This is a genomic window from Peribacillus simplex, from assembly GCF_900156045.1.
In the GTDB taxonomy this organism is placed as follows: Bacteria; Bacillota; Bacilli; order Bacillales; family DSM-1321; genus Peribacillus; species Peribacillus simplex_D.
Genome location: NZ_FTMX01000003.1, coordinates 346,029 through 403,699 on the forward strand (window position 1 = coordinate 346,029; position 57,671 = coordinate 403,699).

57 protein-coding genes (2 of these 57 cut by a window edge) are annotated in these 57,671 nt (G+C 42.2%); 4 read left to right on the forward strand and 53 right to left on the reverse strand.

Annotated features, from left to right (window positions below; translation table 11 throughout):
* Nucleotides 1–1,462 carry the 3' portion of a DEAD/DEAH box helicase gene (locus BW986_RS30225; RefSeq protein WP_076368319.1) on the forward strand. The gene continues 1,511 nt to the left of window position 1, outside the view, so only the last 1,462 of its 2,973 coding nucleotides appear in the window; its start codon lies beyond the left edge, outside the window; its stop codon occupies nucleotides 1,460–1,462.
* Nucleotides 1,463–1,632: 170 nt separating this feature from the next.
* Here BW986_RS30225 and BW986_RS13035 read toward each other — a convergent pair whose 3' ends face one another.
* A complete protein-coding gene (locus tag BW986_RS13035; protein ID WP_076368320.1) occupies nucleotides 1,633–2,241 on the reverse strand; it encodes a LysE/ArgO family amino acid transporter in 609 nt (202 codons plus the stop codon).
* A 124-nt stretch (nucleotides 2,242–2,365) separates the two neighbouring features.
* Here BW986_RS13035 and BW986_RS13040 point away from each other — a divergent pair, with 124 nt between their 5' ends.
* A complete protein-coding gene (locus tag BW986_RS13040) occupies nucleotides 2,366–3,811 on the forward strand; it encodes an aminotransferase-like domain-containing protein (protein ID WP_076368321.1) in 1,446 nt (481 codons plus the stop codon).
* Between the two features lie 126 nt (nucleotides 3,812–3,937).
* Here BW986_RS13040 and BW986_RS13045 read toward each other — a convergent pair whose 3' ends face one another.
* The 8 genes from BW986_RS13045 to ssb form a co-directional block, all read right to left on the reverse strand.
* Entirely contained in the window at nucleotides 3,938–4,354 is a 417-nt protein-coding gene (locus BW986_RS13045) for a hypothetical protein (protein WP_142244592.1), read from the reverse strand.
* 754 nt (nucleotides 4,355–5,108) lie between these two features.
* Nucleotides 5,109–8,846: a S8 family serine peptidase gene (locus BW986_RS13050; RefSeq protein WP_142244594.1), complete on the reverse strand. Its 3,738-nt coding sequence runs from the start codon at nucleotides 8,844–8,846 to the stop codon at nucleotides 5,109–5,111.
* Between the two features lie 207 nt (nucleotides 8,847–9,053).
* Complete coding sequence (locus BW986_RS13055) at nucleotides 9,054–9,956, reverse strand: ABC transporter permease (RefSeq protein WP_076368323.1); 903 nt, start codon at nucleotides 9,954–9,956, stop codon at nucleotides 9,054–9,056.
* Between the two features lie 12 nt (nucleotides 9,957–9,968).
* Complete coding sequence (locus BW986_RS13060) at nucleotides 9,969–10,973, reverse strand: ABC transporter permease (protein ID WP_076368538.1); 1,005 nt, start codon at nucleotides 10,971–10,973, stop codon at nucleotides 9,969–9,971.
* 115 nt (nucleotides 10,974–11,088) lie between these two features.
* Complete coding sequence (locus BW986_RS13065; protein WP_076368324.1) at nucleotides 11,089–12,705, reverse strand: ABC transporter substrate-binding protein; 1,617 nt, start codon at nucleotides 12,703–12,705, stop codon at nucleotides 11,089–11,091.
* Between the two features lie 42 nt (nucleotides 12,706–12,747).
* On the reverse strand, nucleotides 12,748–13,716 hold the full coding sequence (locus tag BW986_RS13070) for an ABC transporter ATP-binding protein (RefSeq protein WP_076368325.1): 969 nt from the start codon (nucleotides 13,714–13,716) through the stop codon (nucleotides 12,748–12,750).
* The gene (locus BW986_RS13075) at nucleotides 13,697–14,701 is read right to left on the reverse strand and encodes an ABC transporter ATP-binding protein (RefSeq protein ID WP_076368326.1); all 1,005 of its coding nucleotides are present in this window, start codon (nucleotides 14,699–14,701) and stop codon (nucleotides 13,697–13,699) included. The genes BW986_RS13070 and BW986_RS13075 overlap by 20 nt, the downstream gene beginning before the upstream one ends.
* A gap of 440 nt (nucleotides 14,702–15,141) precedes the next feature.
* Nucleotides 15,142–15,504 carry a single-stranded DNA-binding protein gene (ssb, locus tag BW986_RS13080; RefSeq protein ID WP_076368327.1) on the reverse strand — a complete coding sequence of 121 codons (363 nt, stop codon included), beginning with the start codon at nucleotides 15,502–15,504 and terminating at the stop codon, nucleotides 15,142–15,144.
* Between the two features lie 360 nt (nucleotides 15,505–15,864).
* On the opposite strand from ssb, the gene BW986_RS13085 reads away from it, so the two are divergent.
* Nucleotides 15,865–16,299 carry a YwpF family protein gene (locus BW986_RS13085; RefSeq protein WP_076368328.1) on the forward strand — a complete coding sequence of 145 codons (435 nt, stop codon included), beginning with the start codon at nucleotides 15,865–15,867 and terminating at the stop codon, nucleotides 16,297–16,299.
* 115 nt (nucleotides 16,300–16,414) lie between these two features.
* On the opposite strand, the gene BW986_RS13090 is transcribed toward BW986_RS13085, so the two are convergent.
* The 8 genes from BW986_RS13090 to BW986_RS13125 all read right to left on the reverse strand — a co-directional run bounded on the left by BW986_RS13090 (nucleotide 16,415) and on the right by BW986_RS13125 (nucleotide 22,988).
* The gene (locus BW986_RS13090; RefSeq protein WP_076368329.1) at nucleotides 16,415–16,720 is read right to left on the reverse strand and encodes a hypothetical protein; all 306 of its coding nucleotides are present in this window, start codon (nucleotides 16,718–16,720) and stop codon (nucleotides 16,415–16,417) included.
* A gap of 288 nt (nucleotides 16,721–17,008) precedes the next feature.
* Nucleotides 17,009–17,437: a 3-hydroxyacyl-ACP dehydratase FabZ gene (gene fabZ, locus BW986_RS13095; protein WP_034315755.1), complete on the reverse strand. Its 429-nt coding sequence runs from the start codon at nucleotides 17,435–17,437 to the stop codon at nucleotides 17,009–17,011.
* Between the two features lie 127 nt (nucleotides 17,438–17,564).
* Entirely contained in the window at nucleotides 17,565–17,819 is a 255-nt protein-coding gene (locus tag BW986_RS13100; protein WP_076368330.1) for a DNA-directed RNA polymerase subunit beta, read from the reverse strand.
* Nucleotides 17,820–17,986: 167 nt separating this feature from the next.
* Nucleotides 17,987–18,829, reverse strand: coding sequence for a flagellar hook-basal body protein (locus tag BW986_RS13105; protein ID WP_076368331.1), 843 nt, complete (start codon nucleotides 18,827–18,829; stop codon nucleotides 17,987–17,989).
* Between the two features lie 54 nt (nucleotides 18,830–18,883).
* On the reverse strand, nucleotides 18,884–19,723 hold the full coding sequence (locus BW986_RS13110; protein ID WP_076368332.1) for a flagellar hook-basal body protein: 840 nt from the start codon (nucleotides 19,721–19,723) through the stop codon (nucleotides 18,884–18,886).
* A gap of 278 nt (nucleotides 19,724–20,001) precedes the next feature.
* On the reverse strand, nucleotides 20,002–21,003 hold the full coding sequence (gene mreB / locus BW986_RS13115; RefSeq protein WP_076368333.1) for a rod shape-determining protein: 1,002 nt from the start codon (nucleotides 21,001–21,003) through the stop codon (nucleotides 20,002–20,004).
* 299 nt (nucleotides 21,004–21,302) lie between these two features.
* Nucleotides 21,303–21,575: a sporulation transcriptional regulator SpoIIID gene (spoIIID, locus tag BW986_RS13120; protein WP_034315767.1), complete on the reverse strand. Its 273-nt coding sequence runs from the start codon at nucleotides 21,573–21,575 to the stop codon at nucleotides 21,303–21,305.
* Between the two features lie 435 nt (nucleotides 21,576–22,010).
* Nucleotides 22,011–22,988 carry a stage II sporulation protein SpoIIQ gene (locus tag BW986_RS13125; RefSeq protein WP_076368334.1) on the reverse strand — a complete coding sequence of 326 codons (978 nt, stop codon included), beginning with the start codon at nucleotides 22,986–22,988 and terminating at the stop codon, nucleotides 22,011–22,013.
* 152 nt (nucleotides 22,989–23,140) lie between these two features.
* Here BW986_RS13125 and BW986_RS13130 point away from each other — a divergent pair, with 152 nt between their 5' ends.
* Complete coding sequence (locus BW986_RS13130; RefSeq protein ID WP_076368335.1) at nucleotides 23,141–23,566, forward strand: VanZ family protein; 426 nt, start codon at nucleotides 23,141–23,143, stop codon at nucleotides 23,564–23,566.
* A gap of 20 nt (nucleotides 23,567–23,586) precedes the next feature.
* Here BW986_RS13130 and spoIID read toward each other — a convergent pair whose 3' ends face one another.
* From spoIID to prfA, 36 genes are all read right to left on the reverse strand, one after another.
* Nucleotides 23,587–24,624 (reverse strand): stage II sporulation protein D, encoded by a 1,038-nt coding sequence (gene spoIID / locus BW986_RS13135; protein WP_260320848.1) that lies wholly within the window; start codon nucleotides 24,622–24,624, stop codon nucleotides 23,587–23,589.
* A 211-nt stretch (nucleotides 24,625–24,835) separates the two neighbouring features.
* Complete coding sequence (murA, locus tag BW986_RS13140; RefSeq protein WP_076368336.1) at nucleotides 24,836–26,137, reverse strand: UDP-N-acetylglucosamine 1-carboxyvinyltransferase; 1,302 nt, start codon at nucleotides 26,135–26,137, stop codon at nucleotides 24,836–24,838.
* A 32-nt stretch (nucleotides 26,138–26,169) separates the two neighbouring features.
* Nucleotides 26,170–26,919, reverse strand: coding sequence for a YwmB family TATA-box binding protein (locus BW986_RS13145; protein WP_076368337.1), 750 nt, complete (start codon nucleotides 26,917–26,919; stop codon nucleotides 26,170–26,172).
* 158 nt (nucleotides 26,920–27,077) lie between these two features.
* Nucleotides 27,078–27,320 carry a DUF1146 family protein gene (locus BW986_RS13150; RefSeq protein WP_034315776.1) on the reverse strand — a complete coding sequence of 81 codons (243 nt, stop codon included), beginning with the start codon at nucleotides 27,318–27,320 and terminating at the stop codon, nucleotides 27,078–27,080.
* 149 nt (nucleotides 27,321–27,469) lie between these two features.
* A complete protein-coding gene (gene nuoN / locus BW986_RS13155; protein ID WP_076368338.1) occupies nucleotides 27,470–28,996 on the reverse strand; it encodes an NADH-quinone oxidoreductase subunit NuoN in 1,527 nt (508 codons plus the stop codon).
* A gap of 3 nt (nucleotides 28,997–28,999) precedes the next feature.
* Entirely contained in the window at nucleotides 29,000–30,523 is a 1,524-nt protein-coding gene (locus tag BW986_RS13160; RefSeq protein ID WP_076368339.1) for a complex I subunit 4 family protein, read from the reverse strand.
* Entirely contained in the window at nucleotides 30,520–32,391 is a 1,872-nt protein-coding gene (gene nuoL / locus BW986_RS13165; protein WP_076368340.1) for an NADH-quinone oxidoreductase subunit L, read from the reverse strand. Before nuoL ends, BW986_RS13160 begins: the two co-directional genes overlap by 4 nt.
* Nucleotides 32,392–32,425: 34 nt before the next feature.
* Nucleotides 32,426–32,740: an NADH-quinone oxidoreductase subunit NuoK gene (gene nuoK / locus BW986_RS13170; RefSeq protein ID WP_076368341.1), complete on the reverse strand. Its 315-nt coding sequence runs from the start codon at nucleotides 32,738–32,740 to the stop codon at nucleotides 32,426–32,428.
* The gene (locus tag BW986_RS13175; RefSeq protein ID WP_076368342.1) at nucleotides 32,737–33,255 is read right to left on the reverse strand and encodes an NADH-quinone oxidoreductase subunit J; all 519 of its coding nucleotides are present in this window, start codon (nucleotides 33,253–33,255) and stop codon (nucleotides 32,737–32,739) included. The genes nuoK and BW986_RS13175 overlap by 4 nt, the downstream gene beginning before the upstream one ends.
* The gene (gene nuoI, locus BW986_RS13180) at nucleotides 33,252–33,671 is read right to left on the reverse strand and encodes an NADH-quinone oxidoreductase subunit NuoI (RefSeq protein WP_048685828.1); all 420 of its coding nucleotides are present in this window, start codon (nucleotides 33,669–33,671) and stop codon (nucleotides 33,252–33,254) included. Before nuoI ends, BW986_RS13175 begins: the two co-directional genes overlap by 4 nt.
* Nucleotides 33,672–33,704: 33 nt before the next feature.
* Complete coding sequence (nuoH, locus tag BW986_RS13185; protein WP_076368343.1) at nucleotides 33,705–34,712, reverse strand: NADH-quinone oxidoreductase subunit NuoH; 1,008 nt, start codon at nucleotides 34,710–34,712, stop codon at nucleotides 33,705–33,707.
* Nucleotides 34,713–35,810 (reverse strand): NADH-quinone oxidoreductase subunit D, encoded by a 1,098-nt coding sequence (locus BW986_RS13190; protein ID WP_076368344.1) that lies wholly within the window; start codon nucleotides 35,808–35,810, stop codon nucleotides 34,713–34,715.
* 5 nt (nucleotides 35,811–35,815) lie between these two features.
* The gene (locus tag BW986_RS13195; protein WP_076368345.1) at nucleotides 35,816–36,841 is read right to left on the reverse strand and encodes an NADH-quinone oxidoreductase subunit C; all 1,026 of its coding nucleotides are present in this window, start codon (nucleotides 36,839–36,841) and stop codon (nucleotides 35,816–35,818) included.
* Nucleotides 36,842–37,318: a NuoB/complex I 20 kDa subunit family protein gene (locus BW986_RS13200; RefSeq protein ID WP_179086075.1), complete on the reverse strand. Its 477-nt coding sequence runs from the start codon at nucleotides 37,316–37,318 to the stop codon at nucleotides 36,842–36,844.
* Between the two features lie 26 nt (nucleotides 37,319–37,344).
* Nucleotides 37,345–37,719 (reverse strand): NADH-quinone oxidoreductase subunit A, encoded by a 375-nt coding sequence (locus tag BW986_RS13205; RefSeq protein WP_076368347.1) that lies wholly within the window; start codon nucleotides 37,717–37,719, stop codon nucleotides 37,345–37,347.
* A 341-nt stretch (nucleotides 37,720–38,060) separates the two neighbouring features.
* Nucleotides 38,061–38,462 (reverse strand): F0F1 ATP synthase subunit epsilon, encoded by a 402-nt coding sequence (locus tag BW986_RS13210; RefSeq protein ID WP_076368348.1) that lies wholly within the window; start codon nucleotides 38,460–38,462, stop codon nucleotides 38,061–38,063.
* Between the two features lie 25 nt (nucleotides 38,463–38,487).
* Nucleotides 38,488–39,885 (reverse strand): F0F1 ATP synthase subunit beta, encoded by a 1,398-nt coding sequence (gene atpD, locus BW986_RS13215; RefSeq protein ID WP_076368349.1) that lies wholly within the window; start codon nucleotides 39,883–39,885, stop codon nucleotides 38,488–38,490.
* 88 nt (nucleotides 39,886–39,973) lie between these two features.
* Nucleotides 39,974–40,834 carry a F0F1 ATP synthase subunit gamma gene (locus BW986_RS13220; protein ID WP_076368350.1) on the reverse strand — a complete coding sequence of 287 codons (861 nt, stop codon included), beginning with the start codon at nucleotides 40,832–40,834 and terminating at the stop codon, nucleotides 39,974–39,976.
* Between the two features lie 37 nt (nucleotides 40,835–40,871).
* Nucleotides 40,872–42,380, reverse strand: coding sequence for a F0F1 ATP synthase subunit alpha (gene atpA / locus BW986_RS13225; protein ID WP_034315812.1), 1,509 nt, complete (start codon nucleotides 42,378–42,380; stop codon nucleotides 40,872–40,874).
* 24 nt (nucleotides 42,381–42,404) lie between these two features.
* Nucleotides 42,405–42,941 (reverse strand): F0F1 ATP synthase subunit delta, encoded by a 537-nt coding sequence (locus tag BW986_RS13230; protein WP_076368351.1) that lies wholly within the window; start codon nucleotides 42,939–42,941, stop codon nucleotides 42,405–42,407.
* Nucleotides 42,938–43,456 carry a F0F1 ATP synthase subunit B gene (gene atpF, locus BW986_RS13235; RefSeq protein ID WP_076368352.1) on the reverse strand — a complete coding sequence of 173 codons (519 nt, stop codon included), beginning with the start codon at nucleotides 43,454–43,456 and terminating at the stop codon, nucleotides 42,938–42,940. The genes BW986_RS13230 and atpF overlap by 4 nt, the downstream gene beginning before the upstream one ends.
* Before the next feature lie 150 nt (nucleotides 43,457–43,606).
* A complete protein-coding gene (atpE, locus tag BW986_RS13240; protein WP_034315818.1) occupies nucleotides 43,607–43,831 on the reverse strand; it encodes a F0F1 ATP synthase subunit C in 225 nt (74 codons plus the stop codon).
* Between the two features lie 72 nt (nucleotides 43,832–43,903).
* The gene (gene atpB / locus BW986_RS13245; RefSeq protein ID WP_076368353.1) at nucleotides 43,904–44,620 is read right to left on the reverse strand and encodes a F0F1 ATP synthase subunit A; all 717 of its coding nucleotides are present in this window, start codon (nucleotides 44,618–44,620) and stop codon (nucleotides 43,904–43,906) included.
* A gap of 22 nt (nucleotides 44,621–44,642) precedes the next feature.
* Nucleotides 44,643–45,011 (reverse strand): ATP synthase subunit I, encoded by a 369-nt coding sequence (locus tag BW986_RS13250; protein WP_076368354.1) that lies wholly within the window; start codon nucleotides 45,009–45,011, stop codon nucleotides 44,643–44,645.
* A gap of 286 nt (nucleotides 45,012–45,297) precedes the next feature.
* Nucleotides 45,298–47,526, reverse strand: coding sequence for a S8 family serine peptidase (locus BW986_RS13255; protein ID WP_076368355.1), 2,229 nt, complete (start codon nucleotides 47,524–47,526; stop codon nucleotides 45,298–45,300).
* Nucleotides 47,527–47,609: 83 nt separating this feature from the next.
* Nucleotides 47,610–48,752, reverse strand: a complete 1,143-nt coding sequence (wecB, locus tag BW986_RS13260; protein ID WP_076368356.1) for a non-hydrolyzing UDP-N-acetylglucosamine 2-epimerase — start codon at nucleotides 48,750–48,752, stop codon at nucleotides 47,610–47,612.
* Between the two features lie 23 nt (nucleotides 48,753–48,775).
* Nucleotides 48,776–49,405, reverse strand: coding sequence for a uracil phosphoribosyltransferase (gene upp / locus BW986_RS13265; RefSeq protein ID WP_034315825.1), 630 nt, complete (start codon nucleotides 49,403–49,405; stop codon nucleotides 48,776–48,778).
* Nucleotides 49,406–49,638: 233 nt separating this feature from the next.
* Nucleotides 49,639–50,880 (reverse strand): serine hydroxymethyltransferase, encoded by a 1,242-nt coding sequence (locus BW986_RS13270; protein ID WP_076368357.1) that lies wholly within the window; start codon nucleotides 50,878–50,880, stop codon nucleotides 49,639–49,641.
* Between the two features lie 371 nt (nucleotides 50,881–51,251).
* The gene (locus BW986_RS13275) at nucleotides 51,252–51,845 is read right to left on the reverse strand and encodes a TIGR01440 family protein (RefSeq protein WP_076368358.1); all 594 of its coding nucleotides are present in this window, start codon (nucleotides 51,843–51,845) and stop codon (nucleotides 51,252–51,254) included.
* 70 nt (nucleotides 51,846–51,915) lie between these two features.
* Entirely contained in the window at nucleotides 51,916–52,362 is a 447-nt protein-coding gene (gene rpiB, locus BW986_RS13280) for a ribose 5-phosphate isomerase B (RefSeq protein WP_034315832.1), read from the reverse strand.
* Between the two features lie 373 nt (nucleotides 52,363–52,735).
* Nucleotides 52,736–53,179 (reverse strand): low molecular weight protein arginine phosphatase, encoded by a 444-nt coding sequence (locus BW986_RS13285; protein WP_076368359.1) that lies wholly within the window; start codon nucleotides 53,177–53,179, stop codon nucleotides 52,736–52,738.
* Between the two features lie 144 nt (nucleotides 53,180–53,323).
* Nucleotides 53,324–53,890 (reverse strand): manganese efflux pump MntP, encoded by a 567-nt coding sequence (locus BW986_RS13290; protein WP_076368360.1) that lies wholly within the window; start codon nucleotides 53,888–53,890, stop codon nucleotides 53,324–53,326.
* A gap of 74 nt (nucleotides 53,891–53,964) precedes the next feature.
* Nucleotides 53,965–55,014, reverse strand: coding sequence for an L-threonylcarbamoyladenylate synthase (locus tag BW986_RS13295; RefSeq protein ID WP_076368361.1), 1,050 nt, complete (start codon nucleotides 55,012–55,014; stop codon nucleotides 53,965–53,967).
* Nucleotides 55,015–55,306: 292 nt separating this feature from the next.
* A complete protein-coding gene (gene spoIIR, locus BW986_RS13300; RefSeq protein ID WP_076368362.1) occupies nucleotides 55,307–56,233 on the reverse strand; it encodes a stage II sporulation protein R in 927 nt (308 codons plus the stop codon).
* Between the two features lie 149 nt (nucleotides 56,234–56,382).
* Nucleotides 56,383–57,252 (reverse strand): peptide chain release factor N(5)-glutamine methyltransferase, encoded by an 870-nt coding sequence (gene prmC, locus BW986_RS13305; protein WP_311316557.1) that lies wholly within the window; start codon nucleotides 57,250–57,252, stop codon nucleotides 56,383–56,385.
* Nucleotides 57,245–57,671, reverse strand: the 3' end of a protein-coding gene (prfA, locus tag BW986_RS13310) for a peptide chain release factor 1 (protein ID WP_076368363.1). 644 nt of this gene lie beyond the right edge of the window; only the last 427 of its 1,071 coding nucleotides appear in the window; the start codon falls outside the window, past its right edge — the gene reads right to left on this strand; its stop codon occupies nucleotides 57,245–57,247. The genes prmC and prfA overlap by 8 nt, the downstream gene beginning before the upstream one ends.

Genomic DNA, 57,671 nt, shown 5'->3' on the forward strand with positions numbered 1-57,671 from the left:
GGGACTTGGAAAAACCGTCCAGATGATTGCCTACCTACTTCATGTGAAAGGTAAAGAAGGAGCGAGTAAAGAGCTCCCGACTGCCCCCAGGGATGAACAAAAAAGTGAACCGATCATTGTTGAAGAGGATAGCAACGCAGAGAGCAGTGATGAGGCTGAAATCATTACCACTGCCCCCGAATCCGTCTCTGTACAATCGGCACTCATCGTCTGCCCGACATCGGTCCTGGGCAACTGGCAAAAGGAATTGGAAAAATTCGCACCATCACTTAAAGTTCACCTTCATTACGGATCGAATCGTGCTAAAGGTGAAGCATTTACTAAACTGGCAGCCGATCATGATATTGTCTTAACATCATATGGACTGACCCACCAAGATGTGGCTGAACTGACCACCATCCATTGGAGCAGCGTTATCCTTGATGAAGCACAAAACATCAAGAATGCTCAAACAAAGCAATCCAAAGCGGTCCGCAAGCTAAACGGCAGACATCATATCGCCTTATCAGGTACGCCGATGGAAAACCGTTTAAGTGAGCTGTGGGCGATTTTCGACTTCATCAACAAAGGTTATCTCGGAACGCTAGGTCAGTTTCAGGAAAAATATGTGGCGACCATTGAGCGTGATGAACAGAAGGATAAAATCAAGGAATTGCAGCGTTTGATACAGCCCTTCTTGCTTCGCCGTACAAAACGCGATAAAGAAGTCGCTCTTAATCTTCCGGATAAGCAAGAACAAAAGGAATTCGTACCGCTTACCACCGAGCAAGCATCGTTGTATGAACAACTGATAAAAGATACATTCACTGATATCGAGCAACTGTCTGCCTTTGAAAGAAAAGGCATCATCCTCCAGATGCTGAATAAGCTCAAGCAGCTATGCAATCATCCAGCTCTTTACTTAAAAGAGACGGAAAAGGAAAACATCATGAAGGCACCTAACCGTTCAGGTAAACTCGAGAAGCTGACCGAGCTTATCGATGCTGTCCGCGAACAGGATGAAAGCTGTCTCATTTTCACACAATATATCGGGATGGGCAATATGATTAAAGAATTGCTGGAAAAACGATATGGCTTTGAAGTGCCATTCCTGAACGGGAGTGCGAACAAGAAGCAGCGTGATGAAATGATCACCCGATTCCAAGATGGGGAATTCCCCATCTTCATACTCTCGTTGAAAGCAGGCGGCACTGGACTTAATCTTACAGAAGCGAACCACGTGATTCACTATGATCGCTGGTGGAACCCGGCTGTTGAAAATCAAGCCACCGACCGTGCTTACCGAATTGGACAACAGCGTTTCGTTCACGTTCATAAGCTAATCTGCACAGGGACCCTGGAAGAAAAAATCGACCAGATGCTTGATAAAAAACAAGCCCTGAACGACGAGATCATCAGCAGTGACAACTGGATCACCGAACTTTCCACAGAGGAAATCAAGGACTTGGTCGCTCTTCAATAACCCGCTCTCACGATATGAAGATGAATGAGGGAAGGCAGTCAGCTTATCAGGACAAAAAAAAAGGGAGAATGCATATATGATATGCATTCCCCTTTTTTTATACATAAGCGCCCTGTAAATTTTCAACCCTTGAATGCCTGGCATGGTCTAGTTCGATACGTTTATCTGATTCAAAAAAGCGATTTCACCATATAGAGAGCTGTGATCCAAATGATGATTGCAGAAATTTTATTTAATATTCCAAGGAATTTTCCGGATGTATCAACCTTTTTCAGCAATCGCCCCGCTAGACATAATCCATGGAACCAGCACCATGACACAAAGATGCACGTTATGGCGAATATCACTTTATCTTTTCCAGAATAAACAAGTGAGCTTGAACCGATTACACCTATTGTATCCAAGATTGCATGCGGATTCAGTAATGAGACTGATAGAGTAAACACAATTTGCTTTTTGGTCGACATCTGCATGGATTGGGCACCTGACTGTGAATTCGATTTGGCAAACCAAATCTGAAAACCCATATACAATAAAAATATAACTCCGATTATGATTAATGTAAGGCGCAACCAATCATATTGCATGACAACCAACGAAACACCTAAAATAGCTAACAGAATGAGCACTGTATCACAAATTGCAGCTGTGATCGTTGCTGGCAATGCTTTTTTTATTGTTGGTTGGATTGCTCCTTGATTAAAAATGAATACATTTTGCACTCCCAACGGAAGTATCAGCCCTAATGCCAATAATAATCCATGAAAAAATGGCCCCATACGAATACCCCCTCCCTTCATATTCAGTATAATGAAAACAACAAAGGAATTAACCATCCAATTGGTTGGTTTTCAAACCAACCAATTTACAATGAATATAGAACATGAAAGGAGTGGTTTTCGCATGTTTATCGAATGGAGACCAAACCGGACTTCCGACCAATCACTTCACCAACAAATAGTAGATTGGGTCAAACAACAAATTACACGAGGGGAATGGCCGGTTGGTACTAAGCTTCCATCACAACGCTCATTGGCCGAATCATTTGGTGTAAACCGAAGTACCCTCATCACGGCCATAGATGAGTTGATTGCAGACGGATTATTGGAAACTAAGATGGGGTCCGGCACATTCGTTTCAAATAATACTTGGAATGTGCTCGTCTCCAGCAAACAGCCTGACTGGAAAAACTATGTCCGGAACGGCCTTCATGAACCTAATTTAAAAACGATTCAGGACATTAATCAATATGAAACGGACACCACCATCATCAGATTGGGCACGGGCGAACTATCTCCGGATCTATTGCCTACAAAACAAATCGAAAAGACGTTGCGATCCACTTCTTTTGATGCCCACTCATTAGGTTATTCCGAGCCCAAGGGTGATAAGAGACTTCGCCAATGTATAAGTGTTTATTTAGAAACAAAAGGGATCAACGCAAGTCCCAGCTCCCTCATGGTCGTTTCTGGCGGGCTTCAGGCACTCCAGTTGATTTCAGTTGGTTTACTTCAAAAGGGATCGTTGATATTACATGAATCCCCTTCCTATTTAAATTCCGTTCACCCATTTCAATCTGCTGGGATGCAATTGGTAGGTTTATCAATACAAGGCCGGGAAAGTATTCCGACTCAAATAAAGCGCATCAATGGAAGGAAAAAAGCGTCACTGTTTTATACTGTTCCAACGTTCAACAATCCAACAAATACTACATGGACAAAAGAAGAAAGACTAAACCTCCTATCACTATGCAAAAAAGAACAGATCCCGATTATTGAAGATGACGTATATAGTGATTTGTGGTTTGAAAAAGAACCACCGCCCCCTTTAAAATCCCTTGATGCAGATGGCCTTGTATTGCACATTGGCAGCATGTCCAAAACATTGAGCCCCGGATTGCGTATCGGATGGATTGCCGGCCCGATAACTGTGATTGAACGTTTAGCGGACATTAAAATGCAAATGGATTACGGTTCCAGTGCACTATCCCAACACCTTGTGGCAGAATGGTTAGCAAATGGTCAATATTCAAGGCATTTAGAGTGGCTAAGGCATGAGTTGATAGATCGCAGAGATTTTACATTAACCCTTCTCGATCAATATTTTAAGGGACTGGCTGAATGGCAAATACCTCAAGGCGGATTTTATATATGGTTAAAATTATGTAAACCCATCGTGAATCCAAACCTTTTCAAGCAAGCGATAAAGGAGAACATACTTCTTAATCCGGGATACATATACGAACCAAATAACCATACACATATACGGCTTTCATATTCATACGCCTCGAAGGATCAATTAGCTTATGGCATCCAAACCCTATCAAAGATCATTCGGCGGATGGTTTGACATTTTGAAGGATAGGAGACGCTCATCATATCGAGGAGCTGTCGGGACAACTCCTCGATATTGAGTAAAGTAACTTATTCGTACGTTCTCATACCCTACAATGTCCTGCAGCTCCAGAAGAAGATATCACGGATTAGCAGCTTTCATTTTTACGTTCCGCCCTTTTTGCTGGATGATGAAAAAAGAATGGTGATAGCCATGATTGATCATGATATGATCGAGGATTGCAATAAGCGCCTCACCCTTATTAGGCTGAAATGTCCCTGAACTTTCCTCAATGATGATTTTTTCTTGGTGGGGATCATAATTAATGGTTGTTTTAGCACCTCTTTCAAAGAAAGAAAGGGTTACCTCCTTACATAGAGGAAAATCCTGATAAGGGGAATCTGAGCGGGGAGCCTTTTCAAAGGGAGAATGGACGTGCTGAAGTGCATCAAAGAAACTCGGTTTTGTAAGATATGACCTGTCGCTTCCTTTCCTTTCGAATTTCACTGTAATTCCAAGACTACTTACTTTTTTACTGGATTTCTTCTTATAATTCATAGATACCCTCCTTTTAATAGGTTCTTTATACCTAATTCTTTTATCCCATTCCATATACCTGCCAGAAAATGAAATTACTTCCTCAATAATAGATTTACATATTTGCACGGTGAAAACGCAGCAAACCGCTTCATAAACAGCATGAAAGAATTCATTCATCAAATCCATGCTTGGGAAATCTTATTACACAAAAACAGCCCTCTTGGAAAAGAGGGCTCAAACTGTAGACAAATACGAAGAAAGCGAGTTTGCCTGCAATTTTTTATTTAAAAAGTTCAGTTGATTTCAGAAATCCGCTCCCTTTCCGCCGACTGTCTGCCAAGCCTCCTCGGCGCAAGCGCCTGTGGTGTCTCGTAGCCAGTAATTCGGCAGGAGTGTCGCAAATTCCTTCAATTTAATGAGGGTTTCATTCCATATAAAAGGTATAAATTCATGAAGGATAACCAATTCTTCTTTTATTTATCATTGTTCAGGGTAGTCCATTCCGAACCCCATTTTGTATGAAGAAAAGTGAGTTTCCCTATAGTCTTCAGTTGATTGGAACGGAAGGTACGGGACTCCTGCTTAGAAAAGCGTGTCCAAGGGAGACCCCACAGGCGCAAAGAGCGCCGAGGAGGCTCCCGGACCGCCCGCGGAAAGCGAGTGCCCTACGTCCCAATCAACGCTCGAATTGTACAAACCCTCAAAAAAACAGTAGGTAAAATCAATTATTTGTACAAACTGCAGCCCTCTTGGATAAGAGGGCTGTTTTTCATTATTTTTTAGCTTTATTGATGTTAAAGGATTTCTTCGATTCATTTCCTGCAAGATCGGTCACCTTAAATTCAATCTTGTTGTTGCCTGTTTTAAGCGGCAGCTCCAAATCCTCTATCTTCTTCTTATAGGCACGCATTTTGTAGGGTTCCTTGAATTCATGATAGAATACTTCGCTTCCATTCAGGTAAAGACGGATTTCATCAAAATTATCCTCTACCGTCACGTCCACTTTTGGATTCTTTCCTTTGGCTCCCACAGTTTCCGGTACACCTTTAACTTTTAACCCTGGCTTTGTTGCATCGACCATAATCGTCCGTTTAAAGGAAACCGTGTTATCCCATTTATCGGTTGCTTTAACCGTGAAGCTTTGGACACCATCTACAAAATTCTTTTCATATGAGAATTGATATTTATTATTCGTCTTGTTATACGTTACAGGTACCGTTTTATTGTCGATTTTAAATTCCGTTATTTCCGACGCTTCTTCAATTTCTCCAGTTATTTTGATTTTATTTTTATTGTTCACGCTCAAGGCTTCAGGACTCTTGATCTTTACAGCTGGTGCATGATTATCGATCGGAGCCGAATCACTTGCTAATTCGGTTTCAGCCGATTTTTCATTACCTGCATAGTCAATTGCCACAACCTGAACCTTTTCCCCTTTTACATCAGGTAGGGTGAATTGTTTCGCATTCGCCGGGAGCGGTTCTTCCATGATGGATGCTCCATCTACTTGTACATCGTAATAAGCAAGCCCTGAACCATTCAGATTATCCTTACCTTGGATGGTCAATACATTGCCTTTTTTCGAAATCTTGACTGTCGGCTTTACCGTATCGATTTTGATAGGCATTTTAAACGTCTGCCATTTCGCACCCTCGTAATCTATCATCGCTTTGATTTCAAAATAATAGACCCCATCCTTAGCGAGTGCATTATTGATTTTACCGTCCCATTTACGGGCTGGATCCAGGGTGTATGCAGTCCCTTGTCCGCCATCATAATAGTCTTTACGTACATTATTCTCTGTGCGAAGTTTCCGTACCGACTTGTTTTCACCATTCAATATATTGTATTCTACCTTTTTCGCATTCCTTAAGAATGATAGGACCGGCACGAAATCATCCTGTGCACCATCACCATTTGGGGAAATTGCAATATTTTTGCCATTGAATGTTTTTCCCGCAGGGTCATAGCCGAGATAAGTGAAATCTTTACCTGCTGTCGATACTCCTCCTGCCATGCCATAGAAAGATTCTTTGTCATATTTAGTGCCATCCAGGATCGGGGCTTTGTCCCACTCTCCTTTAAACCCTACATACGGTACATTCAGTTCCGGATTGGTATCGGCTGGATCCTTCAATGAAATGAACCCTTCAACAAAGTATCCATTTGGAAAGACCTTGTCAATGTCTACAAGAGTCTGAAGGTCATCGCCAAGTACCTTTGCATTGGATATGTCCACTTTCACTTCAAATGTAACCGATTTTTTTGCAGGAACGGTAATCTTATTTGTATTTTTATTATTGATTTTAATCGAAGCGTTCTTAATTTCCTGTGCTTCCAGCTCATTAGCGGAATAACCCAGTTGTCCCTGGATTGCATAGTCCGTTTGGATGTTTCCTTTTACATCATACTTGACCGCTTTGTTGCTGAAGTTTTCAACCTTTAAAGTGAAGGCGAACTTATTTCCGATCTCCTTCATTGCAACCTTCGCTTCTTTCGTGAATGCCTCGGTCACGACAGCAGGTGTGGACAATGCGGATTGCAGCTGCATGACCCCGGCTCCCTGCCTGCGAGGCGAGTAAGGGTTTTCCCAGTCAAGGGCCTTATTGACGACACCCTGATCCGTTAATGGTTTTGAAGTATTCATCATCAGATTCTTAGCTAAATTAGCCCGGGCAGATCCATTTAATTTAAATTCTTTATCCACTCTTTCAAGAACCAGTGCCGAGCCTCCGGAAACATGTGGTGCCGCCATCGAAGTACCGCTCATCATTCCATATTCATCGTTGTTCAGCGTCGAATAAATTTGTCCGCCCGGAGCAGTGATTTCTGGTTTGAAATCCAAGTTCGGTGCGACTCCCCATGAACTGAATGAGCTCATTTTCCCTGCTTCTGGATTTACAGCTTTTGTTTTATCACCATTAAAGGTAACCTTCACCTTTTCACCATCCGTTAAGGCCGCTTTCAGCTTTGCACCATCCGATTTCAACATGAACAGCTGAGGAATGGTGATGCTTGGATCTGTGGCCATGGAAATATATCCGTCAGCATTATTGTAAATGATGACTCCTGTCGCTCCTGCTGCCTGGGCATTTTGCGCCTTTTCTATAAAAGAAAGCGTGCCGCGCTCGATGAGGGCGAACTTGCCTTTAACATCCACTTTGGAAAGCTCCTCCGGCGTCCCAAGACCTGCAGCCACCAAGTCATGTGTTTTATCCTTCAAAGCATTGGGATGTACGCTTGAAGCCGACATGAACGGAGCTTTACCTGCTTGTCCATTTATATCATAAGTCGCTGCATCCAAATCCATATAGTTATTCTCTACCGATGCCACTTGTACAGAATCGTAAGCAAGCCCAGGTGAACCTGAAACGCCAATATCCGGGTTCGAGGCCGATGGGTTTGCAAATCCATTTCCAAAGTGCGCCGAGTTTCCTGCTGAAATCGACATGAGGATCCCATTATCAACAGCCCTGGACACCGCCTGCTGCTCCGGATCTTCTGCCGATACAAAACCTGCAGTGGAGCCAAGGCTCATATTCAGCACATCCGCTCCAAGGATAATGGCATCGTCAATCGCCTTAATGTATATATCGCCCCATGTTGTCTGCATATCGGGATCATTCCCGAAGACCTTTAAAGCAAGCAGTTGGGCTTCAGGAGCAACCCCTTTAATGCCGCCGTTCTCTTCATCTCCATTGGCACCAGCCGTACCTGCTACATGCATTCCATGCATGGAGGCCCCTTCACCAAGGTCAAGGATTTCTTCATTTTCATCCATGTAATTGTATCCATAAGGTACCTTCGCCGTATAATAATTGCCTAATAGATGGCTAGATTCCTTCATACCGCTTATTTCACTTTCAGTCAGTTCAGCCTTATTCTCTTCGTTCAGGACCATATCACGGTGAGATGGGTCGATTCCAGTATCAATAATCCCGACGACCATCCCTTCCCCTTTATATCCATATTCCCGCCAAGCTTCCTGGGCTTGGACAAGTTCTTTACTATAAAGCATCTCGGGTTTTTCTACAGGACGTTCATATTCATTCGCAATATGTACTTCAGCAACTTCAGGCATGGCTTCCACTTTTTTGATTTCACCATACTGAAGTTCACCACTGAACCCATTGACGACTGTCGTAAAACTTTCAAGTTCCTTGAAAGCTATTTTTTTCTCTTTCACCTTTTTTTTCAATTTCTTCTGATTAGCTAGCTTTTCGGACTTTAATTGTTGTTTCTTAGTTTTTGATAACTGTTTAAAAAGTTTCCCTTCTTTCGAAGCTGTTTCTATTGCCGGGGCTTCCTTCATCTCTACGATGACCCTGACCTTCTCATTGCTTTTGTATTTCTTCCCCAAATCATTTTTCTTCAGCTTTATAATACTTTCCTGATTCTTCTTACCTGCACCGCCCGAGCCTGTCGGGGGATCTGGGAGCTTGGCTGCGGAAACGCTTGCAGTAAATACTAATAGAAAGATTGCTAGAATGGACAAGCTGCGTTTAATCAATGAACTTTCCTCCTCTAAAATAATCAATTTTTGGAATATTCTTACTGAGTATAAAAGTATCACAACTTTTGGGGTGATTTTAAGGGGTAATAGTCACTATTTTCCTATTTCGAACTAGGATTATGTTATTATTTTTCATATTTTAATAGATTTACAAGATAAATGACAAAAAGATGGTGATGTTAAACTAACATCACCCTTTTACTTCTAGTTTTTCATTCTCGGATCCAATGCATCGCGCAGCCCATCCCCCATTAGATTAAAGCCGAGTACCGTAAGCATGATCGCAAGGCCGGGGAAAAGAACCGTCCATGGTGCCTGAATGATGAACGCCCTGGAATCAGCAAGCATTTTTCCCCACTCTGGTGCTGGCGGCTGTGCACCGAGACCGAGAAAGCCCAGTGCTGCACACTCAATTATGGCAGTTGCAATCGCCAAGGTGCCTTGAACGATGATCGGTGCAAGACTATTCGGAAGGACATGGTGAAGGAGAATCCGGCCATCCCCCATTCCAATTGCCTTCGCAGCCGTTACATATTCCTCTTCCTTCACCGTTAAGACCCGTGAACGTAAAAGCCGGCCGAATATCGGGACATTGACGATGGCAATGGCAATAAGTGCGTTACGAAGGGAAGGTCCCAAAACGGCTACGACAGCAATGGCAAGCAAGATACTTGGAAAGGCCAGAATGATGTCAAAGACCCTCGATATGATTGTATCTATCCACTTGCCATAGTAACCGGCAATGATTCCTAAAAAAGACCCGACCACGACAGATCCGGCAACAGATAAGAAGCCGACCCCTATTGATATGCGCGAGCCATAAATGACCCTGCTCAAAATGTCACGTCCAAATTCATCCGTTCCGAACCAATGCTCCGCAGACGGGGCCAAATGTTTATCACTTAGCTTTTGCCCCTCAAAAGAATAAGGTGCAATAACGGGCGCGAAGATGGCGATTAAGATAAAAAATGCAACAATCCCCAGTCCCACAAGGGCTACCTTATTTTTCCTAAAACTTTTCCACCCTTCCTTCCAGGGAGAGATGACTTTTTCCTCTGCCTCTTTCGGAGGAAGGATTGGCGAAGTATTCGTTGCTATTTCAGGCATGAGTTTCCCTCCCTATTTATACTTAATCCTAGGATCGATCGCTGCATACAACAAGTCCACAACTAGATTGATCATGACAAACAAAAAGGCGATGACAAGAATTCCGGACTGTATCACCGGATAATCCCGAGATAGTATTGCATCATAAATATATGTACCGATACCCGGCCATCCAAAAATGTTTTCCGTTAATATGGCGCCGCCTAAAAGTAATCCTGTCTGCAGGCCGATAACCGTCACCACTGGAATCAGGGCATTCTTAAGGGAGTGCTTGTAAACAACCCAAAACATTCTCATTCCTTTAGCACGAGCTGTACGAATGAAATCCGATCTCATGACTTCCAGCATGGACGAACGTGTCATCCTTGCAATAATGGCCATCGGAATGGTCGCAAGCGCAATCCCCGGCAAAATGAGATGTTTGATCACCTCGAAAAACTGATCAACCCTGCCAGCCATGAGTGTATCCATCAAATACAGGCCGGTTATGGCTTCAACGGGATCCCTGATATTATCCCGCCCTGTCGTCGGAAGTAAATCCCATTGAATTGAAACGAGGTATTGCTCCATTAACCCCAGCCAGAAAATAGGCATAGACAAACCAATCAACGCAATCACCATGGCGACATAATCAAACCATGAGTTTTGAAACCAAGCTGATATTATCCCTGCATTCACGCCTATTACCACGGCGATGATCATGGCGATCAAGGCCAGTTCTATCGTGGCCATTAGGTATGGCCCAATTTCTTCAGAAACCGGACTATTCGTTTTTAACGAAACACCCAGGTCTCCCTTTAACAGACCTGATAAATAATCCCAAAATTGAATGAACCAAGGTTTATCCAGACCAAGCTCCTTTGTCATTGCAGCGACTGCCTCTTCCGTTGCTTGCTGCCCTAAAATCACCTGTGCTGGATTCCCAGGAATCGCCCGAATCATCATGAATACAATAAATGCCATTCCGAGTAACACTGGAATGAGAGATCCTAAACGTCGTACGGTATAGGAAAACAAAACAATCACCCGCCTTTTAAATAAGGGTCCTTCGAAGCGCCCTTGATCATTTTGAAATACATTCCATAACAAAACCGGGAAGCATGCAAGACTCCATACTACCCGGTTCGTACGGTTAATTTTCTAGTGAAACATTAACAAGGGATTGTGAACCAGTTGGATGTGGAACAAACCCTTTGACCGTCTTAGATCCGGCTAACTGCGGTAAAGAGTGTACAAGCGGAACCCATGGAGCATCATCATGGATGATTTCCTGTGCTTTTCCATACAGCTCATTGCGCTTGGCTTCATCTGCCGTGGACTGAGCTTCGATCAGCAGTTTATGGACCTCATCGTTTGCGTAACGGGCATAGTTGTTGGAGCCGATATTATCTTTATCCAATAATGTATAAAGGAAGTTATCCGCATCTCCATTATCGCCTGTCCAGCCCATCATGAAGGATTGGGCTTCACCAGCCTGCACTTTCTCTAAATATGCAGCCCATTCGTACGAAACGATATTCGCTTCGATGCCGACTTGTTTTAGGCTTGCTTGAATGGCTTCAGCCACTTTTTGACCATCTGGCATATATGGACGCGGTACCGGCATTGCCCATAGATCCATTTTAAATCCGTCTTCAAGTCCAGCTTTTTTCAGCAGTTCTTTCGCTTTTTCTACATCATAATCATAGTCTTCGACTTTGTCATTGTAGCCAGAAACGGATGGCGGCATGGGATTCTTGGCAGGCTCTGCTGTGCCTTCATAAAAATTATCAATGATTTCCTTTTTATTGATCAAATGCGAGATGGCTTGACGCACTTCTTTCTTGTCGAATGGCGCTTTCTCAACATTGAAAGCAAAGTACCCGACGTTCATGGATGCACGTTCGAATATTTGCAGGTTTTCATCTCCTGTAACCTTACTGATATCACTTGGGTTCAACCCGTCCATCAGGTCGATTTCACCCTTGATTGCAGCATTTAAACGCGCAGAGTTATCTTTAATGACCTTAAACGTGATTCCATCAAGTTTCGGCAGTCCTTCTTGCCAATAGTCATCGTTTTTCACCACTTCAATCGTATCGCCAGGTTTCCATGATTTGAATTTGAAAGGACCTGTACCAGATGGATTTTTAGTGAAGTCATCACCCTCTTTTTCAATTCCAGCCGGACTGGCTATTGCAAATGTAGGCATGGCAAGGTTTTTCAGGAACGGCGCCTGCGGACGGTTCAAAGTGAATTCCACCGTGCTGGCATCGATCGCTTTTACTTCTTTGATCACATGACCTTCATCACCTTCAAATCCTCCAAACATGGAGGCATAGTAAGCAAATTTACCCTCATCCTTACTTTGTGCCCAACGTTGAAAGTTTTTTACGACTGCATCTGCATTGAAATCCGTACCATCATGGAACTTGATTCCGGTTTTCAATTTGAATGTGTATGTTTTTGCGTCATCGGACACTTCCCATGATTCTGCAAGACCCGGATTGATTTCCGTGTCATCTTCCCCATATTTCACTAGCGTTTCAAAAATCTGCTGTGTGACGATGAATGATTCCCCATCGGTTACGATAGCCGGGTCAAGACCGACAGCGTCTCCACCTTTACCGTATATCAATACGCCGCCCTTCGCTTCACTCGATCCACCTTTACCATCATCTTTCTCTTTTGATGTAGACGAGGAGCATCCCGCAAGCGCTAGCGAAAGAGCCAGGATACCAGTCAGCAATAATGCCCATGTTTTCTTCATATTCTTCCCCCTTATTATTTGCGAATTTATGTATACGTCGTGTCAATTGTATAAATGACAAGCAACGTAGTGACCAGGTTTATGTTCATTCAGGATTGGCTTTTCCGTACTGCATCCTGCCATCGCCTTCGGACATCTCGTATGGAATGGACAGCCTCCGGGCGGGTTTGATGGGCTTGGAACATCTCCCTGCAGGATTACCCTATCCCCTTTGTATTCCACATCCGGGATGGGCACGGCTGATAGTAAAGCCTGCGTATATGGATGAAGCGGATCTTCATAAAGCCCTTCACTTTCCGTCAATTCAACTATATGTCCAAGATACATGACACCGACACGGTCGGAGATATGCCTCACCACTCCAAGATCATGGGCAATGAACAAGTAGGTCAAATCAAAATCTTCCTGCAAATCCTGCAACAGATTCAAGACCTGTGCCTGGATCGACACATCCAGCGCAGATACCGGCTCATCGGCAATGATCAGTTTGGGGTTGACTGCAAGTGCCCTCGCAATGCCAATACGCTGCCGTTGGCCCCCACTGAATTGATGCGGATACCTCTTAGCGTGGTAACTGCTTAAGCCAACAACCTTAAGAAGTTCCTGCACACGGGCCTTTCGCGCCTTTTTATCTTTAACCCCATGAACGATGAGCGGTTCTTCCAATATTTTTTCAATAGTATGCCTGGGATTGAGGGAAGCGAATGGGTCCTGGAAGACCATCTGCATTTCACGGCGCATCTTTCTCATTTCACTGGAAGATAAAGCTGTCAGGTCCTTTCCTTCGAAATAAACATTACCCTCACTCGGCTCAAGCAATCGAAGCAATAACCTTCCCGTCGTCGACTTTCCGCAACCGCTTTCACCGACAAGGCCTAAGGTTTCCCCTTTATAAATGGAAAAAGACAAACCATCAACTGCCTTGACCTCTCCGATGGTCTTTCCGAGAACCCCTCCTTTGATTGGAAAATGCTTCTTTAGGTTTTCTACCTTAACCAATGTTTGATTCATGCAAGGCAGCTCCTTTCCCATCTTCATACAGCCAGCAGCGAACATGCTGACCTTCATCGAATTTCAATAGAGACGGGGTCTCATTTATACATTGCTCCATGGCATGGGAGCACCGGGGAGCAAACTGGCACCCGAGGTTGCTTGTCCCAGGTTTTGGCACATTACCCGGTATCGAGTAAAGGCGATCTTTCTTTATTCGCATATCAGGAATCGACTGAAGTAAACCGACCGTATAAGGATGCTTAGGGTTTTGGAAAATCGTTTGCACATTTCCTTCCTCTATCACCTTGCCGGCATACATGACAATGACACGTTCACACATTTGCGCCACTACCCCAAGATCATGGGTAATCATCATGATTGCCGTGTCTGTTTCTTTATTTAAATTCTTCATTAACTCTAGGATTTGTGCCTGGATCGTCACATCCAAAGCCGTTGTCGGTTCATCGGCTATAAGGAGTTTCGGCTCGCAAATCATGGCCATTGCTATCATGACCCTTTGTCTCATTCCACCTGAAAGCTGATGCGGATATTCTTTGAGCAATTCCTCGGCACGGCCAAGCCCAACCAGCTTCAACATTTCCACCGCACGATGCCGGGCCTGTTTTTTGTTCCATTTTTTATGTATCCGAAGCGTCTCGACCAATTGCTCGCCAATAGTGAACACAGGATTCAGGCTTGTCATCGGTTCCTGAAATATCATCGCTATATCATTCCCGCGAATTTTTCTCATTTTCGCTTCAGAGGCATTTGCGATGTTCTCTCCTTTAAAAAGGATTTCCCCCTCCACCTTACCAGCCGGCGAAGGAACCAGACCCATGATGGACAGAGAAGTTACGCTTTTTCCGCATCCCGATTCTCCAACAATTCCTAAAACCTCACCAGGATTGACATGGAAATCGATTGAGTTCACGACAGGAATCACCCCATCGTCAGTACGAAAACTGGTTCGCAGACCATTCACCTTAATAATTGGTTCGCCCATCAAATCACTTCCTATATATAACTTTTTTTCCAATTATATTATTGGGTTTATTATTGCATCAAAATTAAAATATTACAATATATTTTCTAAAAATTCTAATTTAACAGAATTATTTTTTTATTTTTCCTATTTACACACATTTTGGCACAAAAAAATGACTGCTTATTCGCAGTCATTACATGGGGAAAATCAGATAACTCGATTTTTTGGAGGGTAAATCGAGGTTTCCAGCGGGGAAGAAGCTTTATTAGCTTTTGGGGAATGAATGGATGATGGATAATCTATATACTACTGTCAAGTTTCACTAAATTATGCTAAAAATCTGTGCATTTATTTTTCATTATGGTCATATAAATACTTTTATTGCTTCCAATGTCGGAAGTTTCTTGAAAACGGTCTTGCCTCCTTCCTGTGGCACGCCATCATGCCTCCACGTAACACTATAGACCAATATGTTCAAAATCTTTGGGCTTAACATCATTTTGTTTAGACCCAATGAATTGAACCCTCTCGGCAACCACTTCAGTTACATATACAAATTTGCCCTCCTGATTTTCGTATCTCCTTGTTTGTATTCTGCCAGTTATGCCGATTGTTGCACCTTTTTTACAATATTGAGCAGTATTTTCAGCCGACTTTTTCCATATGATACACTGTACGAAGTCCGCCTCATAGTTACCGACAGTATTACGGAAGTTCCGGTTGACTGCTAACGTGATATTGGAAACAGCCTTGCCATCGGGTGTGTATCTTAATTCGGGATCCTTCGTAAGCCTGCCGACGAGGGTAACTTGGTTAATCATCTTTTCACTCCTTCCTCTTTAACATGCTTTAATCATACTCCTTCTTCCATCGATTAAAAAATGGAGGAAATGGTCTTATTACACCATTTTTCTTCATGAAAAACCGTTTGGATTGATGCAAAATCATTTTTTATTGATTAAAATCAGGGGAAAAACGAATAGTTAACAAAATTAAATATTTTGCAAATTTTTATTCTATCCTTCATAATTTAGACAAATGTTGGGTTTTCATTTCATTAAGGGACTTTTTTTTAGTATGATATAATTACCTTTAAAAGGATTAAACCGATATGTACCATTTCAAAATTTACGTTTAAGAGAGGTAATACCGCTCTTTCTTGCAAGAAACGGAGGAATTGGATGAAATCATTTAAATTGATCTCGTTGCAAATTGTTACTGAAAATTTAAACTTGATTGATATCGCATTAACAGATGGACTGATTATAAATAAAGAAAATGACGCCAGAACATGGTTACTGGAAGCCTTTGTAGAAGAAAATCATTTCAATAAGCTTCAGCCCTCACTTCCCAATATAGACGGAGAGGTGTATATCCAGGCAGTCATTACCAAAAAGGACAATGAACCGGCTTTGTTCCACACTGTTTTACGTACAATAAGAAAAGTGGGCAACCATTATAGCCTTTTATTCGTTGGCCACATCCAAAAAACACGGAGCAAATATGCAGAACTCCTTCTTGAAGATTTGGTCCAAAAAGGTCTTTCCGGCGATGAATTAATAAAAGAGTTCAAGCAAAAAATCCGCTCAAAGCCTAAATTAGCAACTAATAAATAAAAACCCTTCCCTTAATTTCCATCCCTAATCGAATGCACATAAAAAAGACTGACTTAGACGAATAAGGATATTAATCCTCTTCTTGCCTAAGCCAGTCTTTGTCATTCTGTGCTAATTACTTATTTTTGTCGTCATTTTTATCGTCTTTAATCAAGTCATCGGCATCATTATCGACGTTATCATCGACGTTATTATCGATGTCATTATCGTCGTTATCAAGCACTCCATCATCATCGTTATCATTCATATCGTTATTATCGTTGTTATCGTTGTTATCATTTACACCATTGTTATCATCTTCTATGATGTTGTTATCATCTTCTGGTGCGGGATTGTTATCATTATCATTCGTTCCACATCCAGCAAGGAACATAATTGATAATAAAGATCCCCCAAGTAGTGCAAAAATTTTCTTCATCATTTTTGGCAACCTCCCTTCTTTCTTTATCATTAGATATTTTGCCCGAATGTGAAAATAACTTGCGCCCTATTTTAAATTTATAAAGAAAAATCCGTTTTGCTTACTCAATAAAAAATGCCGGACATATAAAATGTCCGGCATTCAAAGGGAGAATAGAAAGTTCAAAAACCGCTCTTGCTTTAAAAAAGCAATGCAGTGCTTTTTATATACACCGCTTCACGGTTCCTTAAACCCTTTTTCGATAAATATAGTTAAAACATTTCATTTCCTTTTCGCGGAAAATGAATCTTATTTGTCACCAAAAGCAAACATGATATCGGCTTCACATGCTGTTTCTCCATCTACCGTTGCCACTGCTTTTCCTTTACCCATTGACCCTCTCATACGCACTATTTCCACTTCCAGACGCAGCTGATCACCTGGTTTAACTTGCTTCTTAAAGCGGCAATTATCGATTCCAGCGAAAAAGGCAAGCCGTCCTTTGTATTCTTCTTGCTTCAATACGGCTACAGCACCGACTTGCGCTAATGCCTCTACAATCAAAACTCCAGGCATAACTGGATAATCGGGGAAATGGCCATTAAAGAATTCTTCATTTGCTGAGACATTCTTCAATCCAACCGCTCTTTTCCCCTCATCTATTTCTATGATCCGGTCGACTAATAAGAATGGGTAACGATGCGGGATAATTTCCTTTATTTGTGTGATATCAAGCATACATGTTCCTCCTATGACTTAAATATTTCTAACTTAACATAAACTCGCCCCTGTCATGCAGACAGAGGCGTAGTTGCCATGTAATATAAATCCGATAACGACAGCAACTACTTCAAAAAACATGGAACTAAGCGCCCTTGTTCACTATATCAATAATATGGGTCCATGTGGATTTTTGGAAAACATCCATTGCATGTCCTCCACCAATCACACTATATCCTAATAGTGCCCCGGATAATACAGCAATGAAAATCAATCCGATAACAATGAGTAAACGAAGCCAAATTGGCAAAAGTCGGACCTTGATTCTAGGATTCGGCTTCGCCTCGACTTCCTTTATCTCTTCTTCAATTTGTTGTCTCATTACACGATTTTGTTCCATATAGAATGTGAAAGCTCCTTTTAAGAAAACTCGCCGACTGATTTTCCCTTTAAACAGAAATTCAGCAGCTATGCAAAATGATCGGCACGAATGATTCCCTTTGTTATGAATTCATTATAACCGATTTGCTCTAATTCCGCAGGGAGACATTTTATTTACCAGAAACCTTAACGTATTCCATTGACCAATCCGCTCATTTGATCAGCCATCGTTACAGCCCGGGATTGAAATTGGTAAGAACGCTGAACATTGATTAGATCCGTCATTTCTTTGGAAAGATCGACATTTGATGACTCCAGAGACCCTTGACGGACTGCTGCCCGGTTGCGGGAATCCCCTGTTAATGCAGTCATGATATCGTCTTCAGTAACACCCAAGGCATTGAAGTTTTTGGGCAGGCCAAGTAAATTTCCGCCTAGCCGGTCAAGAAATTGCGGTTTCTTGACCGAGACGATTCCGAGCCCAAAACTCTTTTCGCCATATTCTTCCGTATCCACCATCAATAAGCCATTTTCCGAAATCTTAATGTCTTTAATGTTTCCCTCAACGAGGATCGGTTCACCATTTTCATCAAGGACTTTATGTCCAGCAGAGGTAACGAGCATCATTTGGTCGTTAGCATTAGGAGATAAATAAAAGGCCCCATCCCTTGTAAGCCTTGTATTGATCCCATTATCGTCTTGAACGCTTACGGTGAAGAACTGGTCATCCCGGGTGAATGCAGCATCAAGGTTGCGGTCCGTCGTCTTTAAAGCTCCCTGTGAAAGCACCAATTGGGATTGGCTTATCATAGCCCCTGTTCCTTGCCGGATGCCAGGTGTGGTCAATCTTCCTTTTTCCTTGGTCTCACTCGGTTGATTATTGAAACTCTGTGTCAATAAATCATTGAAACTCGTTTGGGTCTTTTTGTAGGCAGTCGTGTCCGCATTCGCGATATTATTACCTATTTGGTCGATTTTACTTTGAAGTTGGTTCAGCGTATTCGTCGCCGTCATCATCGTCCGATTCATGGTTTTTCCCCTTACATGCTCAAATTTCCAAAATCTTTTTTCCCTACTGTTCAATTAAAGCCTGCCAACTTCATTGACCGCTTTATCCAAACTTTTATCATAGGCTTGAAGTACCTTCTGACTCGCTTCAAAAGAGCGGTATGCCGACATCATTTCTGTCATCGTTCTCGATTGATCAACATTGGAGCCTTCAAGAAAGCCTTGCTTAGTAGAAAAACCGACATCTGCAGCAGCGTATGCGCTAGGTAAATCCCCATCATTCACAGCCTTGTACAGGCCTTCCCCATCCTTCATGAGCTGTAATGACGGATCATCCGAATAACCGATGCCCATACGTGCGGTTTGAACATTTCCTTCTAAAATAACACCGTTTTCCGCTACTGTGAATTGATCGCTATCGAGCTGGATCTTTTCATTATTTTCGTTCAATACATAATGACCGGAAGGCGTAGTCAGATAACCTTGCCCATCCAGGGTGAAACTGCCGTTACGCGTATAACGAATAGCACCATCACCATCCTGGACAGTAAAAAAAACCGATCCTTGCCGACTCGTTTCTTCATTGATCGGAAGGTTTTCATCAACTAAGGAAATATCCGTATTAAGCTGGGTTTCCTCCAATGTGCCCTGGACAAATAAAGGATTCGCCTCCTGTACGTAAACACCCGTACTGAGCCACCCAACCTTGGATAAGTTAGGCATGCTCAATTTGCTCTCCGTAGGAACCGTTTTACCACCCATGTTGCTTATGAGCATTTCCGGAAAAGATCTTACACTCATTTGATCCGCTTTATACCCTGTTGTATTCGCATTGGACATATTGTTTGTGAGCAATTCTGTGCGCCTTTGCTGTGTAAGCATACCGGAAGCAGCCGTATAAAAACCCCTTAACATCTTCTTCACTCCTCAAATTACATAACTTATCCCGTTCAATTTCTCATATCTATCTTATCGGTCATGAACATCAGTATCTTAAGGAAAGGGACAGCATTAGGCAGAAGAATTTGTCTATATCGTAGGCTAGGTCAGATTTAAAGGAATGGTGTTAAATTCTCGATTAAAAGAAGAGGGCCTATTGCTCATCTGTACTAGAACTGCACGCACTATCACTATGCTTCACGTTTGTCTGAACCTTAGACCCCTATCTTATGATGCGGATTTCCATCCGCTTTTTAGTTGAATTTGTGACGTGGCAATTTATCCATATTATCAAGCATGATGCCGGTTCCGATTGCTACACAATCCATTGGCTGCTCAGCAACGAGTACTGGGACCTTAAGTTCTTCAGCAAGGAGTAAATCAATTCCGTGAAGCAATGCTCCTCCGCCTGTTAAAATGACGCCGCGGTCGATGATATCAGCAGAAAGTTCTGGCGGTGTCCGCTCAAGCACGCTTTTTGCAGCTTGTACAATGATGGAAACCTGTTCGCGAAGAGCTTCCTCAATTTCTTCCGAGTTGACCGAAATGGTTCTAGGCAATCCCGATACCATATCGCGCCCACGGATATCGATGACTTCATTTCGGGAGCCAGGGAATACGGTTGCAACCTGGATTTTGATGTTTTCCGCTGTACGCTCACCAATAAGGAGCTTGTACTTCCGCTTGATATAATTTAAAATTTCATTATCGAATTTGTCACCGGCCATTTTAATAGAAGAAGATGTAACGATATCCCCCATTGAAAGAACGGCAATATCCGTTGTACCCCCGCCAATGTCCACGACCATATTGCCGCTTGGTTGAAAAATATCCATACCGGCACCGATTGCAGCCACTTTTGGTTCTTCTTCAAGGAATACTTTTTTTCCGCCGCTTTTTTCAGCAGCTTCTTTAATCGCTTTTTGTTCGACACTTGTTATGTTGGTCGGGCAGCAGATTAAAATTCTAGGCTTTGAAAGGAAGCCTTTCACATTCAATGTATTGATAAAATGCTTAAGCATCGATTCTGTCACATCAAAATCCGCAATGACACCGTCTTTTAAAGGACGGATTGCGATGATGTTTCCTGGAGTACGGCCTACCATCTTACGAGCTTCTTCCCCGACAGCAAGAACACGGTTCGTATTCTTATCAATCGCAACTACCGAAGGCTCATTTAACACAATTCCTTTACCTTTGACATGTATAAGAACATTGGCTGTTCCAAGATCTATCCCAATATCTCTAGCAAACATTTCTTAAATCCTCCTTGAATATCCTCACATATAACCTACTTCTGTCCTAATTGTTTATTTTACCATATTGCATTGACACAAGTAAGTATGAATTATAAATAAACACTAATAAATACTATTATTCCCTTTTTTGCCAATATGTAAAAAAGATCAGTGCCTTATGTACTAAATTTCCGCATTTCCCCATAAAAAAATTCCGGCATGGAACCGCAATCAAGGTTAAGAAAAAAGCTGACATTACTTTCATGTCCCCTTATTCAGTCCCCGATTCAATTCCAATTGCCGGAATGATTCAAGTATCATTTAACGATTTCTTCTTCTCTTTCAGAACGTTTATATTTTAATTTTGTCGCTTCTCCACCTCTAAGGTGGCGAATGGATTTATGATAATCCAATATATCCTTCACTTCGTTAGCCAAATCAGGATTAATTTCTGGCAGCCTCTCAGTTAAGTCTTTATGAACCGTGCTTTTAGAGACTCCGAACTCTTTTGCAATGACGCGGACTGTTTTTCTAGTTTCCACGATATACTTTCCTATCTTGATAGTTCTTTCTTTGATGTAATCGTGCACACCACTCGACCTCCCCAAATTGGATGTGAGAAGTGTGAAATGAGATTCGTATTTTTCGAATCGAATACCGCTGCCCTATAAACAATGAAAGATAGAATTATTCACCTATTAGATAATTTGTAATAAACGATTCCTCACCTCAAACACTCTCTTTGCATGGTTTATAACATCTTATTAGCTTGGTTAAGAATATATGCCTAATGGGACAGGAGGTTTGGATTTATTTCTTAATTTCATCTGTTTAATTTCATTAAGCTAAAATTATTTCCCGAGAAATTTGTCAGAAATTCAAAGGTTTCAGCATATTGGCCGATATTTCCTCGAAAAAAAAAGGAAGCCGTTCAAGGTGTGAACGGCCTCCTTTTACCAAATTTTCAGTTGTTGTCATTCGTAACGCTTTAGGTTTTTGTTTTGATTTTATTAAAAATCTTAATCTTAATTAGATTGATTTAACGAATCTTTTAAAGAATCGCTTTCTTCAGTTGTATCTTCACCAGGGACAGAGCCTTCCTCATCAGTGCCACTCTCTAAATCAGTGCTCTCGTCAGTTTCGTCAACTGCAGGAGCTTGCTCCGTGCCAGTTTCAGATTCTTCAACTGCAGGTGTTTCCTCTTTATCAGCTTCAGATCCTTCGACTGCAGGTGTTTCCTCTTTATCAGCTTCAGATCCTTCGACTGCAGGTGTTTCTTCTTTATTGGCTGAATCTTCAAGTTCGCTGCCTTCGGCTTCAGTTGCCGATTGAATCGCAGAAGCTTGTTTATCAACAAAATCAAGTGGGTTTAATGCAATGTTATCTTTTCTGATTTCGAAGTGTACATGTACGCCAGCCTCTTCATTGATTTGGCTTTTTCCAGCTGTAGCAATTGCTTGTCCTTGTTTCACTTTGTCACCGACTGCAACCTTAATGTCTTTAACAGATTGATAACGGGTAACAACGCCATCTTCATGCGTTACTTCAACTAAATTTCCAAGTAATGCATCGTCTTGAACTTTCGTTACATTTCCACTTAAGGAAGCTTTTACATCAAAAGTCTTTCCATCTTCCATTGCAATGTCTATACCTTTGTTTTGCTCATATCTATTGTTGTAGAAAACCAATGCTTCTTCTTGTGCCTTTTCATCCGCATTCACATCATAAAACTGTTTCTTGATAACCGATTTGTCTGCATCGGCTACAGGCATCTTGATTGTCTCAAGATTACTATTAACCTCTACAGAAGGCTCACCATAGTTTTTTCCTGTTTCAGCTGATTCCTCTTTGCCATCTTTAGCTGAATCGTCAAAACTATTTTGTAATAAGAAGGCCGCGGCTAAGATTATGGCTGCACTTGCGATATAGATTGCTGATAATGCCCAACGTTGTTTTAGTATACGTCGGATTGTGGAAGTTGGTTTCTTTTCTTCCTCTCTCATATTAATCACCTCAGCAATCATTCTGAACATTTTGTTAAGATTATATACATTCAGGAAAAAAAATTTTTAGATTTATTTTGTGGAAATGAAACCGATTTTATTCGTAGAATGGTAAAATGTTTGGTATCTTACTGTTGAAGGATGTTTAAATCATGAAAAAAGCTTTTAAACTTGTGTTAACGTTATTGCCTTTTCTATATATGATTGCCATTTGGATAATGTCGAGCAACCCCGATGATATGATTCTTGATCTTCCCTCATCCTCAATTGACCGATTTATCAAAGAGGCACTTCATCTGGTCGAATTTGCCCTTTTGTATATATTATTAGTTTCCGCCCTTGCTGCAAACCAAAAGCTGAAACCTGGTTTAAGCCTGTTGGCGGCACTTGTGGCTTGCCTTTACGGAGTTATTGATGAATACCACCAATCTTTCGTCCCATACCGCTCCTCTACCTTAATAGACGTCATAAAAGATATCATAGGAGTAGCTGCAGTCTATTTTCATGTCCAATATCATTATTTCAAGCGTGAACGGGGCTTTTTGACCATTATAGAAAAATTAAGCGCAAAAAAATGAGAGATGGGGATTCCCATCTCTCATTTTTTTGCTGTCATCGTATTCAGCCACTTACTTGAAGACTGCACTTTGACGCCTTTATAATAATATTTCACGATGTCTTCATAGGTTTTACCTTCCCTGGCCATGCCATTAGCACCGTATTGGCTCATTCCAACTCCGTGTCCTGATCCTTTTGTCGTGATGACAATCTGGTTACCTTGACGCTCCCAGTCAAAATCGGATGATGTCAGCCCGAGCTTCTCACGAATCTGTTTTCCTGTCATTTTCTTTCCTCCGATTTCCACAACACCTACGCGATTGCCTGATGTTCTTTCAATGACAGTTCCTATTGATGTTCCCGAAGAAAGACTTACACCCAGTTTTCTTTCAAAATCGGCAGTATCCACTACAACTTTATTGTAAAATTTTGGTGATTCTTCTTTATCCCACGGACTGGATACACTTTTTAAATAGGGGTAATCAGCTTGCCAATAGTCCTCGGAATTCTCCGTGTAGCCATTACTTGTCGAAAAAAAAGTGGCAGTAATCGGTTTTCCTTCATAGGTTAAAATTTGACCCGCAGTTTCTTTTATAGCCTTGTTAATTTTTTGCATCTTCGATTTATAATCAGAGCCCCACTGTTTTTTCAGCTCATCATTATTCTTATAAACTTGGTGCATGACCGTATCGCTTACATCGGCACCATCCGGCAAGCCCAATCGACTTTCACTTATAAGCTGATTGACAATGTAAGTTCTCGCTGTCAATGCTTGAGCCTTCAGAGCTTCTTCTTCAAAATCCGCTGGCATTTCAGCCGCAACCACACCAGTCAAGTACGATTCAATCGGCAGTTTTTCAATCTTCTTTGCAGATGTTCGGTAAACCGCAACTTCTACTGAACTCATTTCATTTGCAGCTACCTCTTTACCCTCATTCTTCACTTTCTTTTCTAATTGTTCGGTCAACTGCCCACTTGTCTTATCATTTGAAAATGGAAGCACAAGCACTGCCGGAATCATGACAATTACGAATGCTACTGCTATGAATAGTACGATCATCGGTTTGATTGCTTTCAAATTCCTGAGCCTCCCTACACTTGTTTTCTCTGCCGTATATAATCATAATCGTATCCAGCAGGTATCTTTACATAACAAATGTATGTCGAAGGACAAGCTTTTATGAATAGAAAAACGACATCTCTATTAACTGTAGTCGATGAGTCCGGATCAAGAAAAAAAAAACCATTCACGGTTCAATGACTCGAACGTGAATGGTTCTATAAGCTATTTATGCGTTTAAATCTGCAATTTTTTTTGTTTCAGCAGGTACATCTTCGTTAATACGTTCCACATCTGCACCTAGGGATGCCAATTTGCCATGGAAATTCACGTACCCTCTGTCAAGATGCTTCAATTCTGTAACACGTGTAATGCCATCCGCAACCAATCCAGTCAGGATTAGCGCTGCAGCGGCACGTAAGTCTGTTGCAGCTACTTCAGCACCTTGAATGTTAGTTGGTCCATTAACGATAACGGAACGACCTTCTATTTTAATATTGGCATTCATGCGACGGAATTCCTCAACATGCATAAAACGGTTTTCGAAAACGGTCTCCGTAATCATACTTGTTCCTTCAGCACGAAGTAATAATGCCATCATTTGCGATTGCATATCAGTCGGGAAACCAGGATGCGGCATTGTTTTGATATCAATGGCCTTCAAGGTTTTGGGACCGATAACGCGTAACCCATCTTCTTCTTCAAGAATTTGAACGCCCATTTCCTCCATTTTAGCAATAAGGGAAGTAAGGTGTTCAGGTACAGCTCCTTGAACAAGAACATTGCCGCCAGTAAGAGCAGCCGCAGTCATGAATGTACCAGCCTCGATACGGTCAGGTATAATCGTATGTTCAGTGCCATATAATTTATCGACACCTTCGATTCTCATCGTACCGGTACCGGCACCTCTGACTTTGGCACCCATTTTATTAAGGAGATTCGCAAGATCTACAATTTCAGGCTCTTTGGCCACATTTTCAAGAATAGTTATACCTTCAGCAAGTGTTGCTGCCATCATGATGTTTTCAGTGGCACCCACACTCGGGAAGTCAAGATACACTCTTGCACCCTTAAGTCTGCCTTCTACCTCGGCATCAATGAAACCATTGCCGACCTTCACTTTTGCTCCCATCGCTTCAAAGCCCTTTAAATGCTGGTCGATAGGACGTGATCCGATGGCACAGCCACCAGGAAGAGCAACGCGGGCCCGGCCATTCCTTGCTAGTAATGAGCCCATCACTAAAACGGAAGCTCTCATTTTACGTACATATTCAAATGGTGCTTCTTCTAATAACTCTCTTGATGCATCTACAGTTACTTGATTGTCATGAAAGGCAACATCAGCATTTAAGTTGCGCAATACTTCATTGATTGTATATACATCGGAGAGCGTAGGAACATCTTTAATGATACTTTTCCCATCACTTGCTAATAATGTTGCAGCGATAACTGGCAAAACGGCGTTTTTAGCACCTTCTACTTTAACTGTCCCGCTAAGCCTTTTTCCGCCGCGGACGATGATTTTTTCCAAAAGTATTCCCCTCCGCGTCCATTTTCTCTATATTAATATTCAAACGTTATGATTGGTGTGCCAACTACAAAGTTCGTTCGGTCACCCAATCCTTCTGTCCGTAGCCCAAACTGCAAATTTAATTTTTCTTTTGTCAATGGTTGTTTAAACAATGTTGAATGTGCAGATATAGATGTAAAGTTTGTTTCATGCACACTCTCAATTTCCCTTGCTTGGAACAAATCTAACAGGTCTTCAGTTTTAGAGTTTAAAACCGAATCCATATTATCATTGATAGACCCTTTAATACAAGAAAAAATTGAAGGAGTTCCTATAAATAGGTCATTCACCCTGTTTTGGAACGTAGCAGTAAAAAATGCCTTATTGGCTTCCTTCCACTCTTTCCCCTCCACTTCGTAAATAACATAGGTAACTTTATCAAATTTCTCTTCCGTTGTCATTATTTTGATAGATTCGGTCAGACCTGAATCGACATTGTAAGTTAACGCCTCAGCCTTCCAGCCGGAAGCATCATCTTTCCGGTGCCATTGAAATTGAGGGTATTTTCGTTTTAAAGCTGTAACTTCGCTTTCAAACTCTTGTTTAGTTGTAATCTCTTTATTTATTTCTCTAGTGAGTACAGACCAATCCCCTATGTCCAAATCTTCATCTTTTTGTAACAGTCCCACCATTTCAACTATATCTGGTTTACTTTCTGCCACAATCGTACTATTCCCAATTAAAATCACCGTCAAACCGAGAAATACTATGTATGTTAACATTTTTTTGTTTAAATTAAACATGTTAAATCCCTCCCCTTTTACACATTCTTTCCATAAGGAGAGAGATCATACTTCAAGTTTTCCGACAATTGGTGACAACTTCCCCTTAAATTTGCAGGAAGCAAAAGCGAATACAAGAGTAGAATCATATTTTGCTATAAGAAAACTCTTACAGCTTATCAGTCATTACTAAACATATACGGAAGTTGATTTGCAAATCCCAGGTAGTCGAGGAAGAAATTACTTACAACTGAACCGATGGCAACAGTTAATAAAATATATAAAACCCTGGCCTTGATGACCGAATTGGATCTTAACATTTTATCAAAATGTAATGCCTGTAAAGCCCACCAGGTAACTGCGATGAAAAACAAGTGTGCAATAATCCCTGTTAAAGCCTGCTGTCCCATTGCTGAAAACATGTACATACCTCCTAAAAGACACCCAAATTCTATTCTAACACAAAACCCCTGCAAATTTGGAATTTAAAAGGAAGAATTGCAAAATATCTTTTTAAAACTGTAAATAGAGGCTTGATCCAATGGAACAAGCCTCTGATACAGGCATTATATCATTTACTTGAAATAAAGTCTGTAAATTCGCCAAATTGATCATGGATAAAATCAAAGGCAATATTTGGTGCCACCCCGAAAAGAATGGTGCCTACCACGCAAATGATCAACACGGCGTATAGACCCGGACGAATTTTAATGACCATTTCCGAATGAATGGGCCGGAAAAAGACCTGCACCAATAATCCGAAATAATACACATAGGAAACAATGGTTCCTGCAATCATGATTCCCGCGAGGACAAAATGTCCAGGCTCCGTTATGAATGTTCCAAGAAAAATATTGAGTTTGCCAATGAAACCTGTCGTCCCGGGAATTCCAGCAAGCGCCAGGATAAATACGGTGAATGCCATGGCAAGATACGGTGATTTCCTCCCCAGCCCTGCAAGAATGCTAATATCTTCTGACCCACTTTGACTGGAGAGCAGCTGGATGACTGCAAATACACCTATATTCATCAATACATAAGCCATTAGATAAAACCAGACAGTATCCAGCAGGAAATAACCCCCGCCCAATGTTGCCACCGCTACTAGCAGGTAACCCGCATGGGCGATGCTTGAATAGGCGAACAATCGTTTTAAATTTTGCTGCCTTAACGCAACCACATTTCCAATGATGATCGTCAGCCCCGCCAATGAAGCTATATAAATATTATTTTTTTCCAAAAAGTCGAGCGCTCCGAACGTATCACCGGAAGCTGTTAGGAACAACGAGAGAAAAATGCGCAGGATGATGACGAAACCCGCCATTTTCGAAATTACACTCAAGAAGGCTGTGACCGGTGTCGGTGCCCCCTCATAGACATCCGGCGCCCACATATGAAATGGGGCGGCAGCTATCTTGAAGGATACACCGACAAATACCATGAAGAAAGCGAGTCCCATAATGTATTGCAGCTGGCCGTCCGTCATTGCAGCCATCGTCCGGCTCATTTCGCCTAGATTGACAGAACCGGTCACTCCATATAAATAGCTCATTCCGAATAAAGTGATCGCTGTGGAAATGCCTCCGTTTATCACATACTTCATGGACGCTTCGTTGGACTTCCGATCATGCTTGCGTATTCCGACCAATATATAAGATGAAAGTGAAAGCAGTTCCAGTCCAACGAACAGCGTTATCAAATCACCGCTTGAGGACATGACCATCGCTCCAAGCAAAGCGGTCAGGAACAGATAATAAAATTCCCCCCGGTGCTCCCGCAGCCCCTCTTGCGGTTCATATCCTTCAGCCAGAAGGATGATCAGGGCCGCTCCGAATAATAGCAGCAGCTTAAAAGCTTTTGCAAATGAATCCAAACGAAACGTATCGGATAAGATACTGACTGTCTCAAATGAAAGCAGGCTAATCAGTGACAAACAGGCCAAAATGATTCCGGTTAACGCGAGCCATGCCAGTTTTCTCCGATTAAAGTGCTTCGGCCAAAATAAATCCAATATCGAAAGAAACATGGCCGTTCCAAGGATGATGAATTCCGGCATCATCGCTCCCCAATCATAAGAAAGCATCGTGTTCCAATCCATCCTTCATCGCCCCCCTAGAGCTAGCATCATCGCTTCAATCGTTCCTTGAAGAGGCCCGCCTAACAAATTTGGATATACTCCAACAGTTATTATCAAACCGAGAAGAACCAATGCCGGCAAAAACTCCCAGCCCCTAAAGTCCCGTTTCTCTGTTTCTATCAAGCTATCATTTTTTCCGAAAGTCATCAGCATGACCGCCCTCAGTACATAAACAGCGGTTAATACCAGCCCGATCACCCCTATTGCCGCAAGCAACGGCTGACTTTTGAATAAGCCAAGAAATACCATGAATTCGCTGATGAAGCCGGACATGCCAGGTAAACCGAGTGAAGCCAGCCCACTGGCTAACATAAACCCTGAAAAAATCGGCATCGACTTGGCCAATCCCCCAAGCTTAGGAAGCATTGTGGTTCCCGTCCGCTCATACAACACTCCCACCAGGAAAAACAACAAAGCGGCAATTAGCCCGTGTGAGATGACTTGAAAAATGGCTCCCTGAATGCCCGCTTCATTCAAGGCTCCCAGCCCCATCATGACGATACCCATATGTGAGATTGACGAGTAGGCTAAAACGAGCTTGAAATCCGTTTGTACCAACGCTAGAAATGCACCATATAAAAAACTGAGGACCCCAAACAGGACAATGGTAAAGGCCAAGCTTTTATATTGTTCAGGAAATATTCCCATTCCAAACCGGATGATTCCGTATGCCCCTATTTTCAATAAGACCCCCGCATGTATCATGACTATGGATGGAGGTGCTTCTGCATGGACCCGCACCATCCAGCTGTGAAAGGGAAAGACGGGCAGCTTTATCGCAAATGCAACGAGAAAGGCGAGACATAAACCATATTTCATCGAACCGGATATGGGTGCAAAAAGCGAAACACCGCCCATTGTCATCATCTGTGTCAATGCCGCAATGTTAGTCGTACCTGTCCTGGCAAACAAAATCAAAATGGCCACCAATAAAACGGCCGAACCAATGCCATTATAAATCAGAAAACTATAAGAAGCCTTCTCCCTCTCCAGAAAGCCCCATCTGCCAATTAAAAAGAAAGCGGGAATCAATGTCATTTCAAAAAAGATGAAAAAAAGAATCAAATTCTCTGCCGTGAAGACACCGAGCATTCCGATCTCCAGGGTCAAGAATAACAAATAATACCCTTTCCATTCTTTTTTTATATAAATGGATGCAAGGGCGGCCAGTGATGAAATGATTGTTGTCAGTAATATGAAGATGAGGCTTAATCCATCCAGCCCCAACTCAAAGTCAACCGTGAAGAGCTTGGGATCATACATCTCCAAGTTCCCAAACCTGATCCAATTCAACTTAATGTCAAATAAGGATAGTGCCACACCCGAATAATATTGGCTGCATAGAAAGAACGATAGGAAAAGGGGAGGAAGTGTTCCGAAAAAGCCAAATTGTTTAATGGTCCTTTCCTCTTTTTTCGGCATAAGGGCAACCATCACTATGCCCAGCAGCGGTGAAAACACTAAAAGTGAGAGCAAATAGACATTCATCTTAGATACCCCCCAGTCACTGCAAAAATCACCAACAATACCGCAAGTCCCAGAAAGGCTATCATGCCATATTGCTGTACCTGCCCCGTTTGCAGTTTAGACCCTATTTTCCCCAATCCTTCTATTGAACTTGTTACAGTGGAAACCAGGCCACCGATAATGAACCTTTCAATATAAGATAGGAATATACTAAAGCCTTTGATTGCATAACCTGCAGTAAGATGGTAAATCTCATCTAAATAATACTTATTTTCCAAAACCCTATATACCCCGGAGTTTTCTTTGACAAGCCATTCCCGAGGCAGCTTCTTTTTAGCGTATATCATATAAGCAAGGTATATCCCGGCCAGCGATACAAGCACGGCCATCAACATTATCCAAACGGGCCCCTCACTATGGCTGGCTCCTAGAAGAGTTTCATTTCCCTCCACAAGCCACTCCCCAAGGAAAGTTCCAAACCACGGTGTTTGGATATACCCACCGATTACAGCAAGCACAGCCAGTGCGAGCATCGGAATTAACATGATGGAAGGTGATTCCTTGACTTGTTTTACTTGACTGCGCGAATCGCCTGCAAACATCATGAAAAACAGCCGGAACATATAAAACGCAGTTAAAAAGGAGGTAACCACCGCTAGACCAAACAATATATAACTACCATTCTCCCAAGCAGCCATCAGAATTTCATCCTTACTGAAAAAACCCGAGAGCAACGGAAACCCCGATATCGCCAAAGTGCCAGTCAAGAACAGCGGCCCAGTCCAATTCAACTTACCCCATAGACCGCCCATTTTCTCCATATCCTGTGTATGTATTGCGTGAATAACACTGCCTGCTGCCAAAAACAGCAATGCTTTAAAAAAGGCATGGGTCATTAAATGAAACACCCCGGCTACATATCCCGAAGTACCCAAAGCAAGCATCATAAAACCGAGCTGAGAGATTGTCGAATAGGCCAATACACGCTTAACATCCTTTTGCACTATCGCAATGCTTGCGGCAAATATGGCTGTAACTCCACCTGTTATTGCTACGACCTGCATCGCAGCAGCACTAGCCATGAATAACGGAAACATGGCCGCTACCAGGTAAACCCCTGCAGCAACCATGGTTGCTGCGTGTATCAATGCCGAAACCGGAGTCGGGCCTTCCATTGCATCCGGAAGCCATGTGTGAAGTGGAAATTGTCCAGACTTTCCAACCGCACCGATGAAAATCAAAATAGCGATTAATGTCAGTTTTTCACTTGATATCATGCCCGATTGAACGGCTTGAAAGATCTCTCCATATTCAAAGCTGCCTGTTTCCCAGAATAGGAGAATGATGCCGATCAAGAGCCCTACATCCCCAATCCTGGTCATGATGAATGCCTTCTTCGCTGCAGCCTTAGCTTCCAGTTTATAAAAGTAAAACCCGATGAGCAGGAAAGAACCCACCCCGACCAATTCCCAGAAGATATAAAGCTGTAATAAATTGGGTGCCATGACTAGACCAAGCATGGCAAAGGTGAAGAAGCCCAGATAAGCATAAAAAATGGAGAATCGCACTTCACCCTTCATATACCCCTTCGAATATATCTGGACAAGCAGGCTGACAAGGGAAACGATCACAAGCATCAAGGCATTAAGCTGATTGATTTCGAATCCAGCTGTAAGTTCTGTCCCTCCGAAGGAAAGCCAATCTATCGATATATCATAAGTGGGTTCTTTAAATCGTTCTATCAGGACAAGCAACGATAAAACAAACGAAGCCAATGTACATATTATTCCTATAAAAGCCCCTCGTTCCCGCAACCGCCCGCCTGATAGAAGCAGAACCAGAAACGTGACGAGTGGAAAGATCGGTATGAGCCATGCGTGCTCCATCATCGTATCAAATCCCCTTCTTCATTTATATAAACCTTCAATTCTTCATTATTTCCATTTCATCGACATTGACCGTCTTCCGATTGCGATAAAGGGACATTAGTATAGCCAGCCCTACAGCTGCCTCGGCCGCAGCAATCGTAATCGTGAATAAGGAAAAAACTTGGCCCGTAATGGATGGCGTTACCCCGAATTTACTGAAGGCAACTAAATTGATATTCGCAGCGTTCAGCATCAGCTCGATTGAAATCAAAACAATGACCGTATTTCTTTTCGTCAAGGCACCATACAGCCCTATACAAAATAATACGAGTGCCAAAACAAGGTAAGCAGACAAGGGAACTCCCGTCATGAACGATCTCCCTCCTCATCATCTTTTTTTGCCAATACTATGGCACCGACTAAAGCAACAAGCAGGAGTACCGACATCACTTCAAATGGAATCACATATTTCGAAAAAAGTTCGATTCCTATTTGCTTTGTATTTTCCTCATGCAAGGCCGTTGGCTGTACAGGTATATCCAGATTATAAATCCCCAGATAAACCGCTACGGCGAAGCCAGCAATCGCTGCGAGCAAGGAGAATTTCCCCCAGCCCCCTTTAGCGGGTGCATCATTTTCCTGGTGTTTTGTCAGCATAATCCCAAATAGCATCACGATCGTGATCGCCCCTGAATAAATAAGGATTTGGACAATGGCGACAAACTCGGCCGAAAGCAACATATAAATGCCTGCAATACCCAAGAAAGTAAAAACAAGTGCAATTACCATGTGCACCACTTTTGTTAACGTAATCAGCAGCACCCCGCCTAATATCGCGACGAGTGCCAAACCAATAAAGGCAATTAATTCACCCGACAAACTCATACTTTATTCACCTTCCGGATATTTTCATCATTTTCATCCAGCCATTCCAGATTTTTAAATAGATGATCACGGCTATACTCCGCCAGCTCGAATTGATTCGTCATAACGATCGCTTCTGTAGGGCAGACCTCCGTACATAAATCACATAAAATGCAAATCTCGAAATTGATGTCATACGTATCGATGATTTTCCCTTTTTTCGATGGATCCGGATGTTTCTTACCAGTTAATTGAATACAATCCGTTGGACAAATCGTCACGCATTGATTGCATACAATACACTTTTCGGGATAGAATTTTTGGATTCCGCGGAATCGGTCAGGGAGCGGAAGCGGCTCATTCGGGTAGTCATAGGTCACTTTTTTCCTCGTCAAGTTCTTTAATGTATAGGTTAAACCTTTTGCTAAACCAAGCATATAAATCCCTCGCTTTCCGACCAGCTTAAGTTTCTAAAAAAGGTTAATCAATTCTTTTATTAGTGCCGTCAAAAATATATTTGCTAATGCAACCGGAAGCAGCACTTTCCATCCGAATTCCATCAATTGGTCGGCCCTTATACGAGGAAAGGTTACACGAATCCAGACCAATACATAGAATACGGCACTGAACTTCAGACCGAACCAGATGGCAGACGGAATAAAATCCAAAAACGGAATAGAATTCCATCCTCCTAGAAATAATACAGTGGTTAACGTTGCCATTGCAAACATATACACATATTCGGATAACATAAAGAAAGCCCATCGAAATCCAGAGTATTCAACATGATAGCCTGCAACAAGTTCGGATTCCGCTTCCGGAAGGTCAAAAGGAACCCTGTTCAACTCGGCAACCGCTGCAATAAAAAACACGATAAACGCAATCGGTTGAAGAAAAATGAACCAAACCTTTTCCTGGGCTGCAACTATATCATTCAAGTTTAAACTGCCTGTTAGGAGGACGATTCCCACTAGCGACATCACCAATGGGATCTCATAAGATATCATTTGCGCGGCTGCCCTCATTCCGCCAATCAAAGAATATTTATTATTGGATGCCCAACCCGCAGTGACGATGCCGATGGTCGATATGCCGGAAATCGCAATATAATAAAGCAGCCCGACACCTATATCTGCAAATTGGAAGGCATCGGTGAACGGCAAGGTGGCAAGGACCATGAAAGCAGGAGCAAAAGCAATTACCGGAGCTAAAATATATAACGGCTTATCCGCTTTTTTGGGTATCGTATCTTCCTTGATCAGAAGTTTCAAAACGTCAGCAACGGTCTGCAAGAGACCCCATTTCCCCCCAATTTGGTTTGGGCCGACACGCATTTGCATGAACCCCATGATTTTTCGCTCTGAAAGGATTCCATAGGTTACAAAACCTAATACGACGAACAGGAGCAGGACTGCCAAACCAAAAAAAATGCCAAAATTCAGTAGACCTGGAGCGGAGTGGAGAAGATCCTTGATCATTTATCCATCAACCTCCCCTAAAACGATATCGATTGCACCTAATATCGTTATCAAGTTCGCCATATTTTCCCCTTCCAATAATTTCGGAAGAATTTGCAGATTATAAAATGAAGGTCTGCGAAATTTCAAACGGTATGGCTCCTTTTTCCCTTCACTCGCGATATAGCAGCCTATTTCCCCTCTTGGTGATTCAATTCGGACAAATGCTTCACCCTTAGGAACCTTTATTATTTTAGGGACCTTAGCAAGGATCGGCCCTTCTGGAAATTGCTCAACCGCCTGCTCGATGATTTTCAGTGATTGTTCGATTTCTTCCATCCTACAGTGATAGCGTGAAAAGGCATCACCCTCTTCCCTTGTAGGAACATCAAATGTGAACCTGTCGTAAATGGAATATGGCTCATTTTTTCGTAAATCCCATTTCACACCTGTACACCTTAAATTGGCACCGCTAAGCGAATACTGCAGGGCTTCTTCCTTCGTATAGATGCCCACCCCTTTAACCCGATTAACAAAGATTTCATTCCCTGTCACAAGCTCATGGTAACCGGCAAGCTGCTCCCTCATATAAGGGACAAACTCGGCAACCTTCGAAATCCAGTCTTCAGGAGCATCCCATTTCACGCCTCCGACACGCATATAATTGAATGTAAGGCGTGCCCCTGACAATTCAGTCAATAAATTAACGATCATTTCACGTTCTCGAAATGCGTATAGGAAAGGGCTCGTCGCACCTATATCCAGCAAGTATGTGCCCCACCAGACAAGGTGGCTTGCCACTCGGCCCAATTCCATTGCGATAACCCGCAAATATTCTGCCCTTTCGGGGATCTCCACCCCCATCATTGTCTCAACAGCATGGCAAAGCACATAATTATTTGTCATTGCCGCAAGATAATCGAGCCGATCGGTATATGGGATTATTTGTGTATATTGCAGATTTTCCGCTAGTTTTTCCGTACCGCGATGCAAATACCCAATGACAGGTGTTGCCTCTTTTATAATTTCACCGTCAATCTTGATGACAAGCCGAAAAACACCATGTGTACTCGGATGCTGCGGCCCGACATTGAGAAGCATTTCTTCCGTCCTTAACATTGGGTTTACACCTCCACATCATAAGGCTGATAATCTTTTCTAAGGGGATACCCTTTCCAATCTTCACCAAGTAAAATCCGCTTTAAATCAGGGTGTTCATAAAAGTTAATACCTAATAAATCATACGCTTCACATTCTGGCCAATTTGCTCCTGACCATAATGGGACCAATGATGGAATAACGGGAGAATCCCTATCAAGTTTCACCTTCAAGGCAACTGATTGGTTCATTTTGAATGAATGTAAGTGTACATAGATTTCCATATGGGTTTCAAAGTCCGTACCATGAAGTTCCGATAAATATGAAAAGTTAAGCTGTTCATCGTACCGCAGATATTTTGCTATTGAGAAATATGTATCCGGATTAGCCAATAAAGTGGGTACATCTTTTGATAATCTATTAATATAGTGCTCTAATAATGCCCCTTGTCCTACATGGCTCTCAATAGCAGAAACAATTTGATCGAGTTTTGACTGATTTGGGGAAAGTTCGCTAGGGGTGTTAACTTCCTCGCTTTCCTTTACAGTCCTGTTCTTCGCAGCCGCTGCCGCTGCCTTCGCCTTGGCTGCGGCTGCCGCTTTTTGCTTCGCTATGTCCATTTCGCCTTCCGGCTTTTCCGCCGCTTCTTCTTTCGCCCGTTTTCGGGCCAATGCGGCTGCTTTCGCCTTGGCTGCGGCCTCCGCTTTTTGTTTTGCTATGTCCATTTCGCCTTCCGGCTTTTCCGCCGCTTCTTCTTTCGCCCGTTTTCGGGCCAATGCGGCTGCTTTCGCCTTGGCTGCGGCCTCCGCTTTTTGTTTTGCTATGTCCATTTCGCCTTCCGGCTTTTCCGCACTTTCAGCTTTCGCCTGTTTTCGGGCCAATGCTTCAGCCTTCGCCTTGGCTGCGGCCTCCGCTTTTTGCTTCGCTAAGTCCATTTCGCCTTCCGGCTTTTCCGCACTTTCAGCTTTCGCCTGTTTTCGGGCCAATGCTTCAGCCTTCGCCTTGGCTGCGGCCTCCGCTTTTTGTTTCGCTAAGTCCTCCTTTTCACTCATCTATATCACCCGCTTTCCGGTTTTCGCCTCGTAACGGATTTTTTCTTTTAATTTATTGATCCCATAAATAAGTGCAGCTGGGTTTGGGGGACAACCCGGTATATATACATCGACAGGTACAATTTGATCTACCCCCTTGACCACTGAGTAAGAGTGAACATAAGGCCCACCAGCAGTTGCACAGGACCCCATTGCAATAACCCATTTCGGTTCTGGCATTTGTTCGTATAATCTACTTATTATTGGAGCCATTTTTTTTGTTACCGTTCCTGAGACAATCATGACATCCGATTGTCTGGGTGATGTCCGAAAAAATGAACCAAATCGGTCCAAATCATAATGAGAGGATCCGACGCCCATCATTTCAATTGCACAACATGCCAAACCGAAAGTCATTGGCCAGAGTGAGTTACTTCTAGCCCAGCCTTTTATTTGCTCAAGTGTGGATAAAAAGATGCTATGCCGTATTTCTTCCATTTCTTTAGGGGTAAGTTCATCCAACTTCAATTCCACTTTAACACCTTCTTTTTCCAAGCGTAAATTAGCCCAAGCATTAGAATCAGAACAAAAAACAGCATTTCAATCAATGCAAACAGTCCGAGTTCATCATAGGCAACCGCCCATGGGTAAAGAAAAACCGTTTCTACATCAAATATGACGAACATCAATCCGAATAAATAATACCTGACATTGAATTGAACCCTTGAATCCTGAAAAGGCTCGATTCCACTTTCATAAGTCGTATATTTCATATCTGTCGGTTTATAAGGCCTGAGCAGTCTACCAAGAAATAAAGCGATCACAGGTAATAAAATGCCGAGACAAAGGAAAACAAATACAATTAAATAATTATTTTGGTAAATATGCAGCTGTCCCATGTTCATCTCCCTTTATGGATAAATCATGTTAAATGGGTACAATTCAAATTTGCTTGTCTTCTTTTTGGATACCGTTTTAAATATTATGCAGGGTGACATTCTTTTAGAAGCAACGTGATAGGAGGGGGTATGAAGCAATAAATGTAAGCGTATACATTATAACATTAGGATAAAATCATGTCGATGAGTTAAGGTTTAAAATGGAAAATACTTTAATCTATAATTCGACCTTTTTTTCCTAATTCCGATATTGAATGTCAAAAATCCTCAAAAATCTTCAGGATCAAAAAACACCTGATCTTACCACGAAGGGTTTGATCAGGTGTTTTCATAAATTAAAGTTATCGCATTTCTGCAATTTGGATTCGGTTGATGGCACGTTTAAGCGCTAAATCAGCTCTTTTGGCATCATTTGATCCATCATTGTTCTGCAATCTTTGTTCAGCACGGGCTTTTGCTGCTTGAGCACGTGCAAGATCGATAGTTTCAGCTCTTTCAGCAGATTGAGCCAAAATGGTTACCACATCAGGGCGAACTTCCAAGAAGCCACCATTTACAGCTACATAGTCTGTGTTGCTTCCATTTTTAAGACGGACAGCACCGATGGCAAGAGGAGCTACAGTTGGAACGTGTCCAGCCATAATTCCTAGCTCACCGCTTTTAGCTTTAGTGCTTACCATTTCAACTTCTGCATCATATACTGGGCCATCGGGAGTAACAACATTGACTTTAATGGTCTTCATTTCATTCCCTCCTAGGTCCCTTTAATTAAGCCATTTCTTTTGCTTTAGCAACAACTTCTTCGATGCGGCCAACTAGACGGAAAGCATCTTCAGGAAGTTCGTCATATTTTCCAGCTAGGATATCTTTGAATCCTTGGACTGTTTCTTTAACTGGTACATAAGATCCTTTTTGACCAGTAAATTGTTCAGCCACGTGGAAGTTTTGTGACAAGAAGTTTTGAATTCTACGAGCACGGGCAACGATTACTTTTTCGTCTTCGCTTAACTCGTCCATACCCAAGATCGCAATGATATCTTGAAGTTCTTTATATTTCTGTAAAGTTGATTGAACTTGACGGGCTACACTATAGTGCTCAGCGCCAACGATTTCTGGGCTAAGAGCACGAGAAGAAGAAGCCAATGGATCAACTGCTGGGTAGATACCCATTTCAGAAAGCTTACGCTCAAGGTTAGTTGTTGCATCCAAGTGAGCGAAAGTTGTAGCTGGAGCCGGATCCGTATAGTCATCGGCAGGTACATAAATCGCTTGAATAGATGTAACAGAACCTTTATTCGTTGAAGTGATACGTTCTTGTAATTGACCCATTTCTGTAGCAAGAGTTGGTTGGTAACCTACCGCTGAAGGCATACGGCCTAGAAGGGCAGAAACCTCAGAACCTGCTTGAGTGAAACGGAAGATGTTATCGATGAAGAAAAGAACGTCTTGTCCTTGTTCGTCACGGAAATATTCAGCCATTGTCAAACCACTTAGAGCTACACGCATACGTGCACCTGGTGGCTCATTCATTTGTCCGAATACCATCGCTGTTTTCTTAATAACACCAGAATCAGTCATCTCGTAGAAAAGGTCATTTCCTTCACGAGTACGCTCACCTACACCAGCGAATACAGAGATACCGCCGTGCTCTTGTGCGATGTTATTAATAAGTTCTTGGATAAGTACAGTTTTACCTACACCGGCACCACCGAAGAGACCGATTTTACCACCTTTGATGTAAGGTGCAAGTAAATCTACTACTTTAATACCAGTTTCAAGAATTTCAACTGTTGTTGATAAGTCCTCAAAAGTTGGTGCTTGTCTGTGAATTGGATCACGACGCACCTCTGCTGTAAGTGGTTCAAATAGGTCAATGTTTTCCCCTAATACGTTGAAAACGCGGCCTAGAGTTACTTCACCTACAGGAACGGAAATTGGAGCTCCTGTATCAACAGTCTCTGCACCACGAGTTAAACCATCAGTGGAAGACATTGCTACAGTACGAACTGTATTATCACCTAGTTGAAGGGCTACTTCAAGAGTTAGTCCTGTACCAGACGCTGTATTTTCGATTCTTAACGCGTTATAGATCTTAGGAAGTTGTCCGTCTTCGAATTTCACGTCAACAACCGGACCCATAACTTGAGTAACGCGTCCTATATTCATCGTTTTCCCTCCTAACGTTGCTTATAACGACTATCGAGATTATGGAACGGCCAAGCTTCGTCCGGGCCGACCGTCCACTTTTATGATTTTATTCTAAAGCTGCTGCACCGCCAACAATTTCCGTGATTTCTTGAGTAATTGCGGCTTGACGTGCACGGTTATATTGCAATGAAAGCGAGTCGATCAATTCTTTCGCATTATCGGTTGCATTTTTCATTGCAGTCATACGTGCAGAGTGCTCACTTGCTTTACCATCTAACAAAGCACCATAAATTAAACTTTCTGCGTACTGAGGTAGTAACACCTCAAGAATTTCTTCTGCATTCGGTTCAAATTCATAAGAAGTCAATGCTGCATTGGAAGTATTAAAGTCAGCTAAAGGAAGGACTTGCGTTTCCGTTACATCCTGCTGGATTGGGCTGACATAATGGTTATAGTACATATATAGCTCATCACACAGTTCATTTAAATACAAATTCACTGTTGATTTAGCAAGGGAGCTAATGTCAGCGAAAGACGGCTGATCAGGAACCCCAGTTACTTCAAGCTCTACGTGCATATTACGGCTGACAAAGAAATCACGGCCAACCCTTCCGATTGCGATAATGACGAACTCATCATTGGATTTATGGCGTTCAAGAATAGTTTTATGAACGTGGCGAAGGATGCTACTGTTGTATGCTCCTGCCAATCCGCGGTCCGATGTGATTACCAGGTAACCGGTTTTCTTCACTGGACGTGAGACAAGCATTGGATGGGATGCACCCGTACTTCCGTTCGCAATACTTGATACTACTTCTTGAATTTTATCCATATATGGAACATATGCCTTAGCATTAGCTTCAGCACGGTTCATTTTAGAAGCAGATACCATCTGCATCGCTTTTGTAATTTGACTCGTCTTTTTCGTTGAAGTAATCCGAGACTTAATATCGCGTAAAGAGGCCATTCATTCTCACCACCCTTTATAAATTAGTTAGACCTTATTATTCAGAAATAACGAAGTTCTTTTTGAACTCGTTAATTGCAGCAACGATAGCAGCGTCTTCAGGAAGACCTTTAGTTGTGCGAATGTGATCTAATAATTCTGGATGAGAACGATCTAGGAACACATAGTATTCTTCTTCAAAACGAAGGATATCCGATACTGGAATATCATCTAGATGACCTTTAGTCAATGCATAGAAAATCATGACTTGTTTTTCAACTTTAATTGGTTTATTTAGATCTTGCTTAAGAACTTCAACTGTACGAGCACCACGGTTAAGTTTTGCTTGAGTAGCAGCATCAAGATCAGAACCGAATTGAGAGAATGCTTCCAATTCACGATAAGAAGCCAAGTCCAGACGTAATGTACCAGCAACTTTTTTCATCGCTTTAATTTGTGCAGATCCACCAACACGGGATACGGAAAGACCAGCGTTAATCGCAGGACGTACACCTGAGAAGAACAAATCAGATTGTAAGAAGATTTGTCCATCTGTGATGGAAATAACGTTTGTTGGAATGTAAGCAGAGATATCGCCTGCTTGTGTTTCAACAAATGGAAGCGCAGTAATTGAACCGGCACCTAGAGTGTCATTCAATTTAGCTGCACGCTCAAGTAAGCGGGAGTGCAAGTAGAATACATCCCCAGGGAATGCTTCACGACCTGGAGGACGGCGAAGAAGCAAGGAAAGTTCACGGTATGCTGATGCTTGTTTAGAAAGATCATCATATACCACTAAAACGTGCTTGCCAGCGAACATGAACTCTTCACCCATAGTCACACCAGCATATGGAGCTAGGTATAAAAGTGGTGCTGGTTGAGAAGCTGATGCAGATACAACGATTGTGTAATCTAGTGCACCATTTTTACGTAGTGTCTCAACTGTTCCACGAACTGTTGATTCTTTTTGACCAATAGCAACATAAATACAGATCATGTCTTGGTCAGCTTGGTTAAGGATTGTATCGATTGCAACGGATGTTTTACCAGTTTGACGGTCACCGATGATTAACTCACGTTGTCCGCGTCCGATTGGTACTAGAGCATCGATTGCCTTAATCCCTGTTTGTAATGGCTCATGAACAGATTTACGGTCCATAACGCCTGTAGCAGGACTTTCGATTGGACGAGTTTTTGTTGTAGCGATTGGACCAAGACCATCTAATGGTTGTCCTAGCGGATTCACGACACGTCCGATTAATTCTTCTCCAACTGGCACTTCCATGATACGGCCAGTACGGCGTACTTCACTGCCTTCTTGAATGTCTCTGAATGGTCCAAGAATAACAACACCTACGTTATTTTGCTCAAGGTTTTGTGCCAATCCCATTGAACCATTAGAAAATTCTAAGAGCTCCCCAGCCATTGCATTATCTAAACCATGAACGCGAGCGATACCATCACCAACAGTGATTACTGTACCTACATCGCTTACTTTAATTTCCGACTGATAGTTTTCAATCTGCTTTTTAATCAGCGCACTGATTTCTTCAGCTTTGATGCTCATGAATTTCACCCCTATCTGTGAATATTAACCTAATAGTTGTTTGCTAAGGCGATCAAGCTTCCCGCTTATCGTTCCGTCATAAATACGGTTACCGATTTGAAGTTTGATTCCGCCAATAATACTGCTATCCGTAACATTAGTGATACGCAAATTACGTTTGCCGATTTTTGCAGCAAAAGCTGAAGACACAGCTTCCGCTTCAGCTTCAGTTAAAGGATTAACTGTATAAACAGTCGCGTCCGCAACTGAATTTTCTTCATTCGCAAGTTCAATGAACTCTTGTGCCATAGCGGTCACTTCATCTGTACGATGACGCTCCACCATTAACATTACAGTATTTTGAACGGAAGACGAAAGACTTGCAAATGCATTTGCAAGCAATGTATTTTTTGCATCGCTAGTCATTTTAGGATGAGCCAAGAAGTTCAATAGCTCTTTATCATTTGTGAAAACTTCATTCACTATGCGAAGCTCTTCTTCAAGTTGGTTAATGAGATTTTGCTCTTTCGCAATTTGGAAAAGAGCTACAGCATAACGTCCTGCTACAGTTATATCGCTCATTTACCTTCTCCTGCCTCTTGAATATATTCATTGATTAGTTTTTCTTGATCAGCTGATGAAAGTTCTTTCTCAATCACCTTAGAGGCGATCATGACAGATAATGAAGCTACTTGCTCGCGTAAGGCGGCAACTGCTTTTTCTCTCTCTTGAACGATTTCACGTTTTGCTGATTCTTTAACACGTTCAGCCTCTGCACGCGCTTGTTTAATAATATCTTCGCGTTGTGCTTCGCCTTGTTGCTTAGCATTCTCTATAAGTTGTCCCGCTTCAGTGCGAGATTGTTTTACGATTTCACGCTGTTCTTCTAAATATTTCAGTGCTTCTTTTCTACTAACTTCAGCTGCTTCAATTTCATTTGCAACATGCTCTTCACGTTCTTTCATGATGCCCATTAGCGGACCCCATGCAAACTTCTTAAGCAACGCTAACAAAATAATAAAGATTACAAGCTGGTATATGATATCCCCACCATTAAAGTGGGCTGCTTGACCAAGAACAAAATTGCTTGTTAACACGCTCGGTTCACTCCCTTCATGAGATTCACTATTGAAGTTCTGTATTTTCGATTGACAGTATCACTGTCATAAATGTTCACTTTAACACAGAGCAATGGCGAAGGGTCTCCTTGGATCATCTTCGCCATTATTGAACTTTTTCAAGTTATCTTATTTACCCATTACAATAAACGCGATAACTACAGCGATGATTGGAAGTGCCTCAACTAACGCAATACCAACGAACATTGTAGTTTGAAGCATACCACGAGCTTCTGGCTGACGAGCCATTCCTTCGATTGTACGCCCAACGATAAGACCATTACCAATACCCGCACCTAGTGCACCTAATCCAACTGCGATAGCAGCAGCTATAAGACCTAAAGAACCTGTCATGATAAATTTCCTCCTTGAAATGTTGTTTTATTTTTTCATCAATATAATGTTCAATATGAACAATATTTATAATTAATGGTCGTCACTTACTTTATGGGAAAGATAAACCATCGTTAACATAGTAAAGATAAAAGCTTGAATGGAGCCGACAAAGATACTAAATCCTTCCCAAGCTAACATCGGTAATGCAGCAGTGGCTGCACCCACAACACCACTTGTTCCTAGTCCAGCAAGTAAAGTTAATAGTAACTCACCCGCATAAATATTCCCGTAAAGCCGCAATCCTAGAGTTAACGTATTAGCGAACTCCTCAATAATCTTTAACGGAAACAAGAAACCCATTGGTTGGACATAAGTTTTGGCATAATTTTTCATGCCTCTCATCTTGATACCATAATAATGAGTTAAACCCATTACCATAACTGCCAAGGTTAAAGTTATTGCTGGATCTGATGTAGGTGATTTCCACCAAAGTTCATGTCCTATTACAATCGAGAACGGCAATCCTAACATGTTTGAAACAAATACGTACAATATTAATGTCATTCCCAACATAAGGAACTGACCACCCGTACGCCAATCCATATTGCTGTTGATGATGTTTTTCACAAAATCCATAACCCATTCGATAAAGTTTTGGATTCCTGTTGGCTTCATCGCAAGTTTTCGAGTTGCCGCTACAGCAATAATGAAGACAATGAGACTTGCGATAGTCATCATAAGAACGTTAGCCAAGTTGAAATGTATTCCAGTATCCATAAATTCCCACATAGGAGCTTCATGATTCAACAGTATTCACCTCTCTTCTTTACTACCTACGTATGTTTTGCATAAAATAATCTATCATAATGACAAAGTAAACTGTCATTAATCCCACTACCACGAAGACCACTTGAAACTCGTCAGGATATCTCAATGCAATAATTGCAGCTAAACCCGCTACAGACATTCTAGTTAAACTGCCAAGGGAGCGCGTTTTCTTCCCTTCGGCAACCTCTTGGGCGAACTTTTTGTTCTTTTTGACCATTGACCAGAATATGAATAGGCTGAAGGCAGTTCCAAGCAATAATCCTTGGAAGACTGAATCATGTGAAGTGAAGCCCACTCCGAGTACATAAATACCCATTAAATACAACATGTATTTTAGCTGCCTATTGAACATTTTTTCCAATTCTAGCATTTTGTCATGTAATCTCCCTAGAAATATTGTAGTATCTGTGTTTAGCTAGGGATTTTTTTCCGTAACAAGTCCAAATAGAAGGTCAAAAACCATCTTCTATTTAACACGTTATTAACGTATGAAACCCCTCTCATTTTACATCCTTAGTTAGCATACAATAGGCAAGAATCAATGTCAATGAGTGGTTAGTGAAATTTGTCACAGGTTTGTAATTATTAACGAATTGTTCACAAATTATCTTTTTTATACTATTGACATCCATTTTATTTTACTTATTATCCTCTATTCACTCAATAAGTAACGTCTTTTCTATCCGATCTTCCCTTCCACCCTTTCTCGCAAAGATTATCGCTTTATACAATCCTTTCGGCGGCAAGTTCTTTTTCAATACATCTTTTTTGATCAAACCGGAAGGTGCCGATCTGGACCAATCCAAATATCCAGCGAATTTCAAGCTATCTTCCTCATAAAGGGCAATACCGAATTCTTCAGCCCCGCGCGGAAGGTACATTTCGTATCGATAAGTTCCTTTCTGGTCCCCTTGGCCAAAATCAAATCCCATTATCCTTGGGTAATCAGGCTCTTCTTTTACATATAAATAAGGAAGGGATATTCTTTTGGTTCCTTCCATTATAATGAGATATCCATCAAAGACTCCTTTTCTAAGCTTGGCTGGGTTGACCTGCAGCCCCACTTTTATCCGTTTCTTTTCCTTCGGATTCAAAGTAAGGGATTTCGGCAATTCCCAAGTAAGTCCCGTCTCTTTCAATGGAACCATGAAGGAGTACTTCCTCAATTCCGTTCCGGTATTTTCTATGACTATCGTTTCATGATGCTCTTCAATTCCTTCTTTTTTCGTATACATCCCAAAGGACAATGAGCTTGGACTCAAGAGCGTATCCGCTTTTAATGCTTCGTCGACCTGGATGCGTCCAGCCCCCTGTTCATATGTGTGATACAATTGATTTGCAGATTTCCTCAATGGCTTGGAAGTGCTCATCAATGCAGATTTCACTTGCTCTGGATTCCATTCGGGGTGTTTTTGCAGGATTAATGCACATGCTCCTGCAACATGCGGTGCGGACATACTTGTTCCATCCAGGGACATATATCCTTTAGGGATGGTACTTTCAATTTCCACTCCTGGCGCCAAAACGTCAGGCTTTATTCCCCATGATACGGTTACCGGTCCCCTGGAGCTAAAATCTGCGAGCTTATCCTGCTCGTTCTTATAAACAAATTGAACGGTTTTGCTCTGCCCTTGCTCCACGATTCGCTTTAGCTGCAATCCATCTCTTCTATTAATAGAAGCAGCTGGGATGTTCATTTCTTTTTCCAAGCTTCCAGTAAAGGTCCCGCTCGTATTATTATAAACAATTACCCCCTTTGCACCTGCCTTCTCTGCATTGGATACTTTCTGCTGGAAGGTAAGTGTGCCACGTTCCATCAACACAATCTTATCCCGAACATGTTTCAGGTCCTTTTCATTACCCAAACCCCCATATATGACATCCTCGGAAAACGTCAGGTTCCATTTTTTTGAGCCTTGAAACAAGGTTAAATGCGATTGATGCTTTTTCGATCCAAGTCCGTAAATCATATACGGAATCCTTAAGGGAGGAGTCGATGCCCCAACGGAAATCGCTTTTTCCGCTGTTCCGGGTGAGCCTACGGTCCATACAGCCGGACCGGAATTCCCGTTTGATGTCACGGCAACGATGCCGCTTTCCACAGCCTTATTCAATGCAAGAGAGATAGGTAGATCAGGGCCATTGACGTTATTGCCAAGAGAGAGGTTCAATACATCCACCTTATCCTTCATTGCTGACTCAATAGCCATCAAGACTTGGTCTGTATCTCCTGCACCACCTGGTCCCAAAGCTCGATATGCATATATCTCCGCTTCTGGTGCGACGCCTTTCATTTTTCCATTGGCTGCAATGATGCCTGCCACATGAGTCCCATGTAATGTATCCAGGTCGCCTTGATTTTTGGTTTCCATCGGATCTTCATCACCATCAACCAGATCCTTCCCTCCTTTATAAGCACGTTGCAAATCTGGATGTGTATAATCGATGCCAGTATCTATGATTCCTACTTTTACCCCTTTCCCGGTGATCCGGTGATTCTCCTTATCAAAGAAACCCCTGACCCTGACTCCTCCTATGTATGGGACACTTTTATCCAACACTGCTTGATAAACGGATACTTCCGTTACAGCCTGAATTTCATCCTCCTTTTTAAGTTGATCTATCTCATTCATTTTGCCATGAACGGAAAATCCATTCAGGGCAACTGAATAAACATTCCGTAATTCAAGGGATGGATATTTGCCAAGTAGTTTTTCGACTTTTTTTCGTTGAAACACCTTATCCATCGTGACAACAACCGTTACTTCCTTAGATTCAGATAGTTTTGGTAAAGGCGGCAGAATGACCGATGCCACTCCCTTTTCATTTTGATAAATAAATATAAAAAGGAAAACAAACACTATGAACGTTTTCTTTCCCAACATAATCATCCCCTTAGCAGTTATCTTTTCTCAACAACCTTGGAGTATGCAAATAAAAAAAGGAAAAGCGCATGGCTTTTCCTTTTTTATGAGTCAAATCTAGCTGGTGGCATGTCTGCTTGCTTAAAATAGTAACGGATGGCTTCAGCGATGCGGACCGAAGCATTTCCATCCCCATATGGATTTGAAGCTTTGGACATTTTTTCGTGCACCTCTTGATCGGTGAGCAATTCATGTGCCAAATTATATATGTTTTGTTCATCAGTACCCGCCAATCTTAAGGTTCCAGCAGCAATCCCCTCAGGACGTTCGGTCGTATCCCTTAAAACCAGGACAGGTACACCGAGTGAAGGTGCCTCTTCCTGGATTCCTCCAGAATCAGTCAAAATCAGATAGGCTCGTGAAGCGAAGTTATGGAAATCCAATACATCCAGCGGTTCGATCAAATGAACCCGCGGATCGCCCCCGAGAATTTCGTTTGCCAATTCCTGAACAAGCGGATTTAAATGGACTGGATATACCACTTGAACGTCATCATGCTCAGCAATGATTTTCTTTACGGCCCTGAAGATATTCCTCATGGGTTCGCCAAGGTTTTCCCTGCGATGGGCTGTAAGTAAAATGAGCCTGTCTTCTCCAAGTCCATTTAAAACCGGATGGTAATACGTGGAACGTACAGTAGTTTTTAAAGCATCGGTTGCCGTATTTCCCGTCACGAAGATATTATCCTTCTTGTTTTCGTTCAGAAGATTCTCCTCCGCTTTCGAAGTCGGCGCAAAATGCAAATCTGCCATGGTACCTGTAAGCTGCCGATTCATCTCTTCAGGATAGGGGGAATACTTATTCCATGTACGCAGCCCCGCTTCAACATGCCCAATGACAATTTGATTATAAAAAGCTGCCAGACTTGCGACGAACGTTGTGGTTGTATCACCGTGTACAAGAACAATATCAGGTTTAGCTTCCTTCATTACTGAATCAAGTCCATTTAATGCTCTTGTTGTAATGTCAGCAAGCGTTTGCCTTTCCTTCATTATGTCCAAGTCATAGTCCGGCTGTATGGAAAATAGTTCGAGAACTTGATCTAACATTTGCCGATGCTGAGCCGTAACAGCAACGATCGGCTTGAAATATTCTGGGTGTTTTTGAAATTCGAGTACTAAGGGAGCCATTTTGACAGCTTCTGGTCTCGTCCCGAAAATGGTCATGACTTTTATCGGTTTATTCATTCGTGACACCTCAGTTTCTTTCCTTATTTTGTGCCGAATAAACGATCTCCCGCGTCTCCAAGACCTGGAACGATATACCCGTGTTCATTCAGTTTTTCGTCAAGACCTGCAATATAAATATCAACATCAGGATGGGCTTCTTTTAATGCTTCTACACCCTCTGGAGCTGCAATCAAACACATGAATTTAATATTGACTGCACCGCGCTTTTTAATGGAATGGATCGCTTCGATGGCTGATCCGCCAGTGGCTAACATCGGGTCAACGACAATGCATTCCCTTTCTGCCAAATCGCTAGGCATTTTCGCATAATACTCAACCGGTTTCAATGTCTCAGGATCACGGTAAAGTCCAACATGTCCGACCTTTGCAGCAGGAATCAGCTTAATGATCCCGTCCACCATCCCTATGCCTGCACGTAAAATCGGGACGATACCCACTTTTTTACCAGAAAGCATTTTCACTTTCGCTGTGCTAACAGGCGTTTGGATTTCCACTTCTTCCAGCGGCATATCCCTCGTGATTTCAAATGCCATCAATGATGCAACTTCATCCACTAGTTCACGGAATTCTTTTGTTCCTGTATTTATATCACGTATATAGGCTAATTTGTGTTGAATTAACGGGTGATCGAAAACATAAACTTTTCCCATTTAGCATCTCTCCAATTCCATTGCTTAGTTTTGCGCTTTTTTATGATTTCCCTAATCGAATAGAAAAATTTTCGTGTCTTTTAAAATTCACTTCAACCTATTTTACAGAAAAATGTTTCAATCTTCAATAAAGGTTTAGATGTCAGACCTATTTTCACTATTCGGATTCTTCTAATACCGGCCTTCCATAAGATACAAAAAAACCGCACCCTTTAAAGGGAGCGGCTACGATATTACAATGAAGGATATAATTCAAATTTGTTCGCTAATGATTCAACACGCTGTTTTGCTTCTTCAAGTTTAGCTGTGTCTTCATTATTTTTCAAAACAAGTCCAATGATTGCAGCTATTTCATCCATGTCTTCCAATCCGAAGCCACGTGATGTCACCGCCGCAGTCCCAATGCGTATACCGCTGGTAACGAATGGTTTTTCCGGGTCATAAGGAATCGCATTTTTGTTCACGGTAATACCGATTTCATCCAAAACATGTTCTGCGATTTTTCCCGTTAATCCAGTAGAACGCACATCAAGAAGAATCAAGTGATTGTCCGTTCCATCAGAAACAAGGGTGAAGCCTTCTTTCTTCAAACCTTCGCCCAAACGTTTAGCATTATCGATGATTTGTTGTGCATATACTTTAAATTCATCTTGAAGCGCTTCGCCGAATGCAACAGCCTTTGCAGATATAACATGCATCAACGGACCGCCTTGAATTCCAGGGAAGATGGATTTATCAATCTTCTTACCGAATTCTTCTTTACAGATGATCATCCCTCCGCGTGGTCCGCGAAGTGTTTTATGAGTGGTTGTCGTTACAAAGTCAGCATAAGGAATCGGGCTTTGATGTAATCCAGCCGCAACTAAACCTGCAATATGCGCCATATCGACCATTAAATAAGCCCCGACTTCATCTGCAATTTCACGGAATCGCTTGAAGTCAATTTCCCGTGGATATGCACTTGCACCCGCAACGATCAATTTCGGTTTGTGCTGACGCGCTTTTTCCAATACATCATTGTAATCGATACGGTGATCTTTTTCGTCTACACCATATTCAACAAAATTGTAGTTAACACCACTGAAGTTAACTGGACTTCCATGTGTTAAGTGACCTCCATGCGAAAGGTTCATCCCAAGCACTGTGTCTCCAGTTTGAAGAACAGTAAAGTAAACGGCCATGTTGGCTTGAGCTCCAGAGTGGGGCTGTACGTTCACATACTCCCCTCCGAAAATTTCTTTCGCACGCTCACGTGCTAGATCTTCAACGATGTCTACATACTCACATCCGCCATAGTAACGTTTTCCAGGGTATCCTTCTGCATACTTATTAGTTAAGACCGATCCTTGTGCTTCCATGACAGCTTCACTCACGAAGTTTTCAGAAGCAATAAGCTCAATTTTACTTCTTTGACGCCCTAATTCCAGTTGAATTGCGTTAAACACTTGCTCATCTTGCTTTGCTAAACGATTCATTCCGTAATTCCTCCTCAAATTGTGCGTGATTCGCTTTTTAGTATTTATGTGCAACATGCCTTCAAAAAAGCATGAAAAAGCCTTACCAATAGTTATTAGAAAATTCTACTCCATTTTAACATGTCTAATTTAGAAGTGATAGTCTAATTTTATCGAACGTTAAATGTTTTTTTATTTAAAAACGTTCGTATTTAACATCGAAATTCTGCTAAATAGCTCTTTAACCCTATATTTCATAAGCAAAATCACCATTCTATCAGCACTATAAAGTAATGTTTTTTTTGTGAACCTTATCTTGGGCTTTACGATTTCGCTTGCATTCAATTAAAATACAGCATTCCCCATCCGAGAAATGCTGTCCCACTTACCCATTAAGTACAACTCTTGTTATCAGAAATGTCCTGATAAACGGCCCGCTCCCCGCCAATCAGTTTCGGACGTGTTTTTGCCATGGTCACATGTGCATGTCCTATTTCTTTAATGGCAGAGCGAATCGGAACCGCCACATGCTTCAGATGCATGCCAATGAAGGTATCCCCAATGTCAATCCCCGCATCCGCTTTAATATGCTCGACGACGACAGCATCTTTCCATTGCTGATAGGCAAACGTCGCCATCGATCCCCCAGCTGTTCTTACAGGTACAACCGAAACTTCTTCATAATCATATCGAACCGCGGCTTCCCTTTGTAAAACCAAGGCCCTGTTTAGATGCTCACAACATTGATATGCAACTTGAACACCCGTTTTCCCTTGAAAATCCCTGACTACGGAAAAAATCATCCCTGCGACATCGAGCGTCCCTTCAGTACCGATCCTTTTCCCGATCACTTCACTTGTACTGCAGCCGATCACCAGTAGCTGTTTCTCTTTTAAAGCTGTCTGTTCTTGAAACTCATGCAAAAGTTCCCGAAACTGGTTTTCCCAAATCTCAAGCTCATTTGAAAATGTAGTATCACTTGTCATGAAAACGCATCCTTTCAATAAAAAAACTTGCTATCGGAAGAAAAGGGTTCTCTCTAAAAAACCATAAGAATTAGCTATGTTTACCTTCATACTCCGCAATCTTACCGATCCTGTTTTGATGACGCCCGCCTTCAAATTCCGAAGTCAGCCATGTTTGTGCAATTTCCCTGGCCAGACCCGGGCCAATGACACGTTCCCCCATCGCTAACATATTTGTATCATTATGCTGGCGTGTCAATTTCGCACTATAGACATCATGAACCAATGCACATCGTATTCCTTTGACTTTATTGGCAGCAATGCTCATTCCAATTCCAGTTCCACAGATTAAAATGCCCCGATCGAACTCACCCCGCGCCACTTTTTCAGCAACCGGCAAGGCATAATCAGGATAATCCACCGACGTACTGCATTCACAGCCAAAGTCCTCAAACGGAATCTGTAACTCATTCAATAAATTCTTTATTTCTTCACGGATATGTATACCACCATGATCCGAAGCAATCGCAACTTTCATCATAATCCTCCTCTAGCTTTTTCATTTGATTTTATTGTGTCACAAAATTATGAAAAGATAAAGGATGTCCATCCTTTTTCCCCGCAAAGAAGCAGGAAACCAACTTGGGCTTCCTGCAGTAAAATGTCAAGTGTGAAAGCGGGTAATGGTCCTGTTAACCCTAACCGCTTGCACTTAAAGTTCCATAGCCGATTTTTCGGCACTTTCCATGATTAGCGCTTGTTCGCTTGACGTAACCGTCACTTCCGCTCCAGCAGATGCTCATTCTGCAATGGCAGCCACTTCTTGGGACTGCCTTGGTCCTACACTTTGCATTGACGGTCAACAAGCTTAGTAATATCTTTTACTGCAGCGACCACATTATGTACCCCGTTTATTTTTTAAGCATTTTGACTAATTCTTCTATTAATTCCTGCAGCTCCCTGAACGTTTCCCGGTAAATGCCTTCAGAACCGCCAAACGGATCTATTATGTCTCTATCATATTTATCCCCAATAATGAATTCTTTTAAAGTAAAAGTCTTATCGATCATTTGGGGGTATGCACGGGTAATGACCGATTTATGCCCTTCCGTCATGGTGAAAATATGAGTCGCCCATTCCATTTCCTCCTTGGATAAGGGCGTTGAATGATGATTATGCACTATGTCATTTTCAACCAATACATTTTTAGCATGCATCGAAGCATCCTGACCTGATGAAGCATACACGCCTGCGGACTTCACTTCAACACCCGCAATATTCTTATTTTTCAATATCGCTTCTGCCATCGGGCTTCTGCATGTGTTTCCTGTACATACAAATAATACTCGGATCATTTTTAACGCCTCCTTTTTTATTCATTATAAGCTATCGCCCGTTTATTATAGTCAAAAAAATCACCCTCATTATGTCCGAAGAAAAATAAAAACCGTCCCAGTAAACGGAACAGTTGAGGAAGGAACGATATGAATTCAAGCGGATCAAAAAGAGAGTAATAATTTCAATCCAAACGCACACAGGATGCTTCCACCGAGAATCTCACTATACACGCCAAGCAAGCCCTGCATTTTTCTGCCCAGTAAAAGCCCAGCCCACGTTAATAGAGTGGCAGCAAACCCAAAACAAAGAACGGTTAAAATCGTTTTTGCACCGTAAATTCCCAGTGTCAATCCTACCGAGAAGCTATCCAGGCTTACCCCTAAGGCAAAAATGAATAGACCTTTCCCGACAGGAGCCAACATCTTATTATCCCTGGCACCAGCTCCATCCTTTTTACCAGGAATAAACATCTGTATACCAAGTATGATCAACAATAGACCGCCAGCATATGTAGCGAAGGTCCCGAATTTTTCTGAAATGAATCGGCCCGCCCCCATTCCAAGCAAGGGCATCCAAATATGAAAAATGCCTACTGTCAGCCCTATAAAAAGTATTTGCCTCAACCTTAGCTTAAACATCCCCATTCCAAGGCCAACTGAAAAGGCATCCATTCCCAACGCGAATGCCATCAGCAATAAGGTGATGATTTCTCCAGCAAATGTATTCATTCAAATCCCCCTCGGACGTGCCTACTACATGTTATGCATGTCCGAAAAGAAATAGAAGGATAAATCAGTCCTTATTACACATGTTCGTTGATGATTTGATGACCTGCAGCCTTCTCAAGCCGATTCATGACCGCAGCTCCTATTCCATGGTCAGGAAACATTTCACTAAAAATGATATCGACCTCCAGCTCGTCAAACTGTCTTAAAGCATCATATAAGCCTGTCGCAACAGTATGTAAATCCGCTAATGAACCTGGGACAACCACATAATCCGCCTTATAATCCTGTTGATGTTCATAAGCCGTTATGATGCCCACCTTTAACCCGTCAGTTCTTTTTTCATCCACAAGCTTCTGAAGGAAAGCTTGATTACCCTTGACTAAATATAGAGGGGCCTTCGGAGCATAGTGGGTATACTTCATGCCTGGGGCTTTTGGCGCCGCTTCCTTATTCTTCAATGCGACATCTTGCCTGACTTCACCTATTACCGCTTCCAGCTGTTCCAGGGTCACCCCGCCAGGCCTTAAAATAACAGGTACTTCCACAGTGCAATCAAGTACTGTGGATTCAACGCCCACACCTGTAGTCCCGCCATCGACTATGCCTGCAATCCGGCCCATCAAGTCATCTTCGACATGTTTTGCTGAAGTGGGGCTTGGTTTCCCAGAAGTATTTGCACTTGGAGCCGCAATGGGCAAATCACTTGCACGAATAAGACCTAGGGCAACCTGATGATCCGGCATCCTGACAGCCACCGTGTCCAATCCAGCTGTCACAAGGTTTGATAGCTGGCCCGGTTTTCGTTTCATGATCAAAGTCAAAGGACCCGGCCAAAATTCTGCCATTAGCTTCCTGGCCTGTTCCGGAATCTCTTCTACAATACCTGACAACTGTTCATCGGAGGCTATGTGAACGATTAAAGGATTATCACTCGGACGCCCCTTCGCTTCAAACACTTTTTTGACTGCCTCGTCATTTTTGGCATTCGCCCCCAGTCCATAAACGGTCTCTGTAGGAAAAGCCACCACTTGATTTGCCCTTAATAATTCAGCTGATTGTGTAATCTGGGGATAACTTTGTAAATTATCCACATTTTTATCCACTGACCAAATTTCTGTTTTCATCTTGAACACCATCGCCTTTTTAACGTTTCTTATTTTATATAATCGCTTTTATATGAAGGATATTCTCAAATTATTGTAATAAATTCACTTGAAGATACTTTGAAAGTATAAAAGAAGTATTCACATAATTCAAGCTTTATCCACAAATTGGGGATAACCACATCGAATCCGTGGATAAGTTTGTGGATATTAATGATTAATGACAGACTTTTTTGATTTTTTGTTAATAACCCTGTGGATATGTTTACAAAATTATCTGATTTTAATAAAAAGGGGGCATCTGCCCCCTTTTTTAAAATAGATCATTAAAGATTTCTGCAAATAGAGACTTCACTTCCACCTCAGGCTCCTTTTCCCCTTCATATAATTGTTGACCTTGTTTATTGGATGCCGCAAGTTCAACCTGATCTTCTTCAACATTCCCACCAACGACTTCCTCCGTCATTTGTTCCTTGTCTTTCACTTCTTTCACTTCTTCCTTTACTTCCGGCTCTGTAACCTCTTCTTTTACTTCCGGTACTTCTTTTACGCTCTCCTCGACTCCCTCTTCTTTAACTACTTCCTCGGGCCCATTTTGCTTTTCAACCGGCACTTCATCTTCAACTTCTTCCTCTGCAACAGGCTCACCCTCTTCATTTGTTGCAGCATACGCCTTCCCTCCAGAACTCAAGGATCCTTCACCCTCATCCTCGACAATCGGACTTTGACTTACAGCCGTTCCATTTGAAAAATCCAGGAAACATAATGGGGGAAATAGAACACACCACCAATTTGCGCCTTCCCCTTCCCCAAGCGTGATAATCACCGCTTCATAATCCCCTGCAGGATATAAATACTGTCCGTAGAGTTTTGTCGGAAATTCTGCTTGTCCAAAATCCACTTTAACTGACTGCTCCAAACCCTGTTCCTTTATAACTGCCTCAGCCGTCGCTTGGATATCCGGTAGATGCGAGGTGATCACATCCCTTGCCTCATCCAAAGAAGTAAGTTCCTCGACCCACTTTGTGATATCTTCATTTACCTCATCCCTAATCAAACGTTTAACCGCTTGATCCTTTTCTGCATCACTATTAGCAAGTATCCGCAGACGAATCGCCTCATCCGGGATCACCTTCGTAGCTTCTGCACCGACCATCTCCGCTTTAGGCATATATATACTTACGATCGTTCCTATAGTTAAGATTAATAGATAAATAATGGCTAAATGTTTAGTTTTCATCGCCTTCGCCCCCTCACATGAATTAGTCTCACCATTTTCCAGCTATCTTAAACTAGTAAAAATAAAAAAATTGATAGCTGGAATTATAGATTTCAAAAGATAATGAGGGTGGTTTCCATAAAAAAACCCGTCTCACATAGTAAGACGGATCACTTTAATATGGCGAAGACCATTCGATCTTTTTCATTAATGTCATTTATAATGGATACTTCTGCAGCAGGAAAGGTTCGCTTCAATAAATCGGCAACCGCCTCACCCTGTCCAGTGCCCACTTCAAATCCGATCAGCCCAGGCACCTTCATGATCTGAGGTAACTGCTCCATAAAGCGGCGGTAAAAATCCAGCCCATCGATACCGGCAAATAATGCACGATGCGGTTCATGACCTGTCACGACTACTGACATCGATTCATGATCATCATCTGGTATATATGGCGGATTCGATAATAGGACGTCCACCTTCTGGCTTATGTTTATGAAAGGCAAAAGCAAATCACCTTGAATGAACTCCACTTCGGCACCAAGTGATTCGGCATTTTTCCGCGCCACCTCAAGCGATGGTTCCGCTATGTCCGTGGCCGTCACCGACAAGTTTGATTTTTCAAGTTTCATGGTTATGGCGATTGCGCCGCTGCCAGTCCCAATATCAGCTAAACGAAGCTTCTGTCCCTCCACAAAAATGGCCGGGATTTTACGTAAAGCATAATAAATCAATTCTTCTGTTTCAGGTCTCGGTATGAGCACTTCTTCATTCACAAAGAAGGTCCGTCCATAAAATTCTTCGCTGCCGATTATATATTGAATGGGTGTTCCCTCAGCATGCAGCTCAATAGCGGCCTTAAATTGTCCAAAATCCGCTTCACTAAGGTCATCATGAAGGTTGGCGAGCATTTGGGAGCGAGTTTGTTTTAAAAAGTACTGTAACAGGATTTCCCCAGCATTGGCATCACGATCATTTTCCTTTAAAAAAGAAGAAGCCCATTTAAGGGCTTCAAACACTTTCACGGCAGAGTTACTCATCTGCATTTTCCAGCCTTGAAGATTGGTCTTCCATGATTAATGCATCAACGACTTCATCCAATTTACCTTCCATGATTTGATCCAGTTTTTGAATCGTTAAACCAATACGGTGGTCGGTAACGCGGTTTTGCGGGAAGTTATAAGTGCGAATCCTTTCGGATCGATCGCCCGTTCCAACGGCAAGCTTCCTATTTTGATCATATTCCGCCTGTACTTCGCGATGGATTTTATCGTACACCCTGGCACGCAAAACCTTCATCGCTTTTTCTTTGTTCTTGATTTGTGATTTTTCATCTTGACAGGATACAACCGTATTAGTCGGAATATGAGTCAAGCGCACCGCCGACATTGTCGTATTGACACTTTGACCTCCAGGGCCGCTTGATGCAAATGTATCGACACGAATATCCTTATCATGG

What these genes read in the sequence shown, in the direction of transcription:
- BW986_RS13160 (WP_076368339.1), bottom strand. Translation starts at nt 30,523, where the DNA reads ATGAATGTCTATTTGCTCTCACTTTTAGTGTTTTCACCGCTGCTGGGC.
- BW986_RS13090 (WP_076368329.1), bottom strand. Translation starts at nt 16,720, where the DNA reads ATGATGAAGAAAATTTTTGCACTACTTGGGGGATCTTTATTATCAATT.
- rpiB (WP_034315832.1), bottom strand. Translation starts at nt 52,362, where the DNA reads ATGAAAGTTGCGATTGCTTCGGATCATGGTGGTATACATATCCGTGAA.
- upp (WP_034315825.1), bottom strand. Translation starts at nt 49,405, where the DNA reads ATGGGAAAAGTTTATGTTTTCGATCACCCGTTAATTCAACACAAATTA.
- BW986_RS13250 (WP_076368354.1), bottom strand. Translation starts at nt 45,011, where the DNA reads ATGCTAGAATTGGAAAAAATGTTCAATAGGCAGCTAAAATACATGTTG.
- BW986_RS13270 (WP_076368357.1), bottom strand. Translation starts at nt 50,880, where the DNA reads ATGAATCGTTTAGCAAAGCAAGATGAGCAAGTGTTTAACGCAATTCAA.
- BW986_RS13145 (WP_076368337.1), bottom strand. Translation starts at nt 26,919, where the DNA reads ATGTTTAATTTAAACAAAAAAATGTTAACATACATAGTATTTCTCGGT.
- wecB (WP_076368356.1), bottom strand. Translation starts at nt 48,752, where the DNA reads ATGAATAAACCGATAAAAGTCATGACCATTTTCGGGACGAGACCAGAA.
- BW986_RS13210 (WP_076368348.1), bottom strand. Translation starts at nt 38,462, where the DNA reads ATGAAGACCATTAAAGTCAATGTTGTTACTCCCGATGGCCCAGTATAT.
- BW986_RS13070 (WP_076368325.1), bottom strand. Translation starts at nt 13,716, where the DNA reads ATGAATCAAACATTGGTTAAGGTAGAAAACCTAAAGAAGCATTTTCCA.
- BW986_RS13125 (WP_076368334.1), bottom strand. Translation starts at nt 22,988, where the DNA reads ATGAGAGAGGAAGAAAAGAAACCAACTTCCACAATCCGACGTATACTA.
- BW986_RS13100 (WP_076368330.1), bottom strand. Translation starts at nt 17,819, where the DNA reads ATGGAACAAAATCGTGTAATGAGACAACAAATTGAAGAAGAGATAAAG.
- BW986_RS13130 (WP_076368335.1), top strand. Translation starts at nt 23,141, where the DNA reads ATGAAAAAAGCTTTTAAACTTGTGTTAACGTTATTGCCTTTTCTATAT.
- atpE (WP_034315818.1), bottom strand. Translation starts at nt 43,831, where the DNA reads ATGACAGGTTCTTTAGGTCTTATAGCTGCTGCTATCGCAGTTGGATTA.
- nuoK (WP_076368341.1), bottom strand. Translation starts at nt 32,740, where the DNA reads ATGACGGGAGTTCCCTTGTCTGCTTACCTTGTTTTGGCACTCGTATTA.
- mreB (WP_076368333.1), bottom strand. Translation starts at nt 21,003, where the DNA reads ATGTTTGCTAGAGATATTGGGATAGATCTTGGAACAGCCAATGTTCTT.
- BW986_RS13055 (WP_076368323.1), bottom strand. Translation starts at nt 9,956, where the DNA reads ATGCCTGAAATAGCAACGAATACTTCGCCAATCCTTCCTCCGAAAGAG.
- BW986_RS13220 (WP_076368350.1), bottom strand. Translation starts at nt 40,834, where the DNA reads ATGGCCTCTTTACGCGATATTAAGTCTCGGATTACTTCAACGAAAAAG.
- spoIIR (WP_076368362.1), bottom strand. Translation starts at nt 56,233, where the DNA reads ATGAAAACTAAACATTTAGCCATTATTTATCTATTAATCTTAACTATA.
- BW986_RS13190 (WP_076368344.1), bottom strand. Translation starts at nt 35,810, where the DNA reads ATGTTAAGGACGGAAGAAATGCTTCTCAATGTCGGGCCGCAGCATCCG.
- BW986_RS13045 (WP_142244592.1), bottom strand. Translation starts at nt 4,354, where the DNA reads ATGAATTATAAGAAGAAATCCAGTAAAAAAGTAAGTAGTCTTGGAATT.
- BW986_RS13110 (WP_076368332.1), bottom strand. Translation starts at nt 19,723, where the DNA reads ATGTTAAGGGGTTTTTATACGGCTGCTTCCGGTATGCTTACACAGCAA.
- nuoN (WP_076368338.1), bottom strand. Translation starts at nt 28,996, where the DNA reads ATGGATTGGAACACGATGCTTTCTTATGATTGGGGAGCGATGATGCCG.
- BW986_RS13150 (WP_034315776.1), bottom strand. Translation starts at nt 27,320, where the DNA reads ATGTTTTCAGCAATGGGACAGCAGGCTTTAACAGGGATTATTGCACAC.
- BW986_RS13035 (WP_076368320.1), bottom strand. Translation starts at nt 2,241, where the DNA reads ATGGGGCCATTTTTTCATGGATTATTATTGGCATTAGGGCTGATACTT.
- nuoI (WP_048685828.1), bottom strand. Translation starts at nt 33,671, where the DNA reads ATGCTTGGTTTAGCAAAAGGTTTAACCTATACATTAAAGAACTTGACG.
- BW986_RS13105 (WP_076368331.1), bottom strand. Translation starts at nt 18,829, where the DNA reads ATGAATCGGACGATGATGACGGCGACGAATACGCTGAACCAACTTCAA.
- BW986_RS13255 (WP_076368355.1), bottom strand. Translation starts at nt 47,526, where the DNA reads ATGTTGGGAAAGAAAACGTTCATAGTGTTTGTTTTCCTTTTTATATTT.
- fabZ (WP_034315755.1), bottom strand. Translation starts at nt 17,437, where the DNA reads ATGCTTGATATCACACAAATAAAGGAAATTATCCCGCATCGTTACCCA.
- BW986_RS13075 (WP_076368326.1), bottom strand. Translation starts at nt 14,701, where the DNA reads ATGGGCGAACCAATTATTAAGGTGAATGGTCTGCGAACCAGTTTTCGT.
- BW986_RS13040 (WP_076368321.1), top strand. Translation starts at nt 2,366, where the DNA reads ATGTTTATCGAATGGAGACCAAACCGGACTTCCGACCAATCACTTCAC.
- BW986_RS13205 (WP_076368347.1), bottom strand. Translation starts at nt 37,719, where the DNA reads ATGGGACAGCTGCATATTTACCAAAATAATTATTTAATTGTATTTGTT.
- BW986_RS13275 (WP_076368358.1), bottom strand. Translation starts at nt 51,845, where the DNA reads ATGACAAGTGATACTACATTTTCAAATGAGCTTGAGATTTGGGAAAAC.
- BW986_RS13195 (WP_076368345.1), bottom strand. Translation starts at nt 36,841, where the DNA reads ATGAGTGAAAAGGAGGACTTAGCGAAACAAAAAGCGGAGGCCGCAGCC.
- BW986_RS13200 (WP_179086075.1), bottom strand. Translation starts at nt 37,318, where the DNA reads ATGGAAGAAATACGGCATAGCATCTTTTTATCCACACTTGAGCAAATA.
- atpD (WP_076368349.1), bottom strand. Translation starts at nt 39,885, where the DNA reads ATGAATATAGGACGCGTTACTCAAGTTATGGGTCCGGTTGTTGACGTG.
- ssb (WP_076368327.1), bottom strand. Translation starts at nt 15,504, where the DNA reads ATGATTAACCAAGTTACCCTCGTCGGCAGGCTTACGAAGGATCCCGAA.
- BW986_RS13175 (WP_076368342.1), bottom strand. Translation starts at nt 33,255, where the DNA reads ATGAGTTTGTCGGGTGAATTAATTGCCTTTATTGGTTTGGCACTCGTC.
- BW986_RS13085 (WP_076368328.1), top strand. Translation starts at nt 15,865, where the DNA reads ATGAAATCATTTAAATTGATCTCGTTGCAAATTGTTACTGAAAATTTA.
- atpA (WP_034315812.1), bottom strand. Translation starts at nt 42,380, where the DNA reads ATGAGCATCAAAGCTGAAGAAATCAGTGCGCTGATTAAAAAGCAGATT.
- prmC (WP_311316557.1), bottom strand. Translation starts at nt 57,252, where the DNA reads ATGAGTAACTCTGCCGTGAAAGTGTTTGAAGCCCTTAAATGGGCTTCT.
- BW986_RS13285 (WP_076368359.1), bottom strand. Translation starts at nt 53,179, where the DNA reads ATGATCCGAGTATTATTTGTATGTACAGGAAACACATGCAGAAGCCCG.
- nuoH (WP_076368343.1), bottom strand. Translation starts at nt 34,712, where the DNA reads ATGATCAAGGATCTTCTCCACTCCGCTCCAGGTCTACTGAATTTTGGC.
- BW986_RS13230 (WP_076368351.1), bottom strand. Translation starts at nt 42,941, where the DNA reads ATGAGCGATATAACTGTAGCAGGACGTTATGCTGTAGCTCTTTTCCAA.
- BW986_RS13290 (WP_076368360.1), bottom strand. Translation starts at nt 53,890, where the DNA reads ATGAATACATTTGCTGGAGAAATCATCACCTTATTGCTGATGGCATTC.
- BW986_RS13065 (WP_076368324.1), bottom strand. Translation starts at nt 12,705, where the DNA reads ATGAAGAAAACATGGGCATTATTGCTGACTGGTATCCTGGCTCTTTCG.
- BW986_RS13295 (WP_076368361.1), bottom strand. Translation starts at nt 55,014, where the DNA reads ATGAAAACAGAAATTTGGTCAGTGGATAAAAATGTGGATAATTTACAA.
- nuoL (WP_076368340.1), bottom strand. Translation starts at nt 32,391, where the DNA reads ATGATGGAGCACGCATGGCTCATACCGATCTTTCCACTCGTCACGTTT.